The organism is Coprococcus intestinalis, assembly GCF_023656595.1.
Taxonomy (GTDB): Bacteria; Bacillota; Clostridia; order Lachnospirales; family Lachnospiraceae; genus Coprococcus_A; species Coprococcus_A intestinihominis.
In genome coordinates, this window is sequence record NZ_JAMOKJ010000011.1 from 57,046 (window position 1) to 114,716 (window position 57,671).

Below are 57,671 nucleotides of genomic sequence, written 5' to 3' on the forward strand. Positions count from 1 at the left end.
ACTTGCCTGTTTACAGTCAATGGAAAAATTGCATACTGCCTTCAGTCCCAGAAAGCATCCCCACCGAGTGGAAGTTATGTAGCACAGGTACTGGACAGCAATAAAAATCTGCAGAAAGTCCTTTATTATGGTTATGGCGGGGCAGGAGATCTGACAGGAAGTTATCTGTCTGGAAAAACGGAAGATGAAAAGTATGTGTATACACACATTGCAGCCAGCTATGCTTATGCAGGAGAAGCCGGATTTACAGGGTGTAATTATAATGACCTTGTAAATGCAGGGGTTATCGCATATATCAATTATCTGTTTGGACAGGAAGAACCGCCAAAAGGTGAACTGAGCCTTTCAAGCACAAAGCTGAATGCAGTACGGGATGGAAACATCCAGAAAACACCAAATATCACACTGTCTGGAGATCACAGAAACTATGTGACACTGAGTGTACCAGAAAATGTGACAGCACATAATCTTTCCAAAGGAACAAGTGTTACAAATGGAAAAATCCAGATTTATGGTGGAGATACATTCTATCTGTCCGCAGATTTATTACTGACAGGCAGTTATGCTTCCGGCAACTTATATGGTTCTGTCGGAAAGACATGGAGAACACTGGTGTTGACAACCGGAGATTCCAAGCAGGATATCGGTGTATTTGAAAGCGAAACAGCAGCGCCGGTAAGCTTCAGTGTACAGTGGCTGAATATGACACGCATTGAGTTGACGAAGAAAGATGTCAATACACAGAATCCACTGTCAGGAGCAGTTTATGGTATTTATACTGATAAGAAGTGTGAAAATCTGCTGATGACAATGTCAGCAACCGGAACAGACGGAAAAGCAGTCAGCGATTATTTTGATTCTGCACTGAAAACAGTGTACGTGAAAGAGATCACTGCTCCGACAGGATACAAACTGAATACAGAAGTATATAAAGTGGCTGTTACTGCCGGAAAGACAATGACTGTAACAGCAACAGATGAGAGAGTCACCGGAAAGGTGAAAATCGCAAAGATCGATAAAGAAACACTTGCATTTAAAGCGCAGGGGGACAGTGTTCTTCGTGGTGCTGTGTATGGTCTGTATGCAAAAGAGGACATCGTGCATCCGGATGGCACAACAGGGGTTCTGTATAAACAGGACAGCCTGATTGCACAGGGAGTCATCGGAGATGACGGAACACTGGAATTTTCAGAATTATACCTTGGAGAAATGTATGTAAAAGAGATCACTCCACCGGAAGGATATACACTGGATACTACCAAATACGAGGTATCAGTAACTTATGAAGGTCAGGATGTTGCCGAAGTGACAAGAGACCTTACGGTAAAAGAGCAGGTAAAGAAACAGGCATTCCAGTTAATCAAAATCAGTGAAGATGGAGAGCAGACAGAAACAGACCTGGTTGCAGGAGCAGGATTTAAGGTATATCTGATCAGCGACCTGACACAGGTAAAAAATGGAAAACTGAAGCCAGCCAATGGAGAAAGCTATACAGCAAGCGATTTCAAAAATTATGACTTCAGCAAAGAGCAGGTTGCAGTTACTTACGAGAATGGAACAGCCGTACCAGTACCAGAACTGATCACTGATACAAAAGGATATGCAGTCAGCCCGGAACTGCCGTATGGAAGTTATGTTGTAGTGGAAAGTACTACCCCTGAGAATTTGAAAACCATTGATCCATTTGTTGTAAATGTGGAAAATGACAGCAGAGAGCCAATGCAGTGGAGAGTATTTGATGACCGCCCGTTTGAATTTTTGCTGAAAATTGTAAAGAAGGATGCACAGACTGGAAATACTGTTTTAAAGGCTGGTGCTTCTTATAAGATTTACGATGTGACAAATAAGAAATATGTGGAACAGGTTGTTCAGTATCCGAAGAAAGAAAAGATCAGTGTATTCGAAACAAACGAGGAAGGATATCTGATCACACCGCAGGAACTGAAGTGCTCTACCTACCGAATCGAAGAAGTGAAAGCACCGGAAGGATTTGTAAGACAGGGAAGCGAGGAGTCCCTGTATGATGGAACAACGATTATTTCACCATTAGAACAGACTACAAAAGGAACATATAAAGAAAATCCACAGAGTGGTATTGTAATTACAGTATCCTCAAACACTGCACATCAGATTGATCCAGATACAGGAGCTGCGATTGTAGAGGTAGAACAGAAAAACGATGAACAGGTAGGAAGCCTGCTCCTGACGAAAAAGGGAGAACAGCTTACCGAAGTAACCGGAGATTCTGTTCTGGCAAAAGTAAAAGCACTGGTTTCAAAAGTAAGAAATGCCGTATCTGGAAAAGAAGAAACAGGTATTTATAAAGGCTTTAAATATGAAGAAACCGGAGTAGAAGGCGCTGAATTCGAAATATATGCCAAAGATACCATCTATTCACCGGACGGAGCAAAGGACGAAGCAGGAAATCCAGTTGTCCGATATGAGAAAGATGACCTGGTAGCCAAACTGACTACAGATGAAAATGGAACAGCAGTTATCAACAATCTGCCACTGGGAACGTATTATCTGAAAGAAGTTGTAGCAGGAGAGAATTTTGTCCTAAATACAGAACAGAAAGAATTTACCCTGACAGCAGAGGATGATACACAGGCAGTTGTTTATGAAGGCGTTACCTATAAAAATGAAAGACAGAAAGTTTTCGTATCAGTAGAAAAGAAAGATTCTGTCACAGGCGAAAAGTTGGAAGGTGTTATTTTTGGACTGTATGCTGCAGAAGATATTCTTTCTAATCAGGGAGAGGTTCTCGTAGAGAAAGATACCTTGCTGGAAAAGAAAGCAACGGATGCAAAGGGAACACTTACTTTCGACAGTGATCTTCCACATGGAAAATACTATGTCAAAGAGGAAGTCAGAAAAGCTGGATATCTTCCAAATGAGGAAGTATGGAATGTAGATGCAACTTACGAAAATCAGAATCTTGCAAAGATTGAACTGAACAAAGAAGTTGAGAATCAGCCGACAGAAACACGCATTACAAAAACAGATGCAACTACCGGAAATGAGCTGGAAGGAGCCAAACTGCAGGTCATTGATAAAGACGGAAATGTTGTGGAAGAATGGGTAAGCAGTAAGGAAGAACATGTCATTTACGGACTGCCGGAAGGAAGTTATACCTTACATGAGGAACTGGCTCCTTATGAAGATGGCTATGTGTCTGCCAGCGATGTGATGTTTGAAGTCAAAGAAGATGGCAGTGTGACAAAGGTTGAGATGAAAGATGAATATTCCAAAGTGGAAATTTCAAAAACAGACCTTACAACCGGAAAAGAACTGGAAGGGGCAAAGCTTCAGATTATCCGCAAAGACGGAACTGTTCTGGAAGAGTGGATTACAGATGGAAAACCACATTCCGTTGAAAAACTCCCAGTCAATGAAGAACTTACTCTGCGTGAGATCACAGCACCGGATGGTTACGAGATTGCGGAAGATGTCACATTTACATTGAAAGATACAATGGAAGTCCAGAAAGTAGAAATGAAAGATGCCAGAACACCGGAGAAAACAACAGAAAAAACAAATGCACCAAAAACAGGTGATAACCAGAAAATATGGGCGTTTGTTCTGCTTGCACTGGCATCTGCTGGAACAGCTACAGGAGTGACTGTATACCGCAGAAAGAAGTCAAAAATGACAGACAACAAAAAAGAAACAGAAGAAAAATAAAATAAGAATTACAGGATAAACCAATCTGACAGGGCAGGAGATGTGCATAAAGCAGCTTCTGCCCTGTCTGTATATAAGGAGAAGAATGATGAGACGTTTTTATACAGCAGAATCAGTAACAGAAGGACACCCAGACAAAGTATGCGATCAGATAGCAGATGCAATCTTAGATGAATGTCTGCGTTACGATCCATCTTCGAGAGTGGCGTGTGAAGTCCTTGCTACAAGAGGAAATGTGTTTGTAGCAGGAGAAATCACCAGCGGATATGAACCACCAGTGTTTGATGTGATCCGAAAAGTTTTAGAAGAGTGTGGATATTGTACAGATGGGATAGAAATGGATACGTTTGTACACCAGCAGAGTCCAGATATTGCGAAAGCAGTGAGTGTGTCGAAAGAATTTCGGGATAATATCGGCGCAAAATTAAGAGATAGAAGCAGGGGAGCTGGAGATCAGGGTGTTATGGTCGGATATGCGTGTGATGATACTCCGCAGCTTATGCCAATGCCGACTGTTCTGGCACACCGGATCACACGTGAACTTTCGGCTTGCAGAAGAAGCGGATATATCAAAGATATCTTTTCGGATGGAAAAGCACAGGTAACCGTAGAATATGAAGATGGAAAGCCAGTGAGACTGGAAAGTGTTGTTGTTTCCTGCCAGCATGGTGCAGAAAAGAGCCTGAAGAAGTTAGATGCCGAAATCAGAGAGAAAGTGCTTCGCTCAGCACTCAGATTACTGCCGCCGGATGAGGATACGAAGATTCTGATCAATCCGTCAGGAAAATTTGTGTGTGGAGGGTTTGATGCAGATACCGGACTGACCGGAAGAAAGCTGATGGTGGATACTTATGGAAGTATGGTTCCGCATGGCGGCGGTGCATTTTCAGGAAAGGACTGTTCGAAAGTAGACCGTTCGGCAGCTTATATGGCAAGGTATATCGCAAAAAATATAGTAGCTGCTGAGTTTGCAAGCAAGTGTCAGGTGTCTCTGGCTTATGCAATCGGAGTAGCAGAGCCGGTTATGATTGAGGTGGATACCTTTGATACAGGGAAAGTGTGTGCGGATGATTGTCTGGCGGCAGCAATCCCACTGGTGTTTGGAGTGACACCTGTTCAGATCATGGAATCCCTTCGACTGAACCGTCCGATTTTCCGGCAGACGGCAGTTTTTGGTCATTTTGGAAGAAAGGAGTTTCCTTGGGAGCGGACGGATAAGGTACTGGATCTTCAGGATGCAATTCTGTAATGCCCTGGGTAACGGAAGAAGAGATTCAGGCAGCAAAAAATATGACTGCGTATGAGTATTTGCGGACGCATCAGGCACAGCGGTTGCAAAAGACAAGAACCAGAAATGAATGGCAGTTGACGGACCATGACAGTTTTAAAATCAATGAACTGTCCAGCAAATGGCATTGGAAATCCAGAGATATCGGTGGCGTGTCCGCACTGCGGTTCCTGATTGAAGTAGATGGAATGAAATTTACAGATGCCGTAAAACTGTTGTGCGAAGAGAGTCCGTCTTTTATTCCGACACAGTCTGCGAAAAAGGAAAAACCACCCTTTAAGCTGCCGGAGAGATATTGTAATTGCAGACGAATCAGGGCTTATTTAAACCACAGAGGAATCAGCGATGAAGTGATCACGTATTGCATTTCGCATGAAATCCTTTATGAAAGTGTCCCGTACCATAACGCTGTTTTTGTTGGAAAAGATGAATCCGGAAAAGCAAGATATGCATTCCTGCGAGGAATCTATGAAAAAAACGGGAAAGGATTCAAGATGGAGCAGACCGGGAGTGAAAAAAAGTACAGCTTTTGTATTCCACCTGAAAGAGAAACAAAACGAGTTGTCGTATATGAAGCGTGTATTGATGCACTGGCCCACATGACACTGGAAGAAGGAAAGAGGGATAAATATCGTCTTTCCCTTGGAGGAATCGCTGCTCCGAAAGAAAACACACAGATACAGAGTGAACGTTTTAAAAAGCTGCCGGATGCACTGGAAGAGTTTCTGAAGAACCATCCGGAAATCAAAGAAATTGAAATCTGCACCGATAATGACTTTGCCGGGAGATGGGCGAAAGAACAGATGAAAAAACATTACGAGGGAACGTATCAGATTATTTGCAATCTGCCGGAAAAAGAAGGGGCAGATTATGCAGACCTTGCGAAAGAAAAAAAGCAGACAAATAAATGCAGGGACAGACCATTAGAAAGAAGGTGATAGAGAATGGAAGAAAAAGGAACGATGCACGTACATCTGTTGACGGAGCTGACTGGAAATCTTTATTCAGAAGAATCCGAATGGGAAGAAGAGTGGTCGGAGAGTGATGAATATGGAATGCCATTAGATGGAACAGAACTTGCCGATTATGAAGAAGTCATCCGAGAAGAACTGGAACGCTATGGGGAAGATGATCTCATGCAGTATTTTGACGGAAGTGAGTCCATTCAGGAAAAGATACAAAGTGCAGTTGTTACGATAGAAAACAAAGACGGAATCCTGTACGGCTGTACCAAACTGGAATTAAATGAATTTTTAAGTCAGGAAGAACTACAGGAATTCACCGAATACATTACAGGGCAGTACAGTGACGGGTGGGGTGAAGGATTTGAACAGAGGGATATCAAGGTAGATGGTGGAACGATGAATGTGCATTTTTGGCATCCTAATATGGAACAGCCGAAAATGTATGAAAAGAAAACAGAGCAGATTCCGACAAAGCCTGAGAAACAACGTCCCAAGTTACAGCTCCTTGGACATGATGGGAATATTTTTTCCATTATGGGCGATGCCTCAACTCTTTTGAAAAAGAATAAACAGACAGCAGAAGCAAAAGAAATGCGTAAAAGGGTATTGGAAAGTGGGGACTATTACAAAGCACTTTTGATTATCAGCGAATATGTAGAAACTGAGTTGAGTCCGCCGCCCAAAGAAAATAAAAAGACAAAGAAGAAAAATCAGCCGGAACGCTGAGAAAAGAAAGGATGATGCCTATGACAAATGGCCTGAGTTTGGAAGAACTTATGAAAGAGGGAACATACCCGGAGGAATATACTGAAGGGGAAAACTGGAAAATATTACATGGAGATACATTAAAACTGGTCAAAGCATTCCAGCCGGGAATCTTTGATGCAGTTATTACCGATCCGCCGTATGCATCCGGTGGAACAAAACAGAATGAAAGAAATCGTACTACAAATCAGAAATACAGCAGTATGAGTGCTGCCAATGCACTTCCGGATTTCGATGGGGATAACAAAGACCAGAGATCTTGGACGCACTGGATGGCTGAATGGCTCTATGATGTGCGGAAAGCCTGCAAGAAAGGTGCTCCGATCTGTCTGTTCATTGACTGGCGTCAGTATCCATCGATTACCGATGCATTGCAGTGGGCAGGATGGATCTGGCGAGGAACAGCGGTGTGGGATAAGGGAAACTCCCGTCCACAGAAAGGCCGTTTCCGCCAGCAGGCTGAATATATTGTGTGGGGCAGTAACGGACCGATGCCGATCAACCGTCCGGTATCTTGTCTGCCGGGCGTCTTCCGATATGGCAATCCGCAGAACCGGATTCATGTGACAGAGAAACCGTTGCAGCTTATGAAAGATGTTATCCAGATTTGTGAACCGAGAGGGCTGATCCTGGACCCGTTTGTCGGAGCAGGAACAACTGTCCTTGCAGCGGTTATGACAGGTTATCGTGCAGTGGGAATTGAGGTAACAGATGCCTACTACAAACTGGGAAGTGACAGAGTGAAAATTGCATTAGAAGCAGAGCAGAAAGAGGATGAAAAGTAGCCGGGATGTCCAATTGGACATCTTGTTTTTTATAGAGAAAATGAGTGGCATCCAACTGGATGCAGGAAGGAGATGGAGCGTATGGAACAGGCGCTGGCTTATGTGTGCTGTTCAGCAGAAGAAAGCCGGGTAAAAGTGCAGAAATATTGCAGAAAAATCTATGAACTTGGGTATGTACCAATCTGTCCGAGATTTGTATTCTCACCATTCTTGGAAGAGTCTGATGCAGAAGATATGCAGGGATATGGAAGAATGTCCCATATCCTTTTACGGAGATGCCGGATGGTAGTCGTATGTGGGAAAGAAGTGACAGGAACAATGAATACCGAAATCAGTATGGCAGACAGACTCCATATCATTTGTACGACACTTGATGGACTGGTACAGATAAAAGAATCAAAATAAATCAGAATCGAGTCAATCCGGTGCTACAGAAACTGGCGGTACTCGTTTTGCAAGCATAGCGTTTGGATATCCAAACGCACTTTGGGGAGAACCCCAATCCCCCGGACACAGACGGAAATGGAAAGGAAGGATCAAGTCATGTTAAGAAATGGAGTAATGATTGTAATCGCATTGATGAGCGGAGGATTTATAGGAGTGATAGTGACCTGTTGCATGGTTGCAGCGAAAAAATCCGATGAGGATCTTGGCGGTATGATGAAAGAGGAAGAGAAAAAAGAAGGGACGGTGATGCAATGCGAAAACGAAACCATGTGATCCCGGTACGGCTTAATGCAAGGGAAGTCAGGGAACTGAATGAGCAGGTCGAAAGAAGCGGTCTGAGCCGGGAAGAGTTTATGCGTTCGTTGATTTTAGGAGCGCAGGTTCATGCAAAACCCTGTGAGCATCATCCCGAATTGCTCCGAAAGATTGCAGGCTTATGCAACAATGCCAATCAGCTTGCACATGTTGCCAATGCTTCTGGTATGGCAAGCGAGCAGAGTATTCAGGAAATGCTGCGGCTTACCAAAGAAACATGGCATCTGGTAAAGGAAGAGTGGTAATGCCGGATGGCTTATACAAGTGTTATCCCCGTCCACCGCCTGGACCGTTCTATCGAATATGTGAAAGATAAAGAAAAAACCACACAGAAAGCGGACTCTCTGGAGGCTGCCATCGATTATGCCATGAATCGGACCAAGACGGAACAGGCGGTCTTCGAAGATACCATCGGATGTACCAATGAAAATGCGTATGAAGATATGCTGGCAACGAAAAAGAGATTCCATAAGATGGGCGGTGTAGAAGGATACCATCTGGTACAGAGTTTTGCAGAAGGTGAAGTGACACCGGAACTGGCACATCTCATCGGGCAGGAATTGGCAGACCGGCTCTTAAAAGGACAATTTGAAGTCGTCATAACAACACATCTTAATACCAGACACTATCACAATCATATTGTCTGGAATTCTGTAAGCATGGTGGACGGACATAAGTACCATAGTAATGCCAAGAGTTATTATACGGAGATCCGTAAGATTTCCGATGACCTGTGCAGAAAATATGGTCTGTCTATCATTGAATCCAATCAGAAAAAATCAATCCCTTATGTACAGTGGAAAGCAGAACAGGAAGGAAAGCCGACATGGAGAACGGCGATCCGTTTGGATATCAGGGAATCGGTACAGGAAAGCTACTCCTGGTCACAATTCCTAAAAGAGATGGAAAAGCGGGGTTATACATGGAAACTGAACAGGAAATACATTTCTTTAAAAGCTCCGGGAATGGAGCGGTATATTCGTCTGCGTTCCCTTGGAAAAAATTATTCTGAAGAGGAAATACGTGGGCAGATACTACAGCCCAAGGTGAAACGAGTCTATCAAAAGGCAGTACAGATTCATCCCAAAAAGAAACTGACCGGGATTCAGGCACTGTATTATTCCTATTTATATCAAATGGGGGTACTGCCAAAAAGACCGAAAAGGAGTCCATACGCTGTCAGAGAGGATATCCGGAAACTGGACCGCAGGATTGAACAGATTGAATTTCTGATGAAACATGACATCATAACCAGAGAGCAGCTTGCCGCATACCGAGAGCCATTGCAAAAGCAGATTGCGGAACTTATGAAAGAACGCAGAAGATTGTATCGGAATGGGGGCAGCAAGACGGGGGAAGAACGATTGTCCGAAATCAATGAGGAATTGAAGCGACTCCGTAAGGAAGTTCGTATGACCGTTCAGATTGAGAAACATTCCTTGGAAATCGAAGCGAGACTTCAGGAAGCAGAAGAACAGAGTCAGGATGAAAAACGTGTGGAAGATAAAGAAAGAATGCAGAAAAGTCAGGAGGTGAGATAAGTATGAATTACGGAGCAGAACCGGCAGATCAGGTGGTACGGTACAGTCTGGAAGGGATGGAGTATTCGCTGAAGATCACCGGGAATGTAGCAAAGCATGTGGCAGTCTTTATTGCTGCCGCTTTGAAGGACCAGAAAAAGACAAGAGGGAAAACAAGACTTACCAGAATGTTAAAGGAACAGCGCCCGATGAAATTTTTTACTGTTCCGGGTGACCGTCTGAAAGAATTTGCAAAAGAGGCCAAGGCAAGGGGCATCTTATATGTAGTTATCAAGAATAAGGTGAATCCGGATCAGACAGAGGTCATGGTATTTGCAGATGATGCAGCAAAGATGAACCGGGTATTAGACCGGATGAATCTGGATTTTGTAAAAGCAGAATCAGGCTCTATGGTTACAGAAGCAGTGGAAAAAGAGAATGCACCGGAGAAGGCAGAGAACCAGATGGAAAAAGAAACCGGGGAGAATGTACGGACAGAGACCGTTGTCCTGCCGGAAGGCAAGATAGAATTTGAACTGGATGATGCGGAAGAAATGTTTCAGATCGGGGATGAGGCTTTTCCGGAAGGAAATTTTACACAGGCGCAGGAGGGGGAAGTAAAGAATCCATCCGAACCTTTCTTGCGCAACAAAAATATTTTTTCCGGTCGGGAAACTAGCTGGGAAGAAAAGAATGAAAAACCATCTGTGCGGAAAGAACTCGGAGATATCCGTAAGGAACAGGAAGAGAAACGCAAGCGTCCAGACAGACGGAAAAATGCCAGAGAGAGCCGGAAGAAACGTAAGAATATGAAAACGAAAGGCAGGTAATGTATATGGATTTAACAGATATGATTTCAGGTGGAACGGAAGAACAGCAGATTCCTGAACAGAAATTGACCAAGGAAGAATATGCAGCCAAGAAGCAGCAGGAAAGAGAAGAGGTATGGGCTGAAGTAGATTCACAGGCACAGGGAGTTTTTCAGGATGGAGAAAAACTGAAAGGCTTTCTGGATTTTATGGCAGAGTGTAATACACAGAGAACTCCGAATCTGCTTTTGATTTACGGACAGCATCCAGATTTTAAGGTAGTAAGGTCTTATGAACGCTGGAGAGAAGAACACCGTTCAGTAAAAGCAGGGGAGCATGGCATTACTTATATGATTTCCACTGAATACGAAAAAGACGGTGAAATGCGGAGAGGGTATACGATCGGAAAAGGATTTGACATCAGTCAGATGTCAGGAAAGCCATTGGAAGAACGCCCTCAGCGAAGTCTGACAGAACTGATAGGAACTGTCTTAAAAGACCAGTCGGTACGTGTGCAGATTGAGGATGATCTGCCAGACAAAGTGCAGGCCCAGTACAATCCGAGATACCGTACCATTTATATCCGCAACGGAATGAGTGAAGTAACGACATTCCATGCACTGAACAGAGAACTGGCGTGTGCAGCACTGGACCAGCATACTGGAACCTACAGCCGACAGAAAGTCAGTGCACAGGCTTATTGTGCAGCCTATGTGATTGCGAAACGTTATGGTGTGGATGTTACCGGATTCAATCTGGAGTATATTGCACAGAGGAATGAATGCGGAAAGAAAGATCCGCAGGAACTGAGAGACTTTTTAAATGATGTCCGTCAGGCTTCCTACAGTATACGAAACCATATCGAACGCAATTTTGGTGCAAAGGAACAGGAGTATATAACCGATGAGTTCGCAATCGGAGACCCTGTAAAAATACCGGAAACCAAGGATGAAAAACCATCTGAAAAAGCATCCGGAAAAGAGAAAAAAGCAAAGAGCCAGCCGGAACGATAAAAGTGAAAAAGTTGGACGGTTGGAGTAGCTATTACGGAGGTCTTGTGATATGGTTGGTGTAACAAAAAAAGGAGGTCAGCCAGATGACAAAATACTATTTGAAGATGGATAACATTATGAAAAATATGTTCGTGGTGGCACTGAATGATGAGCTACAGGCACAGAGTGAGCAGGATGAATGTTTGGAAGAAACGAAAGCTCTTCTGAAAAAAGTAAGTGAATACGACCTCGCTCAGAAACGACTGCAGATTACAGCCGGGGAACAAAGGCAGATCCGTAAGGCACTGAACAGACTCAGAAGTAAATATCTTGCAGCCGGAAGATACAGCGATGGAATAGATAAAGTTATTATCCAGGTTGCAAAACCGAATACTAGCAGACACATGTTCTGGTAGAGAAAGGAGTGGTTGATTGGTCATTTATTCAAGAGAAAAAGTGGCAAGACTTAGAGAACAGTATCCGGCAGGAACAAAAATCTGTCTGAATTCGATGGATGGAGAAGCGGGTATGCCGCAGGGACTGGAAGGAACTGTGCAGTATGTGGATGATGCAGGCCAGCTTGGTGTTAAGTGGGACAACGGCAGAAGTCTCTCACTGATACCGGGAGTGGCTTCCTTTCATAAGAAAGAAGGACAGGGACATCCAGAAGAAAAGCCACGCAAGAAAAGAGAATCTGACTTGCAGAGATAAGTACAAAAAAGCAGGACTGGATTCTGTATCTTGTCTTTCTGCCATTTATCTGGTGGGCGGCAGCGATTACCGCTTGTGCCATTACACCGGATAAGAATTTTATTCAAATCTTAGAAACGCTGAGCGAAAAACTCGAACAGCCGTTTTTTATCACGTATACACCGTATACGTTCAAATGTATTCTGATATTCACAGCAGCCTATTTCTTAGGCATTGGTATTTATGAATCCCAAAAAAGAAATTATAGAAGAGGCGTGGAACATGGTTCCGCAAAATGGGGCAACGTGTCCGAAATCTGCAGACGTTACTGCGAAAAGCAGTACACGAATAATCTGCTTCTGACACAGCATTTCCGCATGGGACTGGATGGATATAAGCATAAACGAAATTTAAATGTGCTGGTAGTCGGAGGTTCCGGGGCAGGAAAGAGCCGGACCTATGCGATTCCGAACATCATGCAGTGCAACTGCTCGATGGTGATCACAGATCCGAAAGCGGAACTTCTGCGCAAAACAGGAGGTGTTCTGGAACGGAATGGATATGAAGTCCGGGTTTTTGATTTGATCAATCCGGAGACTTCCTGGTGTTATAATCCGTTTGCGTATGTCCGGGATGACAAGGATGTGCTGAAACTAATTAACAACCTGATCCGCAACACGACACCGAAAGGTGCACAAAGCTCGGACCCGTTCTGGGAAAAGTCAGAGACTGCACTTTTACAGGCACTTATGCTGTATTTACTGCATGAAGCTCCACCGGAAGAACAGAACTTCCCGATGATTATGGAAATGCTTGGAAGCGCACAGGTCAAAGAAGATGATGAGGATTACCAGTCACCATTGGACATTTTGTTTGAAAGACTGGAAATGCGGGACCCAGAGAGTATTGCGGTCAAGCAGTATGCCATTTATAAGCAGGCGGCCGGTGTTGTATGCTCTAAAAGACTTCTTAATCAAGCGGTTGGGAAGTCTCTTAGAACACACAACCTAAAACCGAAGAAAGGAGCGCAAGTTATGAGAAAAAACGAGAAAATCACAGCTCTGTACGAACGACTGAGCCGTGATGACTTTGGCAAAGATGATGACCAACAGCGTGAGAGCAACTCCATATCCAATCAAAAAGCAATGTTGGAGGAGTTCGCCGCACGGCAGGGGTTTACGAACATTGTCCATTTCACGGACGATGGCATTAGCGGCACTTGCTTTGACCGTCCCGGATTTCTGGCAATGATGAAAGAGGTTGAAGCCGGAAATGTGGAGTATCTGTGTATCAAGGACATGAGCCGCATGGGTCGTGACTATCTGAAAGTCGGTCAGATTATGGAAATCCTGCGTCAGCGTGGCGTGCGACTTATCGCCATCAATGACGGCGTGGATAGTGCCAGAGGTGACGATGATTTTACCCCTTTCCGCAACATTATGAACGAATACTACGCCAGAGACACCAGCCGTAAAATCCGTTCCACTTTCCAGTCCAAAGGCAAGTCCGGCAAGCACCTCACAGGCACGGTCATTTACGGCTATCTCTGGAACGAAGCCAGAGACCAATGGTTGGTTGACCCCGAAGCCGCTGATGTGGTCAAGCGCATCTTTGCCATGACGATTGAGGGCTACGGTCCGTATCAGATCGCCAGCAAGCTGAAAGAAGAAAAAATTCTCATTCCGTCCGCTTACCTTGCCCAGCACGGCGAGGGCGTGAACAAGAATAAGACTTTCAAAGATGTGTACGGCTGGGGTTCTTCCACCATCTGCAACCTTCTTGAAAAGCGTGAATATCTGGGACACACCATCAATTTCAAGACCCGAAAGCACTTCAAGGACAAGAAAAGCCATTATGTCCCGGAGGACGAATGGACGATTTTTGAGAATACGCACGAAGCTATTATTGACCAGCAGACCTTTGACCTTGTGCAGAAAATCCGTGGGAATGTCAGACGCTACCCGGACGGCTGGGGCGAAGCAGCTCCCCTCACAGGCTTGCTTTATTGTGCCGATTGCGGCGGCAAGATGTATGTCCACCGCACCAATAACGGCAAGCGCATTTCTCAATACACCTGCTCACAGTACACAAAAGTTCCTTGCGGGACACTCTGCAAGACCCAGCACCGTATCAATGAAGATGTGGTACTGTCCCTTGTTTCCGAAATGCTCAAAGCTATTGCCGAGTATGCCAAGCATGACCGAGCCGAGTTTGTCCGTGTGGTGCAGGAAGCGCAGTCCAGCCAGCAGACGGCAGAGGTCAGAAAACAGCGCACACGCCTTGCCACAGCAAAGCAGAGAGTTTCCGAGCTGGAAGTCCTGCTCTGCAAAATCTATGAGGACAACATTTTAGGCAAGCTGTCCGACAGCAGATACGCCACTCTGGACGCTCAATACGAAAAGGAACAGTCCGAGCTTACCGCTGAAATCTCTGTTCTGGAAAAGGCTGTCAAGAGCTATGAGAAGCACGAAAAGGACGCTGACCGTTTTATCGCTCTGATTGACAAATATGAGAACTTCGACAAGCTGACCATTGCCATGCTCAACGAGTTTATCGAGAAAATCCTTGTGCATGAGCGTGACCGCAAGGGCAGTATACAGACCACACAGGAGGTTGAGATTTACTTCAATTTTGTTGGGCGTTTCGTTCCCCCGGCGTTTGGAGAAGTGGAGCTGACCCCGGAGGAATTAGAAGAAATCCGCAAGCGAGAGGAACGCAAGGACAGACTTCATCAGAACTACTTGAAGCGTAAAGCCAGCGGAGCGCAGAAGCGATACGAGGATAAAATCAAGGAGCGGAAAAAGGCAGAAATCGAAGCCAAGAAAGCCGCCATTCGTGCAGAGGACATTGCAAAGGGCGTGTTCGTCCCTGTCAGCAGCTTACCGCAGAGAGAGCCAATGAAAGGAGTACAATCAGCATGAATATCACTTACACACAGAACGGCGATTATCTTATCCCGAACATCGTTATCCGCAAGACCAAGCCCATCGGACACTACGGCAGACTTCGCAAGGCGTATCTGGAAATGCACCGCCCGATACTGTTCAATGAACTGGTGCTATCCGACAAGCTCTTTGAACATTGTGCCGAGATTGACGAAGCGGCACGAAACCGCATGGAGCTGATCGTGCGGTCACTGGCAGAGCAAAACGGTGTGACTGAGCAACTGAAAGCCGATAATCAAATGGAATGGGTGCGGCAGATGAACGCTTGCAAGGCACAGGCAGAGGAGATTGTGAAAGCAGAATTGATTTATGATTGAGTGAGGAAGTCCGGGCAGAAAACTGTTCGGACTTTTCTCATATATTCCAAAGTTGCGATAGAATTGTTCACGAGTTTTATGGTATAATTTGAATGCGAAAAATCGTAGAATTGGAAGTTGGTAGGAGGTTGCTTTATGAGCCTTGATAGGAAAATAAATCGCATTCAATTTCTCTCAGGAAATTCGCTAAAGGTTATTGCTGTACTGACAATGCTTATTGACCATCTATGTAAAATTGTGCTGCAATGGCTGCTATCAAACTACTGGGGGGCTATGGCAGATAACGGGCAAATGTCGTGGGAGAGATTCCGAGAGATAGATTATTTCATACGGTTTGATTTGCAAAGCATTGGGACGATTGCTTTTCCGCTATTCTGTTTTTTGCTGGCAGAAGGATTCCAACACACAAGAAGTAAAAAACGCTATATTGGGTTGATGCTTGCATTTGCCCTTATTTCGGAAGTTCCATTTGACATAGGTTTCTTTAGTGCGTATTCACGAATGGAAGATACATTTCCGTTTTACTTGAAGTATCAAAATGTATTTTTCACCTTGTTTTTAGGCTTATTGACATTGGTATGCCTTGAAAGATTTTCGTGTAAATCAGACCTACCGGTGGATAGAATAAAATCAGCAGTCCTGCAAGTTCTCAGTGTAGTGCTTTTTTCCGGCATTGCGGAAGGAATCCATTGTGACTACGGTATGCAGGGGATCTTATTCATATCAGCATTTTATATTTGCCGTAATCACCGAATCTATCAAGTGTTGCTGTTCCTTTTGGCTTACATGGGGACAACGGGGAATCAACCGCCTTTATGTACGCTTCTTGCCTGCTTGCTTATTCTGCTATACAACGGAAAGCGTGGTAAACTGAAGCTAAAATACTTCTTCTATGTTTTTTATCCAGCACATATCCTTGTCCTATATTTGATTCAGATAGGACTCGGAAAATACTTACTGAAATGACTAATTGCAGTTTGTCGAGAAATTAAGCCGGAGCAAACCCCTTTAGGAACTAAAGGGCGCACTTCTATACTCTCTGTCGAGAGTAGTGCGTCCTGCGGAGATTCATTCTCCGTCAGCAGAAGAAAACTGCATGACCGAGAATGTTGCGTCACTTCGTTCCGTCAAGGTGGCTACACCCCCTTGCGCCGCTAAAGCGGCTATCCCCTGTGGACTTGCCGTCCGCAAACGGTTTTGACAAACCGTTCGCCGCCAGCAAGTTTGAAAATCAAGAATCTTAATTTGATAAAGGAGTGTGATTCTATGAAAAAGAAATTACCCATAATCCTCTTGGGTGTTATTTTGGCTTGTGTGTTGGTTTTCGGTTTCCTTTATGCAAACAATGACATTGGTAAAACCGCAAACAGTTTAGAAGCAGACATTCGCCAATCTCAAAAAATTTTGGATGATTGGATTGTTGATGGAAGCATTTCCGACACAATGGCTGCATTTATTTCTTACCCACAGGACAAGACAGACCACACTTTTTCTGTCTATGTAAATCGCCCTGGCTTGTCTTTTGGATATTTCTTCCGTGGTGGTGGAGATATAGTTGAGGTTGATGATTACATTGCAGAGTTTGTTGTTGAGGGAAATAACGAAAGGGCATTTATCTCAATGAATACCCAAAATATTGTTCGACTTGAAGTAGATGATGGCAACGGCATTCAGGTGATTGATATTGATAGTGGCAAGCCTTTCGCCATTGTCCTGCCCCTCAATGTAGGAAACATCTGTTTCTATGATACGAATGGAAATGTTGTGGAATATCTTCGCCAACAACTTTGACCAACTTCAATTTACCGAACTGAACACAACAACTGAATACCGAAAAACTGACCGTTGACTGGTCGCAATCTGCGAAAAGTTGACGGTCTTTTTTTATCCCCATTTTCAAAAAAGGAGGTCACGAAAAATGGCAAAACCGAAAAACCTTGAACAGCTCCGAGCCGAAAAGGAACAGGTCGAGACACAGCTTGCACAGGAACAGCACAAGCTGGAGCGTCTGGAGAACAGAAAGAAGTATCTGGAGAAAGGCGAGAGACAAAAGCGCACCCATCGTCTTTGCAATCTGGGCGGCACGATTGAGAGCCTTGCCCCGGAGGTCAAAGATCTCAACCGTGCCGAAATGACGGAGCTGATGGAACACATCTTTTCCCTGTCCGAAGTCCAGCGAGCCGTCCGTCACATGGCGATTACTCACACCAACCAAGCGAACAGAGAAAAGGAGTTGAAAGCCGATGGCACTATTTCATCTGAGCGTCACGCAGACTAAGCGAAGCGCAGGACAGTCCGCTATTGCTTCTGCCGCCTACCGTGCCGGGGAGCGATTGTATAGCGAGTATTACGGCGAATACAGCGACTACACCCGCAAGGGCGGCGTGATCTGCTCCGACATTCTCCTGCCGTCCCATGCACCGCCAGAATACGCAGACCGCCAGACCCTATGGAACGCCGTGGAAAAAGCCGAGCGTGGAAAGAACGCCCAGCTTGCATACAGCTTTGACATTGCCTTGCAGAATGAATTTTCCCTTGAGGAAAACATCGCTCTTGCAAGGCAATTTTTGTTGGAGAACTTTGTGAGCCGTGGCATGGTGGTTGACTTCGCCGTACACCAGCCAGACCGGGAGGACGGCGGCATACCAAACCCGCATTTTCATGTGCTTTGCCCTATCCGCCCCATCGAGCAGAACGGCAAATGGGGACTAAAGCAACGCCGGGTGTATGAGCTGGACGAGGACGGCAACCGTATCCGGGACCAGAACGGAGAGTTTGTTTTCAACGCCGTTCCCACTACCGACTGGGGCAGTCCCGAAACGCTGGAACATTGGCGTGAAGCATGGGCGGAGATGTGCAATGCCAAGTTTGCGGAAAAAGGTATTGATGTTCGTATCGACCACCGCAGCTATGAACGGCAAGGCGTGGATTTACTTCCCACTATCCATGAAGGCGCAACCGTCCGGGCAATGGAGAAGAAAGGCATACGCACCGAGAAAGGCGAGTTCAACCGCTGGATCAAAGCCACCAATGCCGTTATCCGGGACATTAAGAAGAAAATCGCTCTCCTGTTTGATTGGATTGCCGAAGCAAAAGCGGAGCTTGCCAAGCCGCAGGCACCCGACCTTGTTTCTCTGCTGAACGCCTATTACACCCAGCGCAGAGCCGGGGCATATTCGCAGAAAGGCAAGGTCAGCAACCTAAAAGAGATGAACGAGACTTTCAATTATCTCCGGGCAAACGGCATTTACTCCCTTGAAGATTTGGAAAGCCGTGTCAGCGAACACAGTGCTGCCACAGAGAGCTTGAAGAAAACGCTGGACGAACAGACCGCCCGAATGAAAGCAATTAAGCAGCTCTATGACAGCTCTGCTGCTTTCCAGAGATTGAAGCCTGTCTATGACGGCTTGCAGAAAATCAAGTTTGAGAAACCCAGAGCCAAGTACAAGGCAGAGCATGAAGCGGAATTGATACAGTTCTACGCCGCCAGACGAAAGCTGACCGGGGAGTTCCCGGACGGCAAGGTGGATATGAAAAAACTGTCCGACGAGTATGACGCTCTGGAACAGGCGCACGAAACCACCTATGGCGAGTTTAAGACCGTCAGAGACGATTTACACCGTCTTTGGAAGGTCAAGTCATGCGTAGATACTGCCGCCCGTTTTAACGAGCGCACAGAGGAACAAAAGCTCCAAAATCGACCCCAAACACGACAGAAAAAGGAGGAACTATCCCGATGAATTACACCCAAGCGCAGATTGACCGGGCAAATGTCGTCAGTCTGGAAGATTTTCTCCGTACACAGGGAGAGACGCTTATCAAAAGCGGACGAGAATACCGCTGGAAAGAACATGACAGCCTGACCGTCCGGGGAAACAAATGGTTTCGCCACAGCCAGAGCAAGGGCGGCTATCCCATTGATTTCGTCATGGAATTTTACGGCAAGTCCTTTCCCGAAGCCGTCCAGCTCCTGACCGGCGAAAGCGGCGAGGGGCAGACTGAAGCCAGCACAACACCGCCCACAGCGTTCCACTTGCCCTTGCACAACCGAACAGCCGACAGAGCAATTCAATATCTTTGCGAAAGCCGGGGTCTCAACAAAACGCTTGTTGAGGCTTTTCTTCTTTCCGGGGATATTTATGAGGACGCAAAGCGGCACAATGTTGTGTTTGTCGGCAGAGACCGAAACGGCACACCGAGATACGCCCATGTGCGAGGAACGGCAGACACATTCAGACAGGATATTACCGGGTCTGACAAGTCCTATCCGTTCCGCTATGAGGGAAACGGCAACCAGCTCTTTGTCTTTGAAGCACCGATAGACCTGTTATCGTTTATCTGCCTTTATCCGCAGGATTGGCAGACAAGAAATTATCTTGCCCTGGGCGGCGTTTCGGGCAAAGCCCTTGACCGTTTCCTTTCTGAACGCAAGGACACCCGAAAAGTGTTCCTCTGCCTTGACAGCGACACCGCAGGAAGCGAAGCCTGTACCCGACTGGCACAGGACATTCCCGGCGAGATCGCCGTCATTCGCCTTGTCCCGGCAAGGAAAGACTGGAACGATGTTCTCCGTCAGCAAGGGGACATTCCCAGCCGCAAATTCATAGCCGAGACAATCACGCTGCGAGAGCTGCCCACCGCCCAGCCTGTCCCAATGCTCCGTATGGCAGATGTGGAGCTTACGAGCGTGGATTGGTTATGGTTTCCGTATATTCCCTTTGGAAAGCTGACCATCATACAGGGCAACCCCGGCGAGGGCAAGACCTACTTTGCCATGCGTCTTGCGGCGGCTTGCACCAACCGAAAGCCTTTGCCCGGTATGGAGACAATTGAGCCTTTCAATATCATCTACCAGACCGCAGAGGACGGTCTGGGCGATACCGTCAAGCCCCGGCTGATGGAAGCGGAAGCAGACCTTGAAAGAGTGCTTGTCATTGACGATAGGGACACACCGCTGACCCTTGCCGATGAGCGCATAGCAAGGGCAATCCGGGAAAACAACGCAAGGCTGGTTATCATTGACCCGGTACAGGCGTTTCTGGGCGCAGATGTGGACATGAACCGGGCAAACGAGGTGCGCCCGATATTCCGCAGTCTGGGAGACATTGCACAGGCTACCGGGTGCGCTATCGTGCTGATCGGACACCTCAACAAAGCCGCAGGAACGCAAAGCACCTACCGGGGATTAGGGTCTATCGACATTACGGCGGCAGTCCGCAGTCTGCTCTTTATCGGCAAGCTGAAGGACAGCCCCACAACAAGGGTACTTATCCATGAGAAAAGCTCCCTTGCGCCGCCCGGACAGTCCCTTGCCTTTTCTCTGGGAGACGAGAAAGGCTTTGAGTGGATAGGGGCTTATGACATTACCGCTGACGAGCTTCTTGCCGGGACAGACACCGCAAAGACCGAGAGCAAGACCGCACAGGCGCAAATGCTCATTCTGGAATTGCTTGCAAACGGAAAGCGTATGCCGAGTGCAGAGCTGGAAAAGGCAGTCAATGAGCGTGGGATTTCCTCACGCACCATGAGAACGGCAAAGAGCCGTATCGGGGACAGACTTGTGACCGAGAAAGACGGCACAGCATGGGTCTGCTATCTCCGAGACTGACAACAGGAACACGGCAAGCGTGGCAAAGACGGCAAGGTTTTTATAGATACCTTAATGTTGCCGCCTTGCCTTGTTCCCTCATACCGACACCGCCCGATGATGAACAGTCACCGGGCATTTTTCATTTACAGGAGGATTTTGAATGAACAATACCGCAACCAACACCGCCACTTGCCCGACTGTCAGAAAGCAGATCGGCAAGACCACCTATATCGTCCGTGTCCATTTCAGCGAGACCGCAAAAGAGACGATGGAGGACAAAATCAAGCGTATGCTCCGTGAAGAAGTCCGCAAAATGTGACTTCTTCTTGAATTTGATGAAAAAGTCCTTGACTTTTCGTCTCTGGAAAGACCGCAAAGTCTATTTTGATATCGGTTGGTGTCCGTCTGGCAGCGTTCAATCTGAAACAAATCGCCAACCTGACCTGTACGGACGAACTGGACTTATACAGTATTGGGGAGAAAAAAGTAGCACTGTTTTGCTGTATTCCGGATGCAGACACCAGCATGAATTATCTGGTCGGCATGATTTACAGTAATCTGTTTCAGACACTGTATTATGTGGCAGATCGGAAGTACGGAGGAAGGCTTCCGATTCCGGTACACTGCATTATGGATGAATGGCCAAACGTAGCCTTGCCGGATGATTTTGACAAGATTCTGGCAACCATGCGTTCCAGAGGGATTTCCTGCAGTATCATCATCCAGAACATTGCACAGATGAAAGCCTTATTTAAAGACTCGTATGAGAGTCTGATCGGCAACTGCGATGAATTTTTATATCTGGGTGGAAATGAAAAAGAAGGACATAAGTATGTCTCGGAATTATTGGGAAAAGAGACATTGGATACCAATACCTACGGACAGACAAAAGGGCGTAGCGGCAGCTATTCGGTGAATTATCAGCAGACAGGAAGGGAACTTTTAACACCGGATGAAATACGGCTTTTAGATAACCGCAAAGCGATTTTGTTTATTCGTGGGGAGCGTCCGATCATGGACGATAAATATGATTTAAAAAAGCATGTGAATTTCAGATACACAGAGGACGGTGGTGCATCGCCTTATGATTATGCGAAAACACCACTGGCTCACGACGACCTAAAGATTGACATTAACAGATTAGACGATTACGAACTGCTGTCTACCGAGGACATCCTTGGTGAATAGCAGTTTTTTGATGGATTGGAGTGATGTGTATTGAAGAAACTTCTCACAGGAGAAAAAAATAGAACAAAAAAGAATACAACTGAAAAAATGATAACCCCGATGCCGATGGGGAGAAAACAGAAAAAGTGGATGAGCCTTTATATGGCACTGGTACTGACCGTAACGGTTGGAGCAACGACCGCATTCGCAGCCGGAGATCCGTTGTCCGTTATCAATAACCTGTCTACCTTTATTTTTTCTCTGATTCGTGCGATCGGTTTGATTTTGCTTGGATTTGGTGTTGTGCAGGTTGGTCTGTCTTTAAAAAGCCATGATCCAAGCCAGAGGGCAAATGGATTTCTGACACTGGCCGGAGGGGTAATTATTACGTTCGCCAAAGAAATCCTCGATTTGATTATGGCGTAAGCCTCTTTGAAAAAATATATCAGGAAACAGCAGGAGTGCCGGAAGGTACTCCTGTATTCAAAAATATGTTTAAGGAGGTGAGAGTTTTTGAGTGATAACTGGATTGTACAGAATCTAAACTCAGCACTATCCACATGGAGTGAAAAGATGGCAGAACTGTGGACTCTGCTGACCGAAAATCCGGCAACTTTTAAGGGCGGCGGCATCTGGCGGATTATGGTAAATATTAATGATGCACTGACAGCCATTGCTTATGGATTACTGGTATTATTTTTCGCAGCCGGAATCATTAAAACGTGTGGCAGTTTTACAGATCTGAAAAAGCCGGAACATGTGCTAAAAGCATTTATCCGGTTTGCACTTGCTCAGGGAGCAATTACATACGGGATGGAACTTATGCAGGCACTGTTTTCCATTGTGCAGGGAATCGTGACAACCGTAATGAGTGGCTCCAGTATGGCAGGAAGCGTGACGGAACTGCCAACGGAGATTGTAGATAAGATTGAGAGCGTGGGAATGCTGGAATCCATTCCGTTGTGGATTGTTACACTGCTTGGCAGTCTGCTGATCACTGTATTGTCATTTGTAATGATCCTGACAGTGTATGGCAGAATGTTCAAAATCTATATGTATACGGCAATCGCCCCGATTCCGATTTCCTCATTTGCAGGAGAACCCACGCAGTCCATTGGAAAGAACTTTATCCGTTCTTATGTAGGCGTATGTCTGGAAGGGGCAATTATTGCACTGGCATGTATTATCTTTTCTGCTTATGCAGCAAGCCCTCCGGCTGTCGGAGATACGGAGTTGAGTGCAGTTACAATCGTGTGGAACTATGTCGGAGAACTGGTATTTAATTTACTGGTGCTGGTTGGAGCAATTAAGGCATCTGACCGTATTGTCAGAGAAATGATGGGACTTGGAGGTTAAAAATATGGATATAAAGAAAACATTAAGATATAACTGGGAATTTGGACGTGAGACAGTAGCAATACGAGTGAGCTCTTATCGGAACAATGGAAATTTATATGTAGGACTCTGCCATAAGGAAGGGAGAGAATGGGAAGATTTTGGAGATGTAACCATTAATCTGCCCTATCAGTTCTTAGAGCCAAATGAGGCTTTTATAACAGGAGATTTTACCAAGGATATGCTTCATTTTATCAAGGAACATAAACTAGGAAAAGTGTTGAATGAAACAGGAAGATCAGGATATGCAACCTATCAGAAGGTAGCGTTTGATCTAGCAAGACTTGCGGAATTTGATCCGGAAGGCGTTGCAGAACACTGTAGATTTGCCGGGATAGAAGTACCGAAAGAAAAACCACAGAAAACGAAGAAACAAAGCAGAGGAAAGGAGCGATAAGTTATGGAAGTCAAGATGAATAAAGAAATCCGGGACTATCAGGAATCCATGTTTATGGGACTGGACCTGAGACAATGTGTGTGTTCTGTTCTTGCGATTCTTACAGCAATCGGAATTTACTTTGGAATGCGTGAAATTACCGGACAGGAAATAACCGGATGGCTGTGTGTGCTTGGTGCTACTCCATTTGCTGCCTGTGGCTTTTTCAAATATCATGGTATGACAGCCGAACAGTTTTTATGGGCAGTGATCAAATCCGAATTGCTGTATCCGAAGAAACTGGTGTTTCAGTCGGAAGATATCCACTACTCCTGCATGCAGGAGACCATCTCGCTGGGAGAAAAGAATCAAAAGGATGGAGCGGAAATTATAAAAGAGCGGGAGCAAAGAGCAGAAGCAAAACAGAGAAAGAAACGCAAGGGAAGGAGTGATGCCTTTGATTAAAACCTTAAGTCAGGCACTTCGGATGGATAAGGAACGCTTCAAAGTTCCGAAATCAGTCCAACAGGCAATTCCCATCCAGCGAATCTGGCCGGATGGAATTTTTCAACAGGGAACGAAATTCTCAAAAACATATCGTTTTACAGATATCAACTATTATATTGCGAGTAAGGACAATAAGACAGAAATGTTTCTGGATTATTCCGAACTCTTAAATTCACTGGATTCCGGCATTTCTGCCAAAATTACCATCAATAACCGGAGAATCAATAAAGAAGAATTTGAAAAATCAATCCTGCTTCCAATGAAGGAAGATGGACTGGACCACTATCGGGAAGAATACAACGAAATGCTCCTGTCTAAGATTACAGGAACAAACAACAGCATCTATCAGGAACGGTATCTGACTGTCAGTGTACATAAAAGATCGATTGACGATGCAAGAACCTATTTTGCACGTATCGGAACAGACATCGTAACACATCTGGCAAAGTTATCGTCCACAGCAGAAGGACTGGACGCAGAGAGCCGGCTCCAGATTTTCAGGGACTTCTTCAAGGGAGATGTCCCACAGGCATTTCCGTTTGATCTGAAACAATTTGCCAAGAAGGGAACAAGTTTCAAGGACTGGATGTGTCCGGATTCTATGGAATTTGAACGTGACCATTTTAAAATCGGTGACAGGTACGGAAGAGTCCTGTATATGCAGGATTATGCAAGTTATGTTAAAGATGACATGATTTCAGAACTGTGTGACTTCAGCCGGAATCTGATATTGTCGATTGATATCCTGCCAGTCCCTACGGATGAAGCGGTAAGGGAAATCCAGAACCGACTGCTTGGTGTGGAAACCAACGTGACCAACTGGCAGAGAAGGCAGAACGCTAATAATAACTTCTCGGCAATCGTACCATACGATATGGAACTTCAGAGAAAAGAAACCAAGGAAATGCTCGATGATCTGACAACCAGAGACCAGCGTATGATGTTCGGAATTTTGACAATGGTACATCTGGCAGACAGTAAAAAACAGTTGGATTCCGATACGGAATTATTATTGTCGATAGCAAGAAAGCATCTGTGCCAGATGGCAACATTAAAGTGGCAGCAAGTGGACGGACTCAATACAGTGCTTCCTTACGGACTGCGAAAGATCAATGCCCTGCGTACATTGACAACGGAATCAACGGCTGTTTTAATCCCGTTCCATACACAGGAAATCCTGCAGCCGGGCGGTATCTATTATGGGCAGAATGCAGTCAGCAAGAACCTTCTGGTAGCCGACCGGAAGAAACTGATGAATGGAAACAGTTTCCGGTTGGGCGTCAGTGGATCAGGAAAGAGCTTTTCGGCAAAAGAAGAGATTGTGCATCTGGCATTGAGTACCGATGACGATATCCTGATTCTTGATCCGGAGTCCGAATTCACAAAATTAGTAGAGGCTCTGGGTGGACAGGTTGTAAAAGTATCTGCGACATCAGACAATCACCTGAATGCAATGGATATGGACGCAGCCTACGGCAATGAAAAGAATCCACTGATTGAAAAATCGGAGTTTATTCTGTCTGTATTTGAACAGTTGGTTGGAGCAGGAAACCTGTCAGCAAAAGAAAAGTCAATCCTGGACCGCTGTGCTGCAGATGTGTACCGGGATTATATCCGAAGTGGTTATACCGGAGAAGTTCCGACATTGAAAGATATGTACCGACAGTTGATGTTACAGCCGGAAGAAGAGGCAAGGGGACTTGCACTGTCATCCGAACTTTTTATCAATGGAAGCCTGAACACCTTTGCACAGCCGACCAATGTGAATAAGAAGAACAGGATCATGGATTATGATATCCGGGAACTGGGGGAACAGCTTATGCCACTGGGAATGCTGGTTACCTTAGACAGTATTTTCAACAGGGTAATTCAGAACTGGAAAGAAGGAAAAACGACATGGATATTTGCCGATGAGTTCTATCTGTTATTCCGCTATGAATACAGTGCAAATTTCTTCTACCGACTGTACAAGAGAATCAGAAAATACAATGGATTCGTGACAGGTTTAACCCAAAATGTTGAGGAACTTCTGAAATCGGACACTGCAAGACTGATGTTGGCAAACAGTGAGTTTTTGATTCTTTTGAATCAGGCAAGTACAGACAGGGAAGAATTGGCAGCTCTTTTGAATATTTCCGAAAACCAACTGTCCTATATTACAAATGTATCGGTTGGCAGTGGCCTAATCCGTTGCTCTGGGAATATCGTACCATTTGAGAATACGTTCCCAAAGAATACAGACCTTTATAAACTAATGACAACAAAACCGGGAGAATCATAATGAAGAAAAAAGAAGAAGTAACGATAACTTTTTATGCTGCAGAGTGCGGTGAGTTCCATGATTTAGGAGAATATACAAAATGCAGAACGCTGGAAGAGGCATATAAAAAGTACCAGAAATATTGTAGAACATCTGCCAATATGTGTCCGGCTATTGAGTTTTCTATTCATGATCCAGAATCAATTTATTCAGACATGGAATATCCATTACCGTTGTCATCAAAAGACAGGGGAGACTTGGAACTTGTGCCATATTACAACGAACATCCACTGGTAAATGAGGCAATCAGACAGGTGGAGCAGTTGCAGAAACAGCAGGAAAAAAAGAAACATCGGGATGTTGCCCGATGAGATAAGAGATACGGAAAGAGGGTGACCGGATGAAAGATATCAAGGAACGGGTAAGGGATAAGAATCCGAAGATTCGAAATCCGGCTGCCCGACTTCCGAAAGAACTGGTTCGCTCAGCGGTTCTGGAAGCAAAAGAAAAGCCAAGGGAACTACATGAAAAAAGCAGTGGGCAGTCAGAATCCCCAACACAGTATGGAACTGAAAAAATAGAATCCGTACAGTACAGAGCGGCGAGTGTGGCAGGAAAAAGTATAGGGAAAACCACATATCAAGGTGGAAAAAAACTTGCTGGAGTGACCTACAGGAAGATAAAGGAAAGAAAAAGCAGACAGGAAGAAGCGAAAGCTGCCGAAGAAGCAATGGAGCAGGGGGCAGAAAGCGGAAAGAAATTAATCAAGTTGAAACCGGAGCAGGCAGCACTTGCCAAGGAGAATGGTAAACGGCAGGTGAAAGCAGCACCGAGAGTGGTAAAAGTATCCGGTCTGTCTCAAGAAAAAATAAAGACACAGGCATCCATGCAGAAACAGCAGATGGAAAAAAGTCTTCAGGCGATGCAGAAAGCAAGAGCAGCCCAGATGGCAAGAAAGTCAGCACAGGCATCGGCAGAAAGTGGAAAAGCAGTCCTTCAGGTAACTGGAAAGGGTTCAAAGTTATCCGTACAGGGAATTACAGCAGCGATTCAAAAAGGGGTAGTAGCTCTTGAAAAAATGGGAAAATGGATTGCTGCCGGAGGTAGTGCATTTCTTCTGGTATTTATTCTGATTGTGGGAATCATTGCAGGAGCAGCTTTCAGCAGTAATTCGGAAAGCTCCGAATCCCTAAGTGAAGAAGTGCTTGCGTATACTTCTGTGATACAGCAGTATGCATCCCAATACGGCATTCCGGAATATGTGTCTGCGATACAGGCCATCATGATGCAGGAATCTGGAGGCAGGGGAACAGACCCGATGCAGTGTTCGGAAAGTCCATATAATACAAGATTCCCACACACTCCTGGTTCTATTACTGATCCGGATTATTCGATAGAGGTTGGAGTACAGACCTTTGCAGACTGTATCAGACAGGCAGGATGCAGCAGTCCACAGGATCTGGACAAGCTGAAACTTGCATGGCAGGGATATAACTATGGAAATGGCTACATAGGATGGGCATTGCAAAGAGGCGGTTATACAGAAGCCAATGCATTGCAGTTTTCACAGGAACAGGCAGCTTCGCATGGATGGAGCAGTTACGGAGATCCCCAATACGTTCCCCATGTGATGCGGTATTATTCCGGTGGCAGCCTGTTTGCTGGTTTGTTTGGTAATCAGCAGATTGTGTCGGTTGCAATGGGGCAGCTTGGAAACAGTGGCGGTCAGAAGTTCTGGAGCTGGTACGGATTTGACAGTCGGGTAGAATGGTGTGCCTGTTTTGTAAGCTGGTGTGCGGATCAGAGCGGTCTGATTGCAAGTGGGAATGTTCCTAAATTCTCATTGTGCAGTGATGGAGTGTCCTGGTTTCAGGGAAAGAATAAGTGGCAGAGTGGCGGAACAACTCCGACAGCTGGAATGATCATCTTTTTTGACTGGGATCATGATGGAACATCGGATCATGTAGGAATAGTAGAAAAGTGTGAAGGTGGAAGAGTTTACACGATTGAGGGAAATTCCAGTGATCAGGTACGGCAGAGAAATTATGCAGTAGATTACAGTTCTATAATGGGATATGGGGTGATAAATTGATGGTTTCTTTCATAATTTGTTAAGGATTTTATAAGGGAGTTAATGAATCCTTTGGAAAATAGTCACAAAATAGGCACAGTTGATTGATAAATTGTTATTGTAACTTTTAGTGATAGACATATAAAGAGTTAGAAATCTTTATAATTGACTTGAATTAGGAGGTAGTGAATATGAGTGATCAGAATGTAAAAGCAGCACAAAAATATTTAAATGCGATGTTTGGTGGACATAAGGATTGGGTAAAACTGGATGAAGATGGAAAGACCGGAACAGCCGTGATGCAGGGAATCATTCGTGCATTTCAGATTCAGAATGGAATCTCAACGATTACAGGAACGGTTGGACCACTTACTATTAATACCATGAAGAAGTTAGCCATTATTACAAAAATGGATCCGAATGATACTCCGCAGGTTAATGTATGCTTGATTCAGTGTGCTCTGTTTTGCAAAGGATATGCTGCTGGAGGAATTACTGGAATTTATTATACATCAGGAGTAAATGCAGTTAAAAAGATGCAGGAAAATGCAGGACTGGAAGTTACGGGCAAAATTGATTGGAAAGTTTGGTCTGGATTGTTATCCCTAAACTGGTTTACAAAGGTTTCTGGTGGGGATTCCAATATTGTTCTTATTCAACAGCAATTAAATAGTGACTGGTCAGATGTTATTGGTGTTGGACCTTGTGATGGAATTGCCTCAAGACAGACAATTTTGTCTTTAGTTGGTGCATTGCAGGCGGCTGAAGGAGTTACAACTGAATTAATTACAGATTTGAATTCAGTTAATTTTGGCGATGCAACAACAAATGCGTTTCCGGGTACATTACAGAACGGACAGAACTCGACGAAATATGTTCCATTTAATAAGATTGCTCAATACGGACTATATTTTAACGGATATAATCCGGGAAGATTCGATGGCGTGTTTGATTCGACTACAGAGTCAAAGGTGTCAGAATTTCAGGAGTTTTATGGTCTGACAGGAATTGGACTTGTAACAAAAGGAAAAGTAAATGTTTCTACTATGAAATCATTGCTTACGAGTAAAGGCGATACAAACAGGGCAGCAAAAGCGTGTGACTGTGCAACAGTATTAAATAAACAACAGGCATTAGATATAAAAAATGCAGGGTATACTCATGTAGGACGTTATCTGACAGGTTCTGTTGGAAAAGAACATACACCGAAATATTTGACATCAACAGAAGTGAAAAACATTGAAAATGCAGGATTATCGGTATTCCCGATATATCAGGATGGAGGATATGAATTAAACTATTTTAAGGATCCGTCCCAGGGAAGTGTTGATGCACAGACAGCAATTTTAGCAGCCGAGAGAATCGGTATACCAAGTGGAACGACTATATACTTTGCAGTGGATTTTGATTGTTATTCATATCAGATTGATACATTTATTATACCTTATTTTGAACAGATTCACATGATCTTTTTCAGTTCGACAAATGATAAAAATTATAAAGTCGGCATTTATGCACCAAGATATGTATGTACTAAAGTTTATGAAGCAGGATTGGCAAGTAAATCATTTGTGGCAGATATGTCAACTGGATTTAGCTGTAATTTGGGATATTCGATGCCGAAGAACTGGGCATTTGATCAATTTTGTGAGTTGAACTCATTTTCTTCATCACCTTCGTTCCCACTGGATAAAGATGCATATTCAGGGAGAGATACTGGATTTAAAAAGTTCGATGCCGTATCGACAAAAACAGATGAGGAAATAGCGCAAGAAAATCTTCGGGCAAAGGTAAAAATAGCACGAAATCAATATGTCTATAATGTAATGGAGCCGCTTGGTTATCTGAATAAAATTATGGATGTGGGTGTGGAGTATGATAAGGAAATTTCACTGGGAACAATGATGAGTCCTCAAGGAGCAATTGATATTTCTACTAAAATATCCACATCGCTTGAAAGTTCAACTGGTAAAATTTATAATATAAAAGTGGATATAGGAAATGATGGAGAATTGACACAAACTTGCAAAAATCAAATTATGGAGATTTCATCAAATTTATCAGATACAGGTATAGAGGGAGCAGATAACTTTGGAAATACGATAGAAAAAATTGCTTTATCGGTTAAATCTGGTAATATTGCTTTTGAAATAAATAATGTTTTTGCCAATAGTGTAGAGTTTTCCATTGTATTTAGTACATCAGATTTGCTGCCAGAAGAGGAAAAAGAGTGGACAATATCGGTTGCTTTGATTTTTACAATGACATTAAATTCTAATAGTGGTCTTGAATTTAATGTTGTAGAATTCACAAAAGAGCATAGTAATATACTGGCAGGAGCCGTAATATTAGTTCTTGCGGGTGCATTAGTTGTAAATGCAATTCCGTCAATTATTGCTTTATTTTCAGCTGGAGCAGGTACTGTTTTTGGTTTGTTGATTCAAGCGCTGTAAATTGTAAAAGAATAAAAGAGACAATGGCCAGAGGTTCGATTTTATAAAGAGGACCTCTGGCAAAAGGGGGATTAAGAAGAATGCATATTAAATCAATTGTGTCAGATGAGGATAGGGAAGAATTAGAAAGAATGCTTTCGCTTGGGTTTATAATTCCTAATCAATTATTTAAAACAAGACAGAAAAGTAGAATGATTATCTATATTTTTACACCTGTAGAATTTTTACTGTCGATTAATTGTTATCTGTCGGAAAGTTATTTGATGTTTGGAATAGGGATTGGAACTTGTGTGGCTTGTGTGGCTTGGATTATTTGGTATCAAATGATTGGTAAAAATTTTGAAAAAAATGTTCATGAATTTGTCTGGGGTAGATCAGGATATGAAACGGTGGATATCGATGAAAACGCAATTAAAATAGATGAAGATCAAATTTATGAATTTAAAAATATTGATAGAATGTTCTTATATAAAAACTTCTTTTTTTTCATAACAAATGAAAAGAAAATATTTATATTTAAAACGACAGATATGGAGTCGGATGAACTTATAAAAATTATTAAAACAACAGGGATTTTATTTGAAAAAAAAGAAAAACCATTTAATATTTATAAGTATTGTAAAAAAGGAAAAAGTTTTTAAAAATAAGCAGAGGATGGTGGATTTATCATCCTTTTAGAGAAGAGCATGTATTTTAAAGGGAATCTGGTTTTGCAGGTTCCTTTTTTGCCATCAAAAACGTTGATGTTTTATCAAATGACGCTAAAAATAAAAAGAATAATGCAGGGGGTGACATTATTAGTTATCGCTGTAATATTTGGATAAAATATAAATAAAACATAAAAAATATAAATAAATTATAAAATGGCGACAGTTTTTTCTTACTCAAGTGTTTATTATATAGAGGGCAAAATAAGACAGCAAAGGAAGTGGTGCTGTTGCACCAGAAAAATGACACAAAATTGTTAATGTCCATTCGGGAAAAGAATTGAAAGAGATTCTTTTCCTTATTTGTCGTGTTACGAAAGACTGAGGGTGAGAAAATATGCTAGAACTTGCAATCTGTGATGATGACATCATCCTATGTAATTGGTTAGAACAGAAGCTACTCCATTATGGGAAAGCGAATGACTGTCAGATATCTGTAGAAATATACTATTCTGCGGAGCAGCTTCTTAACAGGCTGGAAGAAGAATCCTACGATATGTTATTCCTTGATATTTGTCTGGGACATGAAAATGGAATTGATATTGGAACGGAGATACGAAAGAAAAATTATGGAAAAGAATTGCGGATTACCTATATTTCAACATATCAGGAATATGCTATGAAATTATTCCGCATTCATCCATTTGATTTTCTTGTAAAGCCAATCCGAGAGGAAGAACTTTTCCGGGTGATAGGTGAATTACGGGAACTGTTAAAAGAACGGAAGAAAATATTTGAATATACGGATACAAAAGGAATCCATAAAATTTCTTATGATAAGATCCTGTATTTTTATAGTCTGGGAAAAAGAGTACATATCGTGACATCGGAAAAAGAATATGAATATCGAGGAAAATTAAAAGATGTAGCAGATATAACAGAAGAATATTTCTTACTGATTCACAAGTCCTATCTCATCAATATGGAACACGTGGAGCATTACGAATATGACAACGTGGTTATGAAAGATAAGACACGTCTCAGTATCAGTAAAGCAAATCGCAAGAAGGTCAGAGAAAGACTATTACAAACGGAGAAGAAAAGATTATGAATATACATTTGATCACTTATCTGACAAGTAAATTATTCTGGATTTATACTGTGTTCCGTTACAATACCATCCTGTATCCAAAAGATGAGGATACACAAAAGCTATTTGCATATTTTTGTGCGTATCTGCTTTCCTGCTGGGGAAGTATGCAGTGGGGAACGATGTACGGAGATCTGCTCTTTGAGCTGATCGCTCTGTTAATTATAACAGTAGCATATCAGGCAGACTGGCAACATCATGTCTGGAATACACTTATGGTATATATTATGGGAATTTTATGTGATGGGATTCCAATCGTGTTTTTTCAACGGTATGCGGTAGCAAGAAATCCGGTACATCATCACATGGGACCGGGAACTATCGTAATGGGAAATTTTATATTCTTTTTACTGGAAGTCATTATTGAAAGAAAAGTGGATGTAAAGAGAAGCTATTATATAAAGAACAGTCATTGGCTGGCTATGCTTTCTGTCCCGGTAATCAGCATTATAGTCTGTATCAGGATATTGCTGCCAGACAGAAGAGGTGTGCGGTCTACGATTGTATTATTCTTACTGTTTATCAATGTATTTATTTTCTATCTGCACGATGAGGTTCAGAAAAGTTATGTTGAAACAGCAAAACAGGAAGAGATGAAGCTTCAGATGAGTCAATATGCAAAAGAACTGGAGATGATGATGAAATCACAGGACAGGCTGAATAAGATACATCATGATTACAAGCACCATCTTATAACGATAGGGGCGATGGCAAAAACGGGAGGAAATGAAGAGATTCTGTCTTATCTGAAACAAATGGAGAATATAGCCAGAACAGCCTTATGTCATCATTTATATACAGAAAACCGTAATATGAATAATCTGCTGAATTATATTTTGGAAGATGTGAAATCAGTAATTGAAAAGCCAGAGATTTCTGTGGAAATACCGAATCATATAGGGAAAGAATTATTTGATCTAAGTATAGTTGTAGGAAATCTTATGGATAATGCCATTCGTGGGGCGGCAGCTTCAGATGAACGGAGATTATCGTTTCAGATGTATTATGGAAAAGGAATCATGAATATCCAGATTGAGAATAGCATAAAAGATACACCAAAAGTGCAGAATGGAATTTATCTGACAACGAAAAGCAGGAAAGAAGGACATGGAATAGGATTACAGAATGTGAAACTCGTAGTAGAAAAGTATCATGGTCAGATGGAGATCTGCCATACGGAGAAATCCTTTCAAGTGAAAATATTATTATATATGAAATTAGATGAAAAATAGTAAGGCGATGGTGTCTTACTATTTTTTTTCAACCCATTTCGTCTATTTTTGCCACCTCAAGGGTCATTTTTACCATTTGTGAAAATTTTGTGATTTTTTAGATTATAGTAGTGCCAAAGTCAGAAAAAAGGAGGGTAGCGGTTATTTTGTAAAGGAATTATAGAAAAAGATTACAAGAGGGAGAAAGAGACTATGAAGAGATTTCGAAAGTCGGCTATAGCCTTAGTACTTGCACTCCTGATGGCACTACAGGGAACAGAACCTATCTTTGTACAGGCAAAAGAGGCCATTGAGGATGTACAGAAGAATGCAGATTTCTCCAGACCAGAGGCTTTGACTGAAGAGGAAGCCGGGATAACAGATTCCACATCTGGAGAACAAGACAAGAGTCAGCAGTCTGATGCGGACGTACAAAATGAAACGACACCATCGGAAAATACAGAGACTCAGGAAGAACAGACAACTCCAGCGGAAGAAACAGAAGAAAATCCGCAGGAAAAAGAAGTGGAGTTGAAAGAACCACAGGATTACTATCCGATTCCGGAAGAACCGGAAGGTGAACTGATTGATTATGATGCCATTTCCAAAACTTATAAGACCGGAGAGAAGCAGTATACAACCGTTTATGGTGGATATGTCGGAACTTATAAGAATGAAGATGGTGATACAGAACTGGTAGATAATACTCTTGTAAAGCCGGAAGAAGCAGACACTCCGGCATCCGAAGAAGCACAGGAGGCCAGCAGCGTATCGCCAGATGAAGAAAAGGAAGAGAAAACGGAGGTTTATCAGAACAAGGCTAATGATTATGCCATTCTTCTTCCAGAACAGATGTCAGAAGACAATGGTGTAACGATTGAAAATGGAAAGACCAGAATCGGGATCATTCCAGTAGATGGAGATTATACACATTCCGTTATTAAGGACAATGCGATCCTTTATAATGAAGTTTATGAAGGAGCAGATGTTCAGTATACGGTACTGGATTCCAGCATTAAGGAAGATATCGTACTTCAGCAGCCAACAGACAGAGAATCGTATGAATATGAACTTCAGATTCCGGGATATCAGGCTGAAGTAAAAGATAATCAGGTATACATTTATCCAGAAGGAAAAACAATCAAAGATGCAAAGTATCTTCTGGAAGCACCGTCTATGGAAGATGCTGCCGGAGAAATCAGTTTCCTGATTACTCTGGAACTTCGGGAAGAAGATGGGAAAACAATCCTGACCGTAAAACCAGATATGGACTGGCTTTCAGCAGAAGAACGTCAGTATCCGGTCAGAATCGATCCGACACCAGTGGAGATCCAGAAGAGTTCCTTTAACATGATTGGTGTGGAAGAGGGAAGTCCAACCAGTCAGATTGGAGATAACAATTATCCGTATGTCGGATTTGATGATGGTATTAAGTCTGGAAACCTTGCAGGATTTGGAACAGCACACCAGAACTGCCGTACTTATATCAAAGTAAATTCGAATTTTAGTCAGATTCCGAAAGATTCCAAAATTGACAGTGCAACATTTGCAGTCAGTCAGAAAACTGCATACAGTGGTGGTGCATCCCAGTTTGGACTTTATCGTGTGGATCAGTCGTGGAACACCTCCATCACATGGAAAACAAAACCAGTAAATCTTACGTTTCAGGATGTACAGAATGCAAGTACCAGCAGGAACAGCTATATCAATTATGATGTCAAAGATCTGGTCAATGACTGGGTACAGGGAACTCATGCGAATAACGGATTTGCACTGGTAGCCATTGCCGAGGCAAATAACCTTGGAGCTTCTATGCAGTGTGAGGTACTGAATAACAGGGCATCCGTTTATGGACCGAAACTCAGCATCCAGTGGTCACCGGCTGAAGATCCATATCTGCGTGATATGTCACTGGATGAAACAACGATCCTGCTTCGCCCGATGACAGAAAAGAATACAAATGGAAAGCTGAAGTTTGATGCCGTATTTGCAGACGGAATTGCAAAGAGCAAATCTACAGTAGAATATTATCTGCTTCCAGATGAGGAAAATGAAGAACATCACGAAACAGATGCAAAACCATTGTATTCCTATCCAGACAGCACGGAATATAATAAGCAGTTCCCGGAGGCGAATAAGTATTACAGCAAAGATTCCAACTGGCAGAGTGCTTTGTATTCAGGACTGACAAAAGATAAACTCTATAAAATAAAAGCAAAAGCATCGAAAGAAATTGATGGCAAACTGGAAACCGGAAAAGAAGTGACCAGTGACAGCTTTGTGATTTATGAAGTGAAGCAGTTTGATACATTCCCGAAGATTGCAAAATATTATGGTGTTCCGCTTAAGAACATTATGAAAGACAATCAGGTTATGGATGCACTGGTAGTCGCAAACAACACAATCTTTATCCGTAACCCACAGACAAATGTTCCATATAGTCCTGCACCGCTTACCGATCAGGATAAGATGCGGATTGACGGAGCATTGATGGGAAGAGGCCTGCACTGTGAATTTGGATTTGAACCAGTCAATTTAAATACTGGTAATTTCTACATGGATCAGTCCGATGCGACGATGAATGAGCTGAATGGGGAATTCTCCATTACAAGAAGCTACAATTCCAAAGGAACAGACCAGCATTCCATGTTCGGACGTGGATGGAGCTTTAACTATGACCAGTCACTTTCTCAGATGGAGGACGGAAGCCTTCTGTATATGAGAGGGGACGGAAGTTATCTGATCTTTGATAAGAATGAAGATGGAAGTTACACTGCTCCGGATGGTTATGTATACGACTTAAAAGCAGTCAGCTATAAAGATACAGACCATGACTACATCGGATGGGAACTGACAGATGCGGATCAGAGCATCTGGTCATTTGATAAATACGGAATTTTACGTTATGTAACGGATGTGAATGGATTTAAGACAGTGTTAGATTATGACGATGATTATAATCTAAGCAAGATTACCACACCATCCGGAAAAACATTCGGGGTAAAACAGGATAAATTCGGGCATATCAAGGAACTGTCTCTTCCAGATGGTGGAAAAGTTTCTTACAAATATGATGAGCAGGGAAATCTGATATCTGTAACAGATCCGAATGGAACAACAAAAGAGTACAAATATGATGATGACAGCCGTATGACAAGCTGGAAAGATGAGAATGGCAATACGGTTGTAAAGAATACTTACGATAAAGAAGGAAGAGTTGTAGAGCAGACTGATGCAGAAAAAGGAACGGCAACTTTCAAGTACGGAAAAAGTTCTACTACAACAACGGATAACGAAGGAAATAAGACCGTTTATCATTATGATGATCAGTACCGCACAACATCCATTGAATATCCGGATGGAACAACCTGTGAAAAGACTTATAATGCAGAAAATCAGCTTGCTTCCGAAACGACAGCAGCCGGAACAAAAACTTACACTTATGATGCATTTGGTAATGTAGCAACGGAGACAAGAGAGGATGGAAAGACAGCCTCCTATACTTATAATGAGCAGAATAAGCTGACCAGTGCAACCGGATATAACGGAGCAACGGTTACTTACAGTTATGACGGTAATGGAAATATGGTCACATCTACAAAACCGGATGGAACAGCCATTACCTATACTTACGATGACAAACATCGTATGGTATCCCAGACAGACGGCAGAGGTGTCACAACAACATATTCGTATGACGGACCGAACATGACCGGATATGTGGATGGAAACGGAGCAGCATGGGGATTCACGTATGACGCGATGAATCGTGCAGTTACCATGACAGATCCACTTGGAAATGTCACTTCGAACAGTTACGATGCGAATGGCAATTTAATTTCCAAGACAGCAGCCGATGGCGGTGTGACCGCTTATACACTCGATGGTGTGGGAAATATTACGGCAAGTACTGACGCACTGGGGAATACTACCACTTATACCTACGATAAGATGTACAACATGACCAGTGGTACGGATCCGAAAGGAAATCAGATCAGCTACGCCTATGATAAGAATTATCAGCAGGTCAAAGCAACCGATGCAAAAGGAAATACAATTACTTACAAGTATGACAGCATGGGACGTGTCATAGAAGAGAGTAATAAAGATTTTGGAACAAAGCTCTATGAATATGACAAAGCAGGAAATCTGAAAAAATATACCGACGGAAATGGAAATGCAACCGTATCCAAGTTTGATTCTCTTGGACAGGTGCTTCAGTCCAAAGATGCAGTTGGTAATATAACCAAATATGAATATGACGCATTAGGAAATGAAACCAAGATTACCTATGGAGATGGAAGCAGCCATTCCAAGGAATATGATAACTGCGGAAGGCTCGCTAAAGAGACAGATGAATTAGGTGCAGTTACCACTTATACTTATGATGCGGCAGACAATCTGGTATCAAAATCAGATGACAGTGGAAGAACCTGGACTTATACCTACGATAATACAGGAAACCGCTTAAGTGAAACCAACCCAGAAGGTGGAACTACCACATATACTTATGATAAAGCAGGCAATCTGGTATCTTCTACCGATGAAGAGGGAAGAACAGATACTTATGCTTACGACAAGGCAGGAAATCTGACTACATCCAAAGATGCCCTTGGATATACCGTATCCATGAAGTATGACTTAAATGGAAATCTGGTATCCTCTACCGATGAAAATGGAAATACCAGTACCATGACTTACGATGGTAATGGAAACATGACATCGGCAACCGATGCAAAGGGCAACATTACAGCAATGAAATATGATTCCACCGACAATCTGGAACAGACGGTGGACGCCCTGAAAGGAAAGACTACTTACGAATACGATTCACAGGGTAACAGCACAAAGATGACAGATGCCCTCGGCAATGCGTACAGCTATGTGTATGATAAAGAGGGAAATAACACATCCATAATACTGCCGACAGGAGACAAGGTGCTGATGGAGTACGATGCCATCGGACAGCTTGTAAAATGTACGGATGCACAGGGACTCGTAATTACCTATCAGTATGACGGAGCAGGCAACCTGATCCATTCCTCCGACAATGGTGGAAACAGCATGGATTATACTTATGATGGTGCCGGAAATGTACTGACACAGACCGATGAACTTGGCAGGACAGCAACATACAAGTACGATCAGTACGGCAGACTCCTGAAACTTACTGAAGCAGACGGAAGTACCACATCTTATGAATATGATGTTATGGACCGCATTACAGCGGTAACGGATGCGGAAGGTCATAAAACAACCTTTACCTACGATAAAGTCGGCAACCAGTTATCCATGACAGAAGAAGAGGAAGCTACATATAAATACGCTTACGATAAGAAAGACCGGGTTATCTCTCAGACAAATCCACTGGGAGCATCCAGCACCTTTAAGTATGACGGAAATGATAATGTGACGGAATCTGTCGATGAAAACGGTACGGTTACCAAGTATACTTACGATAAAAATGACAACCTCGTATCCCAGACAGATGGAAATGGAAATACGACAACCTACCAGTATGATGAACTGGACCGCAAGATCGGGGAGACTTCTCCGTTAAAAGAAACAAATGAATACCGTTATGATGCCATTGGAAATCTTACCAAATCAAAAGATCCGATGGGACTCATTACCGAATACAAATATGACAGCCTGAGTAACATGACGGAACAGATTTCTCCAAAGGGAGCAGTTACCAAATACGATTACGACAAGCATGGCAATGTCATTTCTGTAACGGATGCAAAGGGAAATGAGACACAGTACAGTGTTGACCTGAATGACAATGTCACAAAGATGACACAGGCGAATGGCGGAGAGTATACCTATAGTTATGATAAAGCCGGACGTCTGAAGAGTATGACCAGTCCGCTGGGTTATACCAAGAATTTCTCTTATGATAAAGTGGACAACGTGGTAAAAGAAAGCGACAGCTTAAAGAGTACCACCACTTATACTTACGATAAGCTCCACAACATGAAGTCTTCTACCAATGCACTGGATGGAACAACCAGCTTTTCTTATGATAAGTATGGCAATCTGGTGAAGGAGACAGATCCACTTGGACGGAGCAATACCTACAGTTATGACCTGGCAGGCCAGATGACTTCTGCAGCTGATCCGCTTGGTAAGATAACTGCTTATACTTACGACCCGGCAGGAAATATTACTGAGATCACCAAACCGGGTGGAAGAAAGACCAGTTATGGATATGACAAGAATTATAATGTGACATCTGTAACAGACCCGATGGGCTATGTTGCAAAGACAGTCTACGATAAAGACAATCGTGTAACAGAAGAGACCGATGCACTGGGTCAGAAGGAATCCTATACCTATGATAAGGACAGCAGGGTAACTTCTATTACAGACAAGCGTGGATTCACAACGGGATTTGATTACGATGCACATGGTAATATTCAGGTTGTTACAGATAAGACCGGATTAAAGAGCCGTCTGGAATATGACAAGAATGACAATCTGACCAAAGTAACCGATGCCCTTGGCGGTGTAACAACTTACGGTTACGACAACATGGATAACCTGGTGACCTTCACCAATGCAGCAAATAAGACAACGAATTATACTTATGATCTGGAAGGCAACCTGACATCCATCAAAGATCCGGCAGGAAGAACAGAGAAATTCGACTATGATGAAAAAGGCAGACTGACCGGACATACACAGGCAAGTGGCAAGAAAACCACGTATGATTACGATAAGCTGAATGACCTGTTGGAGAAATCTTATCAGGACGCAAAAGGCGAGACTTCCGAAAAGGACGTGACCTACGCATATAACAGTGCCGGGGAACGGGTATCCATGAAGGATCAGACAGGCAAGAGCAGTTACGAATACGATGCACTCGGAAGAATCACCAAAGTGACAAGCGGTTCGAAAAAGGATGTCAGCTACGTTTATGATGACGCAGATAATCTGCAGGCAATCGTGTATCCGGATGGTACAAAGGTCAGCTATGAATACGACTTAAATGATAACCTCGTAAAATTAACAGACCGTAACGGAAAGGTGACAACATACAAGTATGATGCACTGAATCGTGTGACAGAAGTTACTAGAAGTAATGGAACAAAGACGGAAGTATCTTACGATGCAGAAGATCATATCACAAAGATTGTGAATACCTGTGGTTCCTGCGGCAAAGTAATCAGTACTTATGAGTACAAGTACAATGATCAGGGATATGTAGTTGGAGAAACAGCTACGGAACTGGAAGCTGGAACAAGAAAGACGCCAAGCTGGGAAGACTGGTACAACTGGGGCGATACACAGAAAGAGACAGACAAAGCAGACTGTGAGCATCAGGAAAAAGAGATCCAGACGACACGTACCTATGAATACGATGACAACTGGGAACTGACACGCTGTACAGAAAAAGCAGAGGGCGGTAAAAAGACAGTTCATAATTATACTTATGACAAGATTGGAAACCGGACCTCTTACGAGAAGATCGAAGATGGTGTCAGCAAAGCAAAATATAACTATAAGTACAATGATTCCAACCAGCTCATCAAGCGGACCAATGCAAAGATCTGGGGCGATCCGGGAACAACCTACAGCTATGATAAAGATGGCAATCTGATCCAGGAATGTGATAAGACAAACAGTGCAGATCCGGTCACTTATGAATATACAGCAGAAAATCGTCTGGCAGTAGTAAAACAGGGTGGAACAGTCCTGATGGCAGCCATGTACGATGGAGATAACAACCGGGTATTCGAACTGGATAACACTTATAAATGGGAAGATTGCTATGGCGATGAAGTCCTGATTCCGGAGAACCAGCGTACCGAAGATGGAAACAGCCCGAAAGAACAGCTTGCATCTCTGGTAAAAGGCGGTTCAAATGCCAAAGGTTACACATTGACAGAGTATATCAACGATATCAATCGTGAAAATACAGAAGTCCTTGCAGAGTATGGAGCAGACGAGAAAGTCCGTCAGGCTTATACTTATGGAGAAAGTGGAATCGGAGAACGGGTAAGCGTTGATAAATCGGAAGAAAGCAGTTATTATTTATATGACGGAAGAAACAGCGTAACCGGAATCCTGACAGAAAATGCTAACCTGACGAACAGTTATCAGTACGATTCGTATGGAAACCTTACATCAGGAACAGCAGATGGAGTCAATTATTACGGTTACAATGGAGAGTCCACAAATGTAAAAACAGGACTTCAGTATCTGCGGGCAAGATACTATAACGCAGAGAACGGAACCTTTACAACTGAAGATAGTGACCTGGGAACGACAGAAAATCCATTAACCAGAAACCGCTACGATTATACAACCAATAATCCGTTGAATTACAGTGATCCGACAGGACATTCATTGTGGAGCAGGATTAAGAGTACAGCTAAAAAAGCAGCGAAAGCAGTCAAGAGTGTCGGCAAGAAAATCGTTAATACTGCGAAAAAGGTAGTCAAAACAGTAGTAAATACAGCTAAGAAAGCAGCAAAAACTATTGTTAACGCAGTGAAGGGTGCAGCAAAAACTGCCAAAAATGCAGCTAAACATGCAAAACAGACATATCAATCTGTGAAAAATCGTGTAACCAGTAGCAGTACATATCAAAAAATCACATCCAGAGGAAGTCAGTTTATTCGTTCTGTAAGCAATGGGGTACAGAAAATTGGAAAAACTTATACATCTTTCAAATCCTATGTTTCAGAAAGAACGGCAGAAATCCGCTCAGAAGTGGTACGACATATGTGTACGACAACAAATCGTATTACAGATCAGTTGGGTAAAGTAAACTGGAAGAATGTAGCGATTGGTGTGACGGCAATGGTGGTTTCAGGTGTTGTGGTTGCTGCAACAGGCGGTTTAGCAGCTGGAGCAGTTCTGGCAGCATTGCCAGCAATGGGCGGTTTAGGAACAGCAATGGTTTCAGGAGCTGTAGCTGGTGCAATTGGTGGTGCTTCCTATGGTGCAATAAGTTCTGGATTGTCAGGAAACAGCTTGAAACAGATTGCGAAAGATACCATAACAGGTGGATTGACAGGAGCAATCTCTGGTGGTATTTTAGGTGGGCTTACTTATGGTGCAGGAAAAGCAATTGGTGCAGTGAAAGATTTGGTAAAGGGAAGTTCAAGTGCGACTAAACCTGGGCATATTACTGAAATGGCAACCAAAGACTTATCACAAAATAACCAGTTGCTGGAAGATAACAAGGCATATAATAGTTTTTCGGAACTAATGGATGCTGATGAAGCTGCAAGATATAATAAACATTGGGATACAATAAAAGCTCAAGAAATGCAAAAACAAGAGATAACAAAATTTGAAAATGGAATAAAAGATGGTGTGCAGTATACAAATCAGCAAAAAGGGAATTATGCTGAAATGAAGATGGATCAGTATTATGATTCTATTGGGTTCGAAAGAATCAGTCAAGATAGAGTTACGGGTCTTAATGATGCTGGACATCAAGGATTGGATGGTGTATATCAGAATAAAGGAACAAACGAGTACATTGTGGGTGAAGCTAAATATAATACTAGTAAATTAAGTACCCTGAAAGATGGAACAAAACAGATGTCTAAGAAATGGATAGGTGGTAAGCGTCTTGAAGAGGCGGTAGGAACAGAAAAAGCTAATCTCATTGGTAATAATTATGAACGAAATTTGTATAATATTAAAAAGAATGGAAGTTTGAATTTTAAAGTATTAAATAATTAGAAAGTGTCTTACATACCCAGTGGGATATAACATCTCACTGGGGAGAAGAAAGGGGTACGTTATGATAAAAGGTGCAAAAAGTTTTCAACAAAAATATGAAAAGATAATGGGTGAATCTAGTGCAGATAAGCTTTGGAATGATGTTAAAAATGGAATAAATGAATTTACGAAAAAAATTGAATTGGGACAAGCAGACGGGTATTTTTGGAATATGTATTTTAATTTGTTGCGTGAAAACAGAATTTTATTTGAAGGAGTAAATAAAGCTATTGTAACTGGCGATATGAATTATATGTTGAAAGGAATTTATCAGGAAAATCGTTTTAATTGTATTTATCAAAACCGTTCGAATAGTGGTGGAGCACAGACAATTAATTTTATAGAAGTAGTAATCGCCTATTCATGTAATGATTATAGTTTGTTGGAAAAAATTATGCCGTTTAAGGAGGGACCTGCTACTTGCGGTTATTCGGCACCTTTTTATAATATGCTTTATGCTGTGACTTATCATGATAATGAAGTAGGAAATAAAGCACAAGCAGAATTAAGTGCATTTATGGGGAAAAAACGCACTCAATTTGATTTGAAATTAGCAAAATTTTTCTATGATTTATATCAAAAAGATGTAGATGGAATTAATTGCGGATTACAAGAATTATGTGAGTCAATGGGAAAATGTAATTGGATTAATGAACATATTTATGGAATGGATAAAAACATTCGGTCTTTAGGTAATACGGTGGCAATATTTATACATGGTTTGTATCATATAGTTATGAAATTTTTGAAAGATACCCCATTGAGTGAAAAGATTAAGACGCCAGAACACAAGAGTTTTATAAAAGAATATGAAGAATTTAATAAGGAGCATGATTTCCCAGAACCACAAATTTTAGTTGATTTTGATCAGCTTGCAAAATTTATAAATTTAAGTATAAGAACGGAATTTATACCAGAAGTGTCTTTTTATAAATCTGGAAGAAATTATGTAAATGACGGAAAAAAATTTGAGAAGATACTTTTTGATAATTTACAAAAAAGTGAAGTTTTACTGGTTGAAATGGAGGAAGAAAAATATGTTTTTAAGAGGATTAAATAAAAATTGGAAAAATGCATATAGAGCAGAAGCAAAATTTTATTCTGGTAATAATAATATATTTGGAGTATTTCCACTTACAGAAAATACAGATACGATTTTTCATAGTAAACCTAGAGCAAAGGTTGATGATCAAGAAGTAAAAGTATGGAGAATATTATTAGTACCCATTCAGGGAGAACCATTAGGAGATGTGGATTTTTATAAAGCATTGGAATATTTTAAGAAGATAAAATGCGATATGAAAGGCGAAGAAATATTAGTTAAAGGATTTTCAAAACAAGAATTGGAGAAAATACTGCAATTTTGCAATTAAATGAAAAAATATGTGGAATGTATAGAATGGAAAAATTCAGCTTTTAATGATAATTTATTAAATCCATATAATCAATTAGTTTTGGCAAACCAATAAAATACGAAGGAGAGAATATGCAAAAGAAGAATTGTGTTTTATGCATAAGTATAGGAATTATAGTATGTATATTGTTATCAGCTTGTTCAAAACAACCAGACTTCGATGCCAAATCTTACGTTCAAAGTTCTCTTGATGCATACTATCATGGAGAATATAAAGACTATGCGAATCTGTTAGAGATCTCGGAAAAAGATGCCAAGAAAGAAATCGAAGAGGATTTTAATGAGAGTATCCAACAGCAATTTGATGATTCCGATAACATTACAGATAAAGGAATTGCTGATTATGCGGAAAAACTGACAGAAGTAAAGAAACTGGCAAAATATAAAGTACAGGATGTGAAAGAAGAGGATGGAGTCTATACAGTAAGTGTACAAGTTGAACCATCCAATGTATTTCAGACATTGCAACAAAGCTCTACAGAGGTAAGCAATGAAAAAATAAAGCAGGGATTGGATGGAAATGATCCGGAAGTCTTTGCAGCTGTATTAACAGAAAGCGTCCAGAAGAGTCTTGAAAAGAACAGTTATGGGAAAGCTGTTACTGTAAACGTATCAGTGGAAAAAGATAATTCAGGAAAATATGGTCTTTTGAATACAGAGATGAATAAATTGGAAGCAGCGATGTTCCCAACAGAATAAGAATGAATGGAAAGCTATCAGAGGAAAAAAACTGGTAGCTTTCTTTTAAACTCCAAGACAAGAAAACTTGTTAAAAAAGCTATTATAATAGTAGAAAAAATTATAATAAATAATGGATGACAAGAGACTTTTATTCATTATGAGAAAAAGAAGGAATCTCCTATGAACCAACAAGAAATATTCACATAAGAGAGAAAAAAGTGCTGTAATCGAAGAGGTTGCAGCATTTTTTTCTTTGATATTTTTCAAATATTATAACGTACATATCCGGTCACCGCCATGCTCCGAATTGATTTCTATACGAAAAATCAGATCGGAGGAAAGATAAATGGCTTATAACAAGACAAGTGAAGAACGAAAGTGGAATTATTGGAAAAAACAGGAAGAAAAGGAACTGCGTGAACTGGGAATGGAAGAAGAGAAGATCCGAAAGTTGCGCCAGATGGACAGGGAAGATTTTCTGGAAGAGCGCAGATACCGGGAACATCTGGATGAAATGATGCAGGATATGGATTCCATAAAACAAAGGGACAGAGGACGGTTTGCACAGGACATCCGAGAACTTTTAGACAACATTGGAGACCGACGGATCTATGAATTATTAAAGGGCACAGAACATCAGATATTAGAGATACTTTTGCTTAGTACATGGGGATATTCAGGAAGAGAGATTGCCCAAATTATGGGAATGGCAGAACAGACCGTTTATACCAAAAGAAACCGTTTAAGAAAAAAATTAAATAATTTGTTGAAAATTGAATAATAACAGCATTTTTCGTCGGCTATTTAATAGGCAGGTAAATTTTGCCAGTGTACTTTGACAATCCTATACCAGCATTACAGGTACGTTCCCGTAAGTAGAAGCGTGTCAGGAAGGCGCGAGGACAGATGAAAATGACAGGAAAGAATATAAAAAAATTCTTTGCTGGTGTTTTTGTTTCGAGCGAATCACCTTTAACTGAAACAGGACCGTGGCGGTCTTTTGCGAGGATCACTTACGAGGGGATAATGATACATAGGAACTGCCAGTGAGCAGAGGATGGACTTTGGGTTGTAATCAGCAAGACCTTTAGAAAATCCATGAGCGGTGCAATGCCAAGCATCCGCCTGTAATGTTCCCGTAAGGCAATGGGGGAGTCGAGGACAAATACAACGCCAAAAAACAAAAGTATAAGAAATCAAGGAAGAATGTGTCGTTGATATCAGATACATACGGCTGTAGGGAGTAATCCTTTACAGCCGTATTGATGTGGTATCAGCACGCATATCAGGTAACAAATTATGTATTACACAAGAGAATATCTCAATAGAGCACATCGAGAAATTGATACTATCTTCCGAGTGCTGTTCCCGGAACATGGAATGGCAGTAAGGGAAGAACAGATTATGTTATGCCACGAAATGCTGGATAACCTGCTGGGAAGAAACATAGCACTGTGTGATGCGGGTGTCGGTATCGGCAAGACGTATGCCTATCTGGTGGCCTGTGTTCTGATGAGAAAATATTCCCTCCTTGCAGAAGGATGTTCCCCTTATGAACAGCGTCCGGTCGTGATATCCACTTCCAGCATTGCACTCCAGAAAGCAATTCTTACAGAATATATCCCTTTTCTCTCCCGGATTCTTCAGGAGAACGGGACGATTCAGTCTCCCATCAAAGCTGTGATACGAAAAGGAAAAGAGCATTTTGTCTGCGATGAGAGGTTGGCGCAACGAATCGTTGCAATCGAAGAGAAAAACAAAAATGCGTTGCAGAAAGAAGCTCTGCTGTCGCTGAAAGAACATTATGATATGGACGAAGTGTCCAACTTAAGTGGGTTTGACAGAAGGATGGTGAGTGTACCGAAGTTCTGTTCTGGAGACTGCCCGAAAAGAGGTTCGTGCAGGTATCAGCAGTATCTGGAGCGTTCCAGAGATAATGAAATGTTCATTCAGATCTGTAATCACAATTATCTGCTGGCTGATGGTTATCACAGACTGCAGGATTACCACCCGTTATTGAAAGATTACCGGGCATTGATTATAGATGAAGCACACAAACTGCCGGATGCAGCAAAGCAGATGTTCGGGAAGAGCCTGTGTTATGACGATATCCGGGAAATCTGCTTTTATCTAGGGAAAGAGTACCAAGGACCGGAGATAAGGAAACTGTCCGGCACGATCCGGATGGTGCTGAACATCATAGGAGAAAACCACAGAACCAGATATGGAATCAAAGAAGAATTCCACATGACAGAAGAGTGTGCAATGTATTTATATGAGGGGATACAGACCATGAATAAGATCATAGAAAAATTAGAAAAGAAGATTCCAAAGTGGATCAGAAACAAGCTGGAAGAAACCAGAAGTGTGTTGGAATGCTTTTTCCATCAGGATAAGAAGTATGTGCTGCATCTGAAGCAGGACCATGACCACCGGATTATATTGTGTGCATCCAGCAGACGGATTCCACAGTATCTGGACCAGATGTTATGGAGCAGAGGAATGGGAGCGATTCTTACAAGCGGAACTTTAAAAACCGGACAGGGATTTTCACACATTCGGAAAATGACAGGATTACAGAGAGTGCGGAGAGTCCGGGAATATGTGGCAGACTCCCCGTTTGAATATCAGAAGAATTGTCTGTTATATCTGCCAAAGAATTTGAAAAAATGCAGAAGAGGAAGTCAGGAAGAGGCAGAGATGATAGCAGGCCATATCCATTCACTGATCTGTTCGACTTACGGGCATACGCTGGTGCTGTTCACATCTTATCATTTGATGGGAAACGTTTACCAGATGTTAAGGGATGAAATTCCGTTCCCGATGATAGAGGTGTGGAGACATTCACCGGAAGAGATTACAAGGTTTAAACAAATGGACAATGCTGTCCTTTTTGCAGCCGGCTCCTGTTGGGAAGGAGTAGACTTCCCCGGAGATATGGTATCTTCGCTAATTATAGTAAAACTGCCCTTTGCTGTTCCTGATCCCATCAGCGAAGCACAGAAGAAGGAATATGCTAATCTGAAAGATTATATTCAGGCAGTGATTGTTCCAGACATGCAGAAAAAACTAAGACAGGGATTCGGACGGGCTCTCCGCACCGAGACAGATACTTGTGTCGTGTCCATTTTAGACGAGCGTGCAGGAGAAGGCGGCAGGTATCACGAAGAAGTGATGTGTGCGCTTCCAAGTTGCAAGATGGCAAAAGATATCAAGGATGTCCAGCACTTTATCCGAAACCGGAAAGGCGTGGAATACTACCTGTAACCGTTCGTGGTTCTGCTACAGGAAAAGCAGATTTTGCACGAAAAGTTTGGTGGTATTTCAAGGGCGTTTTCGGTGGGATTGTTGGTATTGATGAATAGCTATTTCGGCATGAAGTGGGTATACTGTGTATAGCGTTAGAGGAAAGGAGGCAGCTTATGATATACAAGGTGGAAACGATAAAAGATGGAACAGAAAAATATTTTTTCATCAGAAATCTGGAAACAATGAGTATTGAAGAACTGCCAAGTAAATATCTAATGCATAAGATTAAATGTAAACGTTCACCAAATACAGTGAAACGCACAGCATTTTCAATCTGCTATTATATGAAATATATGGCAGAGAAAGAAATGGAACTCACAGAAGTCTATCAGTTAGATTATGAAAAACAGACAGAACACTTTGTGGAATTTTTATACTGGCTTAAAGCCGGAAACCATACAGAGCAAACGGCTGGAGAAAAGAAGTGTCCGAATGAAGGAACCTGCAACGCATACTTAAAAGATGTGTTCAGGTTCTATTTATTTATAGAGGCAGAATATGAACAGTACGGAAGTCTCAAAACCTTATCGTATAACCAGATTATAGCGGTTAATCAGGTGGGAGTAAAAAAGGTACTGCGGAATCATTCTTTTAAAGCCTATCTGAAGGAAGAGGAACATCGTGGGAGAACAGCAAAAGAAAATCAGATTATTACAATTTTACAGGCCTGTACGAACCGAAGAGATCAGCTTCTGTTACTTATGTTAGCAGAAACCGGATACAGAATTGGGGAACTACTGGGAGTAAAATATGTCAAAGATATTGATTATAGGAATCACATGATAAGGGTATGCTTCCGGGAAGATAATGAAAATGAAGCGAGAGCCAAAAATGCGGAATACAGAAGTGCCAAGATAAGTAATGATACGTTTGAATTTCTCATGGATTATCTGGCAAAATATCGGAAAATCCTGCAACATCAGGATTACCTGTTTGTGAATATCATGGGTGAGAACATTGGAAAGCCATTAAGAGTGGACAGTGTATATGATATGTTGGACCGAATGGAAAAGAAAACCGGAGTTAAAATCACACCCCACATGTTACGTCACTATTTTGCAAATATGCGAAAGCAGGCAGGATGGGAACTGGAAATGATCAGTCAGGCATTGGGGCATAAACATTTGGATACGACTATAAAGTATCTGGACTGGCTGGATGATGAACTGATAGAAGCAAGTAATGAGTTTTATGCACAACACACTGCTATTTATGGGGCGGAACGTCTGCTGGAGTAGGGAGGTGTGAGAAATACCTATATATTTATTGCAACAGGCAGAACACATAACAGAATCTGAAGTAGATATTGAGAAGAAAAAGCAGGAACTATATTCAGAAATTGATGCACTTGGAATAAAAAGCGATTCAAGAATTAACAAATTGAAAAAGTTCTTGGCAGATAGAAAAATCTGGCATCTGGAAGAAATGGATTATCCTTTGCGAAATTCGTATGAACAATATTTAAGAGGACAGATACGATCACAAATTGTATCTTTCTATTTGAAAATATATGATACGGTAAAACAACAACATATCTATCAACAAATGCAGACGCTAAATGGAAAGCGGATATATGAATGGAAATATCAAAATAAAATTTATTTTCTGAAGTATTATCCGGAAAAGGAAATAGCTGAGACCTTTGAAACTTCTTATAAAACAAACCTATTGGTGTGGGATTTTACACAAAATTGTTCAGAAGTTTTAAAGAAACAAATTTTTTATACGTTGAGTCGTATCATTGCCAATACTTCAATGTCTAAGGCTTATAGAAATGTCAGGTTAAAATCCTTAAAACTTCTTTATGATTCTTGTGTTCAGTTAAATATTACGGATATTGGATTGCTGGAAATGGAACAAGTGGAAACTATTTTAAAGAATTTTCCCGAAACGAGTCAACGAAGTATTTTAGGTGAATGCAGAAGAGATGCGTTTATGCAGCAGGAACAGATCCAATGGGAAGCAAATGTATGGTATCTGGAACGATTACATCTTGGAAAACATCGGATAGACGAAAGTAAATCCTTAATTAGCATTTCTTTTATGGAAGTCAAGGAAATACAGAATCGAGAAATTTTACAGGCATACATGAAATATGAACTGGGAATTACTGGACAGGCAGTCAGCACGATTGTACGAAGATTTGTATGTATTAGAAATTTTATTGAACTGCTGGAACAAGAAAAGATACTGGCGATTCATGCAACTGTCGCAGAAGTAAAAAAGTATGCAGACGGCTTGCGAGAACGGGGAATACAGGCAAAGGGATTTAATGAAAGAATTTTCGGTATCGGTCATTTTTATAAATTCATGGAAGTTAAACAGTATATTACAAGAATGCCATTCCGAATTGAATATTTCCAACAAAAAGAAGTAATAGTACATCATGATCGTAGCGTTGAGGAAACAGTATATATGGAAATTTTGAAAAAATTATATCTTTTTCCAGAGCGATTACGATGTATGTTCCTACATCTGTGGTGTCTAGGATTACGGGCGAGTGAAGTGTGTACATTGAAAGGAAATGCTTATTATCAGCAGGGCGAGGATTATTGGATTCAGGTGTATCAGGTCAAAATGAAGAATTATAAAAGGATTCCAATCCCACAGGCACTTTATCAGATTATGAAAGTATACTTGAAAAAACATGAAATTCAGCCTGAAGAATTCATTTTTAAAAACAGCAGAGGTGGTGCTTGTCTATATGGTACATTCCGAACTCAGATGATAGAAGCGTGCCGGGAAAATAAGATTGCAAATGGAGAATATTTATTTCAATCACACGATTATCGACATACAGTAGCAACTATGTTTTATGACAGTCATGTATCACTGCAAAGTATCAGGGATTATCTTGGACATACTTATGAAGAGATGACAAGACAGTATATTGATTATATGCCGCAAAGGATTGCAAAAGCAAATGATGAGTTCTTTGAAATGCAAGGAAGTAGTTTAGCATCATGGCTAAAGAAAGAGGAAAAAGATGGAAAATGATATTATATACTTCAGCGATTTCCCCAATTTACAAGAAACAGGGACACGTAAGGATAATGGAAAATTTGATTTAACGTTGCTTCCAACGCAAGAATTAAAGGAAGAGTTTCGAGGTTATATTATGTATCGCTGCAAAAACGGAACGTTTAGAGCATTGATTCAGGATCGAACAGCTTATAATCATATTGCAAAGTTTTTGAACAGCAGAATAAATCGGAGAATCAAAAGCCTTGGAGATAGAAATCCAGAAAAATGGATATCACTTTTAAAAGGCTGGATGTTAGAACAGGGAATAACTATTGTAAAAGAAAAGAAGAGTGTGTATGGTACAGTAAGCTATGGCGAAGCAGTGACGATATTATATTTCAGAAACGTACTGAAATTTTTAGGGCCAGAAGATTTACGGGATGAGATAGAAAAAGATGTTTGGGAACTAAAAAATCTGGATATTAAAATCAGATCCAATCCAATTTATAATGTAAAAACACTGGATTTCAGAAAAATATATCAGCCAGATATCAGGGAAGAATGTAAGAAAGCTGTTTATATGAATCTGCAGTATGAAGCAATAGGAACTGTACAGGGAGAATTGACAATAATGAGGATATTCTCAGAATATCTCCAAAAAGAGTATTCCAAAATAAAAAGCTGCAGTGAAATAGACAGAGAAGTGTTGGAAGAATTTTTGATACATCTGTCAACAAAAGATACTTCCCATAGTGCGAATAGTTCTTATGTAATTTCATTAAGACGACAGTTAGAGACAATCGGAAAAATTTACAGCTATGAAAGATTGGAGCATTTATTTATTAATACGGATATTCCACCGGAAGTAAATGCAGAATTTAGAGTGTATTCTGATGATGAAATGAAACGACTGAATGCGGAAATTACACAGATGGATGTACAGATTGCAAGATGTCTTCTGATACATCAGATGCTTGGAACTAGGATATCAGATACCCTTACACTGAGACCAGATTGTCTGACGAGAGAAAATGGCCAAGATATGATTGAAATATATCAAGTTAAAACTAAAAGATATAAAAAACCGATCAGTAAAGAACTTGCAAAACTGTTACAGAGTTCTATTGAATATACACAGGAAAAGTTCGGTGATACAGAATACATATTTGTTAATGAAAAAGAACCTGACCGCCCGATGCAGTATATGGCTATAAAAACAAAAGTCATGTCCATGATACAGGAAAAGCAGTTGAAAGATGATCATGGCGAATTATTCGGGTTTGGAACGCACATGTTCCGGCACTACTATGGCGTCAAACTTACAGAAATGCATCTGGATGACTGGACGATAGCGAGACTATTGGGGCATAAAAGACTGAATAATGTACAGCATTACCGGAAAATGAGCAATCAAAGAATGGCAGACGAAACCAGAGAAGTAAGACAGAGGATGAGTGACATCATATATATGAGTCTGGCAAGATGGGGTGAAGAATATGAGCAAATACGACAAGATGATTGAGGAAAATCAGAGAAAAAGTAAAGAGAAAATTGAACTGGCATTGCAAGCAATACAAGATATGCTGGCAAATAAAGAACGTATCAGCGTTCCAAAGCTGATGAAGAAAACTGGATTGTCGAGAGGATTCTTTTATAAAAATCCAACCGTCCGGGATACATTGAACCAAGCAGTAGAGCAACAGGCCGGAATGATAGATCCAAGAAGAGAAATTCTGAACATGGCGATGGAAAAACAGATTGAACTGTTGAACCAGAAGGTGGCAGCTCTGAGCAGAGAAAATAAGGAACTGAAGAGAAAGAACGAAAAGTTACAGAAGGCATTACGGAAACAGGATTTGAATTTTATTAAGAACTTATAACATTGAAAATAATAAGATGGAAGAGATGTGTGCAGACACATCTTTTCATCGTTGAGGATAAAATATATAGAATGAGAATGGGATTGTTTTATGGTATACTAAAAGTGAAATGCTAACTTTGATATGAGGTATAAAACAATATGACAGAAATACAAATTAAAAATTTAATTAAAGAATATGAAAAAGAATATATTGAGTTTATGGAAATTGAGAAATTACCACAGTATAAGATAGATTTTTTTGAAATTAATGTTGAGGAAAGCGATGCAGCAGGATTCGCTTCAGCCGCCCAAGCTTACTATAATACGAAAACAGATGAACATATATTAAGGATATGCAAAAGTTCGGAAATACCAAGGTATATTGTGTTTCATGAATTTACGCATATTTTAGATACGGAAATGTATGCAAAGCAAGATTCTTGGAAATATATGGCTTTGTCTGGTTATACAGAATATCATGCAGCACAAGTTGAATTGATGATAATGTTAGGAGCAGATAGTATACAAACTCAAGATTTTTCATTTACAGTTGATGTTGAAATAGGTAATAGTACAGTTAGGAATTACCTAAACTCAAGACATCAATTAGTAGTGAATATGATGAATAGAACAGATTTTCCAAGAGATATTGAAGCATTAAAAACAACGGTAGGTGTGCTATATAATTATTTTGGAGTGCGTTCTATATGTAAAATGTATGCGAAAGATTATACTGAAGAAGTGGATAACACAATTATTATTCAGAAACTTTCAAAAGTATTATTTGAAGAGATAAATAGCTTTATGGTTGGATGGTTTAATGAAGCACAAGTAGAGCTGAGCTTTGTGTCATATATGAAAATAATGTGGCCTATGCTTCAAAGCTATTTTGGAAAAGAATGAAAGATAGTAACAGTAAACACAGTTTTGTATACAGTTAAACCCAGTAAAATCAACGCATGAGGGGAACTGGCTACATTTTAGTTCCCTATATGGTGGTATCGTGAACCGAGCATCATTGATACTTTCCTTGAAAGCTATGATTTTACAGGCAAGAGAATTATTCTCTTTGCGACATCCGGCGGCAGTGGTCTTGGCAAGACAGACGAGGGTGTGAAGAAAATCGTACCTGGAGCAAAGGTTGAGAATGGACGTATGCTTAATGGCAATGTATCTGAGGCGGATGTCAAAGCCTGGGTACAGAGCCTGAATTTATAGAGAAACGAGAAAAACTAAAAACATGGGGTGTCATACGTATTGAAAAATGTATGACACCCCTGATTTTGCCAGTAATGCATCAGAGTCCGGGACAGTGTTTTAAATGGGCAGAGTGATGACACCGGTAATCAGCATATAACCAAGGGCTGCACTTCCGGCAATCAGAATAATCAGCATCAGACATCCCACCAGCCTTTTCTTCATTGTGAAGAAGAAACTGGTAACAAAAATCATCAGCAAAAATATAATCAAAGGTATAGCAATTATCTCCATGTTCGCCTCCAAAATAGGGTTAATCTTCACGTATATTAATGTATTTTATCAGATACAGGCCGGATTGACCAGAGAAATTCTATACTTTTGCAAATTTATAAAATGGACTGTTATATCATATATTTTTCTGGTATAATAAAAACAGAAAAATTATTGGACTGAGTGAAATTTCTTTTTTTTACATGAATACTCCATTGAAATAGAGTAAATACTCAAGTTTTACATCTCTAATAAATATGCTGATTTCTGGGTACAATGTTAGTATCATAGACCAGAGGAGAGGTGTACATTACTTGGGTGTAGAAGAGTATATTCCGGACCGGATTGCAGGGTTGAGTGAAAAGAGGGGATATACGAAGTATCGTTTGTCTCAGATTACAGGCATGACACAGACTGCATTGGGCAATATATTAAGTCAGAAGAGTATCCCTACCATTCCCACACTGGAGCGGATATGTGATGCATTCAATATTACATTGGCACAATTTTTCTCAGAGGATGGGAGTCGGTTGGATTTGACGGATGAACAGAGTGAGATACTGGAAGTGTGGGATGGGCTGGATGTAAAGGAGAAAGAGATTTTATTATCATTCATACGCAGTTTGAAGAAATGAGAGCAGTTCAATCAAAAGGGACTGTTCTTTTTTATGCTTTGAGAGAACGGAGAGGCAAAGTATAAAAGGGAGACTATCGGGGTGAATGAGGATGAACGAGACGATCAATACAATGCCGGAGTATGAACGATTACGGACGGATTATGAGAAGAGACTGCATGAAGTCGAACAGAACTATCAGAAACAGCTGATTCAGATGGCAGATGAGGCAAAGCGGGCGAATATGGCGAAAACCGATTTTTTGCGTAGGATGAGTCATGACATGCGGACACCGATCAATGCTATCAATGGCTATGTCAGAATCGCCGGGGCTTTTCCGGATGATCAGGTGAAGCAACAGGAATGCAGGAACAAGATACTGACGGCGTCGGGATATTTGCTGGAGATGATCAAAAGTGTGTTGGATATGAGCAAGCTGGAATCCGGTGAGATGACTCTGGAGCATAAGCCATTTCAGATGACTGCGCTGCTGGATCGCGTCTGTCGAGTTATAAAAGTGCAGGCCATGGAAGAGGGGATTGATTTTAATGTGGATAATGAGGTGCTGACGCATTCATGTTTGATTGGCAGCCCTGCACATATTCAGCAGATTTTGATGAATTTGCTGAATAATGCGGTGAAGTATAACAGGCGGGGCGGCAGAGTTTGGCTTCGGTGCAGGGAGATTGCGGACAGACCGGATCGATCATGGTTTGAATTTGTCTGTGAGGATACGGGAATTGGGATGAGTGAGGCTTATCAGCAGCATATTTTTGAACCTTTTTCACAGGAATCCGATGGCGTCAAGAGCAAGTATGATGGAACGGGTCTGGGACTCCCGATTACCAAGAGAATGATCGAACTGATGGGTGGTACCATTGATTTTTGGAGTCAGAAGAACGTCGGTACCCGATTTACGGTCAGACTTCTGTTGGAGATTGACATTGTATCCTGTCATTACGATCGAGCGATCCACGCAGATGAGACAGCGAATCTGGCAGGGCTTAGAGCATTACTTGTTGAAGATAATGAAATGAACATGGAGATCGCTGAGTTTTTACTGAAAGAACAACACATGCAGGTTGATAGGGCATGGAATGGTGCTCAGGCTGTAGAATTGTTTGAACAGTCAGAAACGCATGCCTATGATATTGTCTTGATGGACATTATGATGCCGGTGATGGATGGACTGGAGGCCGCCAGACGGATACGCAGCCTTAAGCGGGAGGACGCCAAAACGGTGCCTATTTTTGCCATGTCGGCCAATA

Annotated in this window: 47 protein-coding genes and 1 pseudogene (2 of these 48 only partly in view); 47 read left to right on the forward strand and 1 reads right to left on the reverse strand. The window is 41.9% G+C overall.

The window, feature by feature from the left end:
- The 45 genes and pseudogenes from NBH03_RS09475 to NBH03_RS09695 all read left to right on the forward strand — a co-directional run.
- Nucleotides 1-3,684, forward strand: the 3' portion of a protein-coding gene (locus tag NBH03_RS09475; RefSeq protein WP_250799457.1) for a SpaA isopeptide-forming pilin-related protein. The gene continues 693 nt to the left of window position 1, outside the view; the window shows 3,684 of its 4,377 coding nt (coding positions 694-4,377); its start codon lies off the left edge, out of view; its stop codon occupies nucleotides 3,682-3,684.
- Between the two features lie 88 nt (nucleotides 3,685-3,772).
- Nucleotides 3,773-4,933, forward strand: coding sequence for a methionine adenosyltransferase (metK, locus tag NBH03_RS09480; protein WP_167528845.1), 1,161 nt, complete (start codon nucleotides 3,773-3,775; stop codon nucleotides 4,931-4,933).
- Complete coding sequence (locus NBH03_RS09485; protein WP_006426986.1) at nucleotides 4,933-5,910, forward strand: DUF3991 and TOPRIM domain-containing protein; 978 nt, start codon at nucleotides 4,933-4,935, stop codon at nucleotides 5,908-5,910. Before metK ends, NBH03_RS09485 begins: the two co-directional genes overlap by 1 nt.
- Before the next feature lie 6 nt (nucleotides 5,911-5,916).
- Complete coding sequence (locus NBH03_RS09490; RefSeq protein ID WP_007884619.1) at nucleotides 5,917-6,663, forward strand: hypothetical protein; 747 nt, start codon at nucleotides 5,917-5,919, stop codon at nucleotides 6,661-6,663.
- A gap of 20 nt (nucleotides 6,664-6,683) precedes the next feature.
- On the forward strand, nucleotides 6,684-7,487 hold the full coding sequence (locus NBH03_RS09495) for a DNA-methyltransferase (protein ID WP_226793175.1): 804 nt from the start codon (nucleotides 6,684-6,686) through the stop codon (nucleotides 7,485-7,487).
- 81 nt (nucleotides 7,488-7,568) lie between these two features.
- Nucleotides 7,569-7,892, forward strand: a complete 324-nt coding sequence (locus NBH03_RS09500) for a DUF7768 domain-containing protein (RefSeq protein WP_015513330.1) — start codon at nucleotides 7,569-7,571, stop codon at nucleotides 7,890-7,892.
- A gap of 138 nt (nucleotides 7,893-8,030) precedes the next feature.
- The gene (locus NBH03_RS09505) at nucleotides 8,031-8,207 is read left to right on the forward strand and encodes a DUF3789 domain-containing protein (RefSeq protein WP_015513331.1); all 177 of its coding nucleotides are present in this window, start codon (nucleotides 8,031-8,033) and stop codon (nucleotides 8,205-8,207) included.
- Nucleotides 8,186-8,494, forward strand: coding sequence for a plasmid mobilization protein (locus tag NBH03_RS09510; RefSeq protein WP_015513332.1), 309 nt, complete (start codon nucleotides 8,186-8,188; stop codon nucleotides 8,492-8,494). The genes NBH03_RS09505 and NBH03_RS09510 overlap by 22 nt, the downstream gene beginning before the upstream one ends.
- Before the next feature lie 6 nt (nucleotides 8,495-8,500).
- Nucleotides 8,501-9,790: a relaxase/mobilization nuclease domain-containing protein gene (locus NBH03_RS09515; RefSeq protein ID WP_015513333.1), complete on the forward strand. Its 1,290-nt coding sequence runs from the start codon at nucleotides 8,501-8,503 to the stop codon at nucleotides 9,788-9,790.
- A gap of 2 nt (nucleotides 9,791-9,792) precedes the next feature.
- Nucleotides 9,793-10,599 carry a PcfB family protein gene (locus NBH03_RS09520; RefSeq protein WP_015513334.1) on the forward strand — a complete coding sequence of 269 codons (807 nt, stop codon included), beginning with the start codon at nucleotides 9,793-9,795 and terminating at the stop codon, nucleotides 10,597-10,599.
- Between the two features lie 5 nt (nucleotides 10,600-10,604).
- Nucleotides 10,605-11,591, forward strand: coding sequence for an ArdC family protein (locus NBH03_RS09525; protein WP_055172977.1), 987 nt, complete (start codon nucleotides 10,605-10,607; stop codon nucleotides 11,589-11,591).
- 83 nt (nucleotides 11,592-11,674) lie between these two features.
- Entirely contained in the window at nucleotides 11,675-11,986 is a 312-nt protein-coding gene (locus NBH03_RS09530) for a hypothetical protein (RefSeq protein WP_044927369.1), read from the forward strand.
- A gap of 40 nt (nucleotides 11,987-12,026) precedes the next feature.
- A complete protein-coding gene (locus NBH03_RS09535) occupies nucleotides 12,027-12,281 on the forward strand; it encodes a DUF4314 domain-containing protein (protein WP_081021343.1) in 255 nt (84 codons plus the stop codon).
- A 23-nt stretch (nucleotides 12,282-12,304) separates the two neighbouring features.
- Complete coding sequence (locus tag NBH03_RS09540) at nucleotides 12,305-15,181, forward strand: type IV secretory system conjugative DNA transfer family protein (RefSeq protein WP_334303180.1); 2,877 nt, start codon at nucleotides 12,305-12,307, stop codon at nucleotides 15,179-15,181.
- On the forward strand, nucleotides 15,178-15,522 hold the full coding sequence (locus NBH03_RS09545) for a TnpV protein (RefSeq protein WP_033119194.1): 345 nt from the start codon (nucleotides 15,178-15,180) through the stop codon (nucleotides 15,520-15,522). Before NBH03_RS09540 ends, NBH03_RS09545 begins: the two co-directional genes overlap by 4 nt.
- A 135-nt stretch (nucleotides 15,523-15,657) precedes the next feature.
- Nucleotides 15,658-16,488 (forward strand): TraX family protein, encoded by an 831-nt coding sequence (locus tag NBH03_RS09550; RefSeq protein WP_025483373.1) that lies wholly within the window; start codon nucleotides 15,658-15,660, stop codon nucleotides 16,486-16,488.
- Between the two features lie 300 nt (nucleotides 16,489-16,788).
- Complete coding sequence (locus tag NBH03_RS09555; RefSeq protein ID WP_015516227.1) at nucleotides 16,789-17,313, forward strand: hypothetical protein; 525 nt, start codon at nucleotides 16,789-16,791, stop codon at nucleotides 17,311-17,313.
- Between the two features lie 127 nt (nucleotides 17,314-17,440).
- Entirely contained in the window at nucleotides 17,441-17,800 is a 360-nt protein-coding gene (locus NBH03_RS09560; RefSeq protein WP_097770909.1) for a DUF3847 domain-containing protein, read from the forward strand.
- Nucleotides 17,766-19,262 (forward strand): MobQ family relaxase, encoded by a 1,497-nt coding sequence (mobQ, locus tag NBH03_RS09565; protein WP_097770908.1) that lies wholly within the window; start codon nucleotides 17,766-17,768, stop codon nucleotides 19,260-19,262. The genes NBH03_RS09560 and mobQ overlap by 35 nt, the downstream gene beginning before the upstream one ends.
- A complete protein-coding gene (locus NBH03_RS09570; protein ID WP_117844093.1) occupies nucleotides 19,259-21,130 on the forward strand; it encodes an AAA family ATPase in 1,872 nt (623 codons plus the stop codon). Before mobQ ends, NBH03_RS09570 begins: the two co-directional genes overlap by 4 nt.
- Before the next feature lie 142 nt (nucleotides 21,131-21,272).
- On the forward strand, nucleotides 21,273-21,431 hold the full coding sequence (locus tag NBH03_RS09575) for a transposon-encoded TnpW family protein (protein WP_002596227.1): 159 nt from the start codon (nucleotides 21,273-21,275) through the stop codon (nucleotides 21,429-21,431).
- Between the two features lie 41 nt (nucleotides 21,432-21,472).
- A pseudogene (locus NBH03_RS09580) lies at nucleotides 21,473-22,300 on the forward strand (VirD4-like conjugal transfer protein, CD1115 family); the annotation flags it as partial.
- 87 nt (nucleotides 22,301-22,387) lie between these two features.
- Nucleotides 22,388-22,705, forward strand: coding sequence for a glutamyl-tRNA amidotransferase (locus NBH03_RS09585; protein ID WP_044927371.1), 318 nt, complete (start codon nucleotides 22,388-22,390; stop codon nucleotides 22,703-22,705).
- A gap of 87 nt (nucleotides 22,706-22,792) precedes the next feature.
- Nucleotides 22,793-23,635 (forward strand): VirB6/TrbL-like conjugal transfer protein, CD1112 family, encoded by an 843-nt coding sequence (locus NBH03_RS09590; RefSeq protein ID WP_172590441.1) that lies wholly within the window; start codon nucleotides 22,793-22,795, stop codon nucleotides 23,633-23,635.
- A gap of 4 nt (nucleotides 23,636-23,639) precedes the next feature.
- On the forward strand, nucleotides 23,640-24,071 hold the full coding sequence (locus NBH03_RS09595; RefSeq protein WP_007884639.1) for a DUF4313 domain-containing protein: 432 nt from the start codon (nucleotides 23,640-23,642) through the stop codon (nucleotides 24,069-24,071).
- 3 nt (nucleotides 24,072-24,074) lie between these two features.
- Nucleotides 24,075-24,515: a PrgI family protein gene (locus tag NBH03_RS09600; protein ID WP_007884640.1), complete on the forward strand. Its 441-nt coding sequence runs from the start codon at nucleotides 24,075-24,077 to the stop codon at nucleotides 24,513-24,515.
- The gene (locus NBH03_RS09605) at nucleotides 24,508-26,838 is read left to right on the forward strand and encodes a VirB4-like conjugal transfer ATPase, CD1110 family (protein ID WP_199596345.1); all 2,331 of its coding nucleotides are present in this window, start codon (nucleotides 24,508-24,510) and stop codon (nucleotides 26,836-26,838) included. Before NBH03_RS09600 ends, NBH03_RS09605 begins: the two co-directional genes overlap by 8 nt.
- Complete coding sequence (locus NBH03_RS09610; protein ID WP_006426970.1) at nucleotides 26,838-27,188, forward strand: hypothetical protein; 351 nt, start codon at nucleotides 26,838-26,840, stop codon at nucleotides 27,186-27,188. The genes NBH03_RS09605 and NBH03_RS09610 overlap by 1 nt, the downstream gene beginning before the upstream one ends.
- Before the next feature lie 29 nt (nucleotides 27,189-27,217).
- The gene (locus NBH03_RS09615) at nucleotides 27,218-28,909 is read left to right on the forward strand and encodes a lysozyme family protein (protein ID WP_006426969.1); all 1,692 of its coding nucleotides are present in this window, start codon (nucleotides 27,218-27,220) and stop codon (nucleotides 28,907-28,909) included.
- Nucleotides 28,910-29,079: 170 nt separating this feature from the next.
- Nucleotides 29,080-31,341 (forward strand): glycoside hydrolase domain-containing protein, encoded by a 2,262-nt coding sequence (locus NBH03_RS09620; RefSeq protein ID WP_007884642.1) that lies wholly within the window; start codon nucleotides 29,080-29,082, stop codon nucleotides 31,339-31,341.
- 80 nt (nucleotides 31,342-31,421) lie between these two features.
- Complete coding sequence (locus tag NBH03_RS09625) at nucleotides 31,422-31,982, forward strand: hypothetical protein (RefSeq protein WP_006426967.1); 561 nt, start codon at nucleotides 31,422-31,424, stop codon at nucleotides 31,980-31,982.
- Nucleotides 31,983-32,385: 403 nt separating this feature from the next.
- Nucleotides 32,386-33,099 carry a LytR/AlgR family response regulator transcription factor gene (locus NBH03_RS09630; RefSeq protein WP_006426966.1) on the forward strand — a complete coding sequence of 238 codons (714 nt, stop codon included), beginning with the start codon at nucleotides 32,386-32,388 and terminating at the stop codon, nucleotides 33,097-33,099.
- A complete protein-coding gene (locus NBH03_RS09635) occupies nucleotides 33,096-34,370 on the forward strand; it encodes a sensor histidine kinase (RefSeq protein ID WP_006426965.1) in 1,275 nt (424 codons plus the stop codon). The genes NBH03_RS09630 and NBH03_RS09635 overlap by 4 nt, the downstream gene beginning before the upstream one ends.
- A gap of 192 nt (nucleotides 34,371-34,562) precedes the next feature.
- On the forward strand, nucleotides 34,563-44,051 hold the full coding sequence (locus tag NBH03_RS09640; RefSeq protein ID WP_006426964.1) for a DUF6531 domain-containing protein: 9,489 nt from the start codon (nucleotides 34,563-34,565) through the stop codon (nucleotides 44,049-44,051).
- A 61-nt stretch (nucleotides 44,052-44,112) separates the two neighbouring features.
- Nucleotides 44,113-45,150: a hypothetical protein gene (locus NBH03_RS09645; protein ID WP_006426963.1), complete on the forward strand. Its 1,038-nt coding sequence runs from the start codon at nucleotides 44,113-44,115 to the stop codon at nucleotides 45,148-45,150.
- Nucleotides 45,128-45,463 (forward strand): DUF4299 family protein, encoded by a 336-nt coding sequence (locus NBH03_RS09650; protein WP_158557444.1) that lies wholly within the window; start codon nucleotides 45,128-45,130, stop codon nucleotides 45,461-45,463. Before NBH03_RS09645 ends, NBH03_RS09650 begins: the two co-directional genes overlap by 23 nt.
- 113 nt (nucleotides 45,464-45,576) lie before the next feature.
- Complete coding sequence (locus tag NBH03_RS09655) at nucleotides 45,577-46,203, forward strand: hypothetical protein (protein WP_006426961.1); 627 nt, start codon at nucleotides 45,577-45,579, stop codon at nucleotides 46,201-46,203.
- A gap of 328 nt (nucleotides 46,204-46,531) precedes the next feature.
- The gene (locus NBH03_RS09660; RefSeq protein ID WP_006426959.1) at nucleotides 46,532-46,966 is read left to right on the forward strand and encodes a helix-turn-helix transcriptional regulator; all 435 of its coding nucleotides are present in this window, start codon (nucleotides 46,532-46,534) and stop codon (nucleotides 46,964-46,966) included.
- A gap of 518 nt (nucleotides 46,967-47,484) precedes the next feature.
- A complete protein-coding gene (locus NBH03_RS09665; protein WP_250799458.1) occupies nucleotides 47,485-49,452 on the forward strand; it encodes an ATP-dependent DNA helicase in 1,968 nt (655 codons plus the stop codon).
- Nucleotides 49,453-49,607: 155 nt separating this feature from the next.
- Complete coding sequence (locus NBH03_RS09670) at nucleotides 49,608-50,732, forward strand: tyrosine-type recombinase/integrase (protein WP_006426957.1); 1,125 nt, start codon at nucleotides 49,608-49,610, stop codon at nucleotides 50,730-50,732.
- Between the two features lie 28 nt (nucleotides 50,733-50,760).
- Nucleotides 50,761-52,491, forward strand: coding sequence for a tyrosine-type recombinase/integrase (locus tag NBH03_RS09675; RefSeq protein ID WP_007886448.1), 1,731 nt, complete (start codon nucleotides 50,761-50,763; stop codon nucleotides 52,489-52,491).
- Entirely contained in the window at nucleotides 52,481-53,980 is a 1,500-nt protein-coding gene (locus tag NBH03_RS09680; RefSeq protein WP_006426955.1) for a tyrosine-type recombinase/integrase, read from the forward strand. Before NBH03_RS09675 ends, NBH03_RS09680 begins: the two co-directional genes overlap by 11 nt.
- Entirely contained in the window at nucleotides 53,955-54,338 is a 384-nt protein-coding gene (locus NBH03_RS09685) for a DUF6262 family protein (RefSeq protein ID WP_015513361.1), read from the forward strand. The genes NBH03_RS09680 and NBH03_RS09685 overlap by 26 nt, the downstream gene beginning before the upstream one ends.
- Nucleotides 54,339-54,478: 140 nt before the next feature.
- Entirely contained in the window at nucleotides 54,479-55,222 is a 744-nt protein-coding gene (locus NBH03_RS09690; protein WP_006426953.1) for a hypothetical protein, read from the forward strand.
- Nucleotides 55,223-55,336: 114 nt separating this feature from the next.
- Nucleotides 55,337-55,537, forward strand: a complete 201-nt coding sequence (locus tag NBH03_RS09695; protein ID WP_250799466.1) for a flavodoxin — start codon at nucleotides 55,337-55,339, stop codon at nucleotides 55,535-55,537.
- Between the two features lie 99 nt (nucleotides 55,538-55,636).
- On the opposite strand, the gene NBH03_RS09700 is transcribed toward NBH03_RS09695, so the two are convergent.
- The gene (locus NBH03_RS09700; RefSeq protein ID WP_227081904.1) at nucleotides 55,637-55,810 is read right to left on the reverse strand and encodes a hypothetical protein; all 174 of its coding nucleotides are present in this window, start codon (nucleotides 55,808-55,810) and stop codon (nucleotides 55,637-55,639) included.
- 293 nt (nucleotides 55,811-56,103) lie between these two features.
- Between NBH03_RS09700 and NBH03_RS09705 the strand changes: the two genes are divergently transcribed.
- Together NBH03_RS09705 and NBH03_RS09710 are read left to right on the forward strand one after the other, a co-directional pair.
- Nucleotides 56,104-56,424, forward strand: coding sequence for a helix-turn-helix domain-containing protein (locus tag NBH03_RS09705; RefSeq protein ID WP_117528698.1), 321 nt, complete (start codon nucleotides 56,104-56,106; stop codon nucleotides 56,422-56,424).
- A gap of 91 nt (nucleotides 56,425-56,515) precedes the next feature.
- On the forward strand, nucleotides 56,516-57,671 hold the 5' portion of the coding sequence (locus NBH03_RS09710) for an ATP-binding protein (protein WP_250799459.1). 125 nt of this gene lie beyond the right edge of the window; only the first 1,156 of its 1,281 coding nucleotides appear in the window; it begins with the start codon at nucleotides 56,516-56,518; its stop codon lies off the right edge, out of view.

Excerpts from the sequence above, each read along its gene's own strand:
- metK (WP_167528845.1), top strand. The coding sequence starts at position 3,773 with ATGAGACGTTTTTATACAGCAGAATCAGTAACAGAAGGACACCCAGAC.
- NBH03_RS09485 (WP_006426986.1), top strand. The coding sequence starts at position 4,933 with ATGCCCTGGGTAACGGAAGAAGAGATTCAGGCAGCAAAAAATATGACT.
- NBH03_RS09490 (WP_007884619.1), top strand. The coding sequence starts at position 5,917 with ATGGAAGAAAAAGGAACGATGCACGTACATCTGTTGACGGAGCTGACT.
- NBH03_RS09495 (WP_226793175.1), top strand. The coding sequence starts at position 6,684 with ATGACAAATGGCCTGAGTTTGGAAGAACTTATGAAAGAGGGAACATAC.
- NBH03_RS09500 (WP_015513330.1), top strand. The coding sequence starts at position 7,569 with ATGGAACAGGCGCTGGCTTATGTGTGCTGTTCAGCAGAAGAAAGCCGG.
- NBH03_RS09505 (WP_015513331.1), top strand. The coding sequence starts at position 8,031 with ATGTTAAGAAATGGAGTAATGATTGTAATCGCATTGATGAGCGGAGGA.
- NBH03_RS09510 (WP_015513332.1), top strand. The coding sequence starts at position 8,186 with ATGCGAAAACGAAACCATGTGATCCCGGTACGGCTTAATGCAAGGGAA.
- NBH03_RS09515 (WP_015513333.1), top strand. The coding sequence starts at position 8,501 with ATGGCTTATACAAGTGTTATCCCCGTCCACCGCCTGGACCGTTCTATC.
- NBH03_RS09520 (WP_015513334.1), top strand. The coding sequence starts at position 9,793 with ATGAATTACGGAGCAGAACCGGCAGATCAGGTGGTACGGTACAGTCTG.
- NBH03_RS09525 (WP_055172977.1), top strand. The coding sequence starts at position 10,605 with ATGGATTTAACAGATATGATTTCAGGTGGAACGGAAGAACAGCAGATT.
- NBH03_RS09530 (WP_044927369.1), top strand. The coding sequence starts at position 11,675 with ATGACAAAATACTATTTGAAGATGGATAACATTATGAAAAATATGTTC.
- NBH03_RS09545 (WP_033119194.1), top strand. The coding sequence starts at position 15,178 with ATGAATATCACTTACACACAGAACGGCGATTATCTTATCCCGAACATC.
- NBH03_RS09550 (WP_025483373.1), top strand. The coding sequence starts at position 15,658 with ATGAGCCTTGATAGGAAAATAAATCGCATTCAATTTCTCTCAGGAAAT.
- NBH03_RS09555 (WP_015516227.1), top strand. The coding sequence starts at position 16,789 with ATGAAAAAGAAATTACCCATAATCCTCTTGGGTGTTATTTTGGCTTGT.
- NBH03_RS09560 (WP_097770909.1), top strand. The coding sequence starts at position 17,441 with ATGGCAAAACCGAAAAACCTTGAACAGCTCCGAGCCGAAAAGGAACAG.
- mobQ (WP_097770908.1), top strand. The coding sequence starts at position 17,766 with ATGGCACTATTTCATCTGAGCGTCACGCAGACTAAGCGAAGCGCAGGA.
- NBH03_RS09570 (WP_117844093.1), top strand. The coding sequence starts at position 19,259 with ATGAATTACACCCAAGCGCAGATTGACCGGGCAAATGTCGTCAGTCTG.
- NBH03_RS09575 (WP_002596227.1), top strand. The coding sequence starts at position 21,273 with ATGAACAATACCGCAACCAACACCGCCACTTGCCCGACTGTCAGAAAG.
- NBH03_RS09585 (WP_044927371.1), top strand. The coding sequence starts at position 22,388 with ATGATAACCCCGATGCCGATGGGGAGAAAACAGAAAAAGTGGATGAGC.
- NBH03_RS09595 (WP_007884639.1), top strand. The coding sequence starts at position 23,640 with ATGGATATAAAGAAAACATTAAGATATAACTGGGAATTTGGACGTGAG.
- NBH03_RS09600 (WP_007884640.1), top strand. The coding sequence starts at position 24,075 with ATGGAAGTCAAGATGAATAAAGAAATCCGGGACTATCAGGAATCCATG.
- NBH03_RS09610 (WP_006426970.1), top strand. The coding sequence starts at position 26,838 with ATGAAGAAAAAAGAAGAAGTAACGATAACTTTTTATGCTGCAGAGTGC.
- NBH03_RS09615 (WP_006426969.1), top strand. The coding sequence starts at position 27,218 with ATGAAAGATATCAAGGAACGGGTAAGGGATAAGAATCCGAAGATTCGA.
- NBH03_RS09620 (WP_007884642.1), top strand. The coding sequence starts at position 29,080 with ATGAGTGATCAGAATGTAAAAGCAGCACAAAAATATTTAAATGCGATG.
- NBH03_RS09625 (WP_006426967.1), top strand. The coding sequence starts at position 31,422 with ATGCATATTAAATCAATTGTGTCAGATGAGGATAGGGAAGAATTAGAA.
- NBH03_RS09630 (WP_006426966.1), top strand. The coding sequence starts at position 32,386 with ATGCTAGAACTTGCAATCTGTGATGATGACATCATCCTATGTAATTGG.
- NBH03_RS09635 (WP_006426965.1), top strand. The coding sequence starts at position 33,096 with ATGAATATACATTTGATCACTTATCTGACAAGTAAATTATTCTGGATT.
- NBH03_RS09640 (WP_006426964.1), top strand. The coding sequence starts at position 34,563 with ATGAAGAGATTTCGAAAGTCGGCTATAGCCTTAGTACTTGCACTCCTG.
- NBH03_RS09645 (WP_006426963.1), top strand. The coding sequence starts at position 44,113 with ATGATAAAAGGTGCAAAAAGTTTTCAACAAAAATATGAAAAGATAATG.
- NBH03_RS09650 (WP_158557444.1), top strand. The coding sequence starts at position 45,128 with ATGTTTTTAAGAGGATTAAATAAAAATTGGAAAAATGCATATAGAGCA.
- NBH03_RS09655 (WP_006426961.1), top strand. The coding sequence starts at position 45,577 with ATGCAAAAGAAGAATTGTGTTTTATGCATAAGTATAGGAATTATAGTA.
- NBH03_RS09660 (WP_006426959.1), top strand. The coding sequence starts at position 46,532 with ATGGCTTATAACAAGACAAGTGAAGAACGAAAGTGGAATTATTGGAAA.
- NBH03_RS09665 (WP_250799458.1), top strand. The coding sequence starts at position 47,485 with ATGTATTACACAAGAGAATATCTCAATAGAGCACATCGAGAAATTGAT.
- NBH03_RS09670 (WP_006426957.1), top strand. The coding sequence starts at position 49,608 with ATGATATACAAGGTGGAAACGATAAAAGATGGAACAGAAAAATATTTT.
- NBH03_RS09680 (WP_006426955.1), top strand. The coding sequence starts at position 52,481 with ATGGAAAATGATATTATATACTTCAGCGATTTCCCCAATTTACAAGAA.
- NBH03_RS09685 (WP_015513361.1), top strand. The coding sequence starts at position 53,955 with ATGAGCAAATACGACAAGATGATTGAGGAAAATCAGAGAAAAAGTAAA.
- NBH03_RS09690 (WP_006426953.1), top strand. The coding sequence starts at position 54,479 with ATGACAGAAATACAAATTAAAAATTTAATTAAAGAATATGAAAAAGAA.
- NBH03_RS09700 (WP_227081904.1), bottom strand. The coding sequence starts at position 55,810 with ATGGAGATAATTGCTATACCTTTGATTATATTTTTGCTGATGATTTTT.